At 59.1% G+C, this 56,318-nt stretch carries 54 protein-coding genes, 2 tRNA genes and 1 pseudogene (2 of these 57 running past the window's edge); 39 read left to right on the plus strand and 18 right to left on the minus strand.

Annotated features, from left to right (window positions below; all coding sequences use genetic code 11):
* From ACQ66M_RS14090 to ACQ66M_RS14150, 13 genes are all read left to right on the plus strand, one after another.
* Positions 1–82 carry the final stretch of an acyl-CoA dehydrogenase gene (locus ACQ66M_RS14090; RefSeq protein WP_430404588.1) on the plus strand. The gene continues 1,691 nt to the left of window position 1, outside the view, so 82 of the gene's 1,773 nt are visible here — the last part of the coding sequence; the start codon falls outside the window, past its left edge; the stop codon is at positions 80–82.
* Between the two features lie 69 nt (positions 83–151).
* The gene (locus tag ACQ66M_RS14095) at positions 152–1,117 is read left to right on the plus strand and encodes a pseudouridine synthase (RefSeq protein WP_430404590.1); all 966 of its coding nucleotides are present in this window, start codon (positions 152–154) and stop codon (positions 1,115–1,117) included.
* A 54-nt stretch (positions 1,118–1,171) separates the two neighbouring features.
* A complete protein-coding gene (locus ACQ66M_RS14100) occupies positions 1,172–2,236 on the plus strand; it encodes an MBL fold metallo-hydrolase (RefSeq protein WP_430404591.1) in 1,065 nt (354 codons plus the stop codon).
* 123 nt (positions 2,237–2,359) lie between these two features.
* Complete coding sequence (lepB, locus tag ACQ66M_RS14105; RefSeq protein WP_350171524.1) at positions 2,360–3,214, plus strand: signal peptidase I; 855 nt, start codon at positions 2,360–2,362, stop codon at positions 3,212–3,214.
* A 126-nt stretch (positions 3,215–3,340) separates the two neighbouring features.
* Positions 3,341–3,949, plus strand: a complete 609-nt coding sequence (locus ACQ66M_RS14110) for a histidine phosphatase family protein (protein WP_430404593.1) — start codon at positions 3,341–3,343, stop codon at positions 3,947–3,949.
* Between the two features lie 68 nt (positions 3,950–4,017).
* Positions 4,018–4,263: an exodeoxyribonuclease VII small subunit gene (locus ACQ66M_RS14115; RefSeq protein WP_350171526.1), complete on the plus strand. Its 246-nt coding sequence runs from the start codon at positions 4,018–4,020 to the stop codon at positions 4,261–4,263.
* 13 nt (positions 4,264–4,276) lie between these two features.
* The gene (locus ACQ66M_RS14120; RefSeq protein ID WP_350171527.1) at positions 4,277–5,173 is read left to right on the plus strand and encodes a polyprenyl synthetase family protein; all 897 of its coding nucleotides are present in this window, start codon (positions 4,277–4,279) and stop codon (positions 5,171–5,173) included.
* A 76-nt stretch (positions 5,174–5,249) separates the two neighbouring features.
* Positions 5,250–7,172, plus strand: coding sequence for a 1-deoxy-D-xylulose-5-phosphate synthase (dxs, locus tag ACQ66M_RS14125; RefSeq protein ID WP_430404595.1), 1,923 nt, complete (start codon positions 5,250–5,252; stop codon positions 7,170–7,172).
* Between the two features lie 49 nt (positions 7,173–7,221).
* The gene (locus ACQ66M_RS14130; protein ID WP_430404597.1) at positions 7,222–7,830 is read left to right on the plus strand and encodes a hypothetical protein; all 609 of its coding nucleotides are present in this window, start codon (positions 7,222–7,224) and stop codon (positions 7,828–7,830) included.
* Positions 7,831–7,949: 119 nt separating this feature from the next.
* On the plus strand, positions 7,950–8,609 hold the full coding sequence (locus tag ACQ66M_RS14135) for a hypothetical protein (protein ID WP_430404599.1): 660 nt from the start codon (positions 7,950–7,952) through the stop codon (positions 8,607–8,609).
* Between the two features lie 152 nt (positions 8,610–8,761).
* Positions 8,762–10,513: a class I adenylate-forming enzyme family protein gene (locus ACQ66M_RS14140; protein ID WP_430404601.1), complete on the plus strand. Its 1,752-nt coding sequence runs from the start codon at positions 8,762–8,764 to the stop codon at positions 10,511–10,513.
* Complete coding sequence (locus tag ACQ66M_RS14145; protein WP_430404603.1) at positions 10,510–11,172, plus strand: DUF938 domain-containing protein; 663 nt, start codon at positions 10,510–10,512, stop codon at positions 11,170–11,172. The genes ACQ66M_RS14140 and ACQ66M_RS14145 overlap by 4 nt, the downstream gene beginning before the upstream one ends.
* Positions 11,173–11,221: 49 nt before the next feature.
* Positions 11,222–12,139 carry a 5'-nucleotidase, lipoprotein e(P4) family gene (locus tag ACQ66M_RS14150; RefSeq protein WP_430404605.1) on the plus strand — a complete coding sequence of 306 codons (918 nt, stop codon included), beginning with the start codon at positions 11,222–11,224 and terminating at the stop codon, positions 12,137–12,139.
* Here ACQ66M_RS14150 and metG read toward each other — a convergent pair.
* Positions 12,136–13,875, minus strand: coding sequence for a methionine--tRNA ligase (gene metG, locus ACQ66M_RS14155; RefSeq protein WP_430404607.1), 1,740 nt, complete (start codon positions 13,873–13,875; stop codon positions 12,136–12,138). The two genes, ACQ66M_RS14150 and metG, sit on opposite strands and share 4 nt — an antisense overlap.
* Positions 13,876–13,992: 117 nt before the next feature.
* Here metG and ACQ66M_RS14160 point away from each other — a divergent pair, with 117 nt between their 5' ends.
* A complete protein-coding gene (locus ACQ66M_RS14160) occupies positions 13,993–14,403 on the plus strand; it encodes a DUF1761 domain-containing protein (RefSeq protein WP_350171535.1) in 411 nt (136 codons plus the stop codon).
* A 107-nt stretch (positions 14,404–14,510) separates the two neighbouring features.
* Here the strand turns inward: ACQ66M_RS14160 and ACQ66M_RS14165 are convergent, their stop codons facing one another.
* Positions 14,511–14,984 (minus strand): hypothetical protein, encoded by a 474-nt coding sequence (locus tag ACQ66M_RS14165; protein WP_350171536.1) that lies wholly within the window; start codon positions 14,982–14,984, stop codon positions 14,511–14,513.
* A gap of 195 nt (positions 14,985–15,179) precedes the next feature.
* Here ACQ66M_RS14165 and ACQ66M_RS14170 point away from each other — a divergent pair, with 195 nt between their 5' ends.
* The 3 genes from ACQ66M_RS14170 to ACQ66M_RS14180 all read left to right on the plus strand — a co-directional run bounded on the left by ACQ66M_RS14170 (position 15,180) and on the right by ACQ66M_RS14180 (position 17,200).
* Positions 15,180–15,794 (plus strand): GNAT family N-acetyltransferase, encoded by a 615-nt coding sequence (locus tag ACQ66M_RS14170; RefSeq protein WP_430404609.1) that lies wholly within the window; start codon positions 15,180–15,182, stop codon positions 15,792–15,794.
* A gap of 65 nt (positions 15,795–15,859) precedes the next feature.
* Positions 15,860–15,935: transfer RNA gene (locus ACQ66M_RS14175), tRNA-Thr, on the plus strand.
* 161 nt (positions 15,936–16,096) lie between these two features.
* Entirely contained in the window at positions 16,097–17,200 is a 1,104-nt protein-coding gene (locus tag ACQ66M_RS14180) for a glycerophosphotransferase (RefSeq protein WP_430404611.1), read from the plus strand.
* Here the strand turns inward: ACQ66M_RS14180 and ACQ66M_RS14185 are convergent.
* Genes ACQ66M_RS14185 through ACQ66M_RS14195 form a run of 3 tightly spaced genes read right to left on the minus strand, consistent with a single transcriptional unit; the run spans position 17,197 to position 19,759 of the window.
* On the minus strand, positions 17,197–17,931 hold the full coding sequence (locus tag ACQ66M_RS14185; RefSeq protein ID WP_430404613.1) for a sugar phosphate nucleotidyltransferase: 735 nt from the start codon (positions 17,929–17,931) through the stop codon (positions 17,197–17,199). The genes ACQ66M_RS14180 and ACQ66M_RS14185 overlap by 4 nt on opposite strands.
* An 8-nt stretch (positions 17,932–17,939) precedes the next feature.
* On the minus strand, positions 17,940–18,617 hold the full coding sequence (locus tag ACQ66M_RS14190) for an HAD family hydrolase (RefSeq protein ID WP_430404615.1): 678 nt from the start codon (positions 18,615–18,617) through the stop codon (positions 17,940–17,942).
* Positions 18,618–18,622: 5 nt separating this feature from the next.
* Positions 18,623–19,759: a CDP-alcohol phosphatidyltransferase family protein gene (locus ACQ66M_RS14195; RefSeq protein ID WP_430404617.1), complete on the minus strand. Its 1,137-nt coding sequence runs from the start codon at positions 19,757–19,759 to the stop codon at positions 18,623–18,625.
* A gap of 47 nt (positions 19,760–19,806) precedes the next feature.
* On the opposite strand from ACQ66M_RS14195, the gene ACQ66M_RS14200 reads away from it, so the two are divergent.
* The gene (locus tag ACQ66M_RS14200; RefSeq protein ID WP_430404619.1) at positions 19,807–20,280 is read left to right on the plus strand and encodes an HIT family protein; all 474 of its coding nucleotides are present in this window, start codon (positions 19,807–19,809) and stop codon (positions 20,278–20,280) included.
* A gap of 41 nt (positions 20,281–20,321) precedes the next feature.
* Here the strand turns inward: ACQ66M_RS14200 and ACQ66M_RS14205 are convergent, their stop codons facing one another.
* The 3 genes from ACQ66M_RS14205 to ACQ66M_RS14215 are packed head-to-tail and all read right to left on the minus strand — an operon-like array spanning position 20,322 to position 22,776.
* Positions 20,322–21,095: a nucleotidyltransferase family protein gene (locus ACQ66M_RS14205; protein WP_430404620.1), complete on the minus strand. Its 774-nt coding sequence runs from the start codon at positions 21,093–21,095 to the stop codon at positions 20,322–20,324.
* Positions 21,096–21,109: 14 nt separating this feature from the next.
* The gene (locus ACQ66M_RS14210) at positions 21,110–22,294 is read right to left on the minus strand and encodes a hypothetical protein (protein WP_430404622.1); all 1,185 of its coding nucleotides are present in this window, start codon (positions 22,292–22,294) and stop codon (positions 21,110–21,112) included.
* Positions 22,291–22,776, minus strand: a complete 486-nt coding sequence (locus tag ACQ66M_RS14215; protein WP_430404624.1) for a DUF2141 domain-containing protein — start codon at positions 22,774–22,776, stop codon at positions 22,291–22,293. The genes ACQ66M_RS14210 and ACQ66M_RS14215 overlap by 4 nt, the downstream gene beginning before the upstream one ends.
* 147 nt (positions 22,777–22,923) lie before the next feature.
* Here ACQ66M_RS14215 and ACQ66M_RS14220 point away from each other — a divergent pair, with 147 nt between their 5' ends.
* Genes ACQ66M_RS14220 through ACQ66M_RS14235 form a run of 4 tightly spaced genes read left to right on the plus strand, consistent with a single transcriptional unit; the run spans position 22,924 to position 27,036 of the window.
* Complete coding sequence (locus ACQ66M_RS14220; RefSeq protein WP_430404626.1) at positions 22,924–24,102, plus strand: LptF/LptG family permease; 1,179 nt, start codon at positions 22,924–22,926, stop codon at positions 24,100–24,102.
* Entirely contained in the window at positions 24,099–25,154 is a 1,056-nt protein-coding gene (locus ACQ66M_RS14225) for an LptF/LptG family permease (RefSeq protein ID WP_430404628.1), read from the plus strand. Before ACQ66M_RS14220 ends, ACQ66M_RS14225 begins: the two co-directional genes overlap by 4 nt.
* A complete protein-coding gene (locus ACQ66M_RS14230; RefSeq protein ID WP_430404630.1) occupies positions 25,151–26,116 on the plus strand; it encodes a diacylglycerol kinase family protein in 966 nt (321 codons plus the stop codon). The genes ACQ66M_RS14225 and ACQ66M_RS14230 overlap by 4 nt, the downstream gene beginning before the upstream one ends.
* 23 nt (positions 26,117–26,139) lie before the next feature.
* Positions 26,140–27,036, plus strand: coding sequence for a hypothetical protein (locus ACQ66M_RS14235; RefSeq protein WP_430404632.1), 897 nt, complete (start codon positions 26,140–26,142; stop codon positions 27,034–27,036).
* A 4-nt stretch (positions 27,037–27,040) separates the two neighbouring features.
* On the opposite strand, the gene spt is transcribed toward ACQ66M_RS14235, so the two are convergent.
* The 5 genes from spt to ACQ66M_RS14260 form a co-directional block, all read right to left on the minus strand.
* On the minus strand, positions 27,041–28,237 hold the full coding sequence (gene spt, locus ACQ66M_RS14240; RefSeq protein ID WP_430404634.1) for a serine palmitoyltransferase: 1,197 nt from the start codon (positions 28,235–28,237) through the stop codon (positions 27,041–27,043).
* 7 nt (positions 28,238–28,244) lie between these two features.
* Positions 28,245–28,487, minus strand: coding sequence for an acyl carrier protein (locus ACQ66M_RS14245; protein WP_430404636.1), 243 nt, complete (start codon positions 28,485–28,487; stop codon positions 28,245–28,247).
* 2 nt (positions 28,488–28,489) lie between these two features.
* On the minus strand, positions 28,490–29,458 hold the full coding sequence (locus tag ACQ66M_RS14250; protein WP_430404638.1) for an NAD-dependent epimerase/dehydratase family protein: 969 nt from the start codon (positions 29,456–29,458) through the stop codon (positions 28,490–28,492).
* A 20-nt stretch (positions 29,459–29,478) separates the two neighbouring features.
* Positions 29,479–31,230 (minus strand): fatty acyl-AMP ligase, encoded by a 1,752-nt coding sequence (locus tag ACQ66M_RS14255; RefSeq protein WP_430404640.1) that lies wholly within the window; start codon positions 31,228–31,230, stop codon positions 29,479–29,481.
* A 252-nt stretch (positions 31,231–31,482) separates the two neighbouring features.
* Positions 31,483–32,841, minus strand: a complete 1,359-nt coding sequence (locus ACQ66M_RS14260; protein ID WP_430404642.1) for a lipopolysaccharide biosynthesis protein — start codon at positions 32,839–32,841, stop codon at positions 31,483–31,485.
* 11 nt (positions 32,842–32,852) lie between these two features.
* Between ACQ66M_RS14260 and ACQ66M_RS14265 the strand changes: the two genes are divergently transcribed.
* Positions 32,853–33,179, plus strand: coding sequence for a hypothetical protein (locus ACQ66M_RS14265; RefSeq protein WP_430404644.1), 327 nt, complete (start codon positions 32,853–32,855; stop codon positions 33,177–33,179).
* On the opposite strand, the gene ACQ66M_RS14270 is transcribed toward ACQ66M_RS14265, so the two are convergent.
* Positions 33,154–33,729, minus strand: a complete 576-nt coding sequence (locus ACQ66M_RS14270; RefSeq protein WP_430404646.1) for a TetR family transcriptional regulator — start codon at positions 33,727–33,729, stop codon at positions 33,154–33,156. The two genes, ACQ66M_RS14265 and ACQ66M_RS14270, sit on opposite strands and share 26 nt — an antisense overlap.
* 80 nt (positions 33,730–33,809) lie before the next feature.
* Here ACQ66M_RS14270 and ACQ66M_RS14275 point away from each other — a divergent pair, with 80 nt between their 5' ends.
* From ACQ66M_RS14275 to ACQ66M_RS14285, 3 genes are read left to right on the plus strand one after another with little or no spacing between them, the layout of a single operon-like run.
* Complete coding sequence (locus ACQ66M_RS14275) at positions 33,810–34,457, plus strand: GNAT family N-acetyltransferase (RefSeq protein ID WP_430404648.1); 648 nt, start codon at positions 33,810–33,812, stop codon at positions 34,455–34,457.
* The gene (locus ACQ66M_RS14280; protein ID WP_430404650.1) at positions 34,454–35,437 is read left to right on the plus strand and encodes a hypothetical protein; all 984 of its coding nucleotides are present in this window, start codon (positions 34,454–34,456) and stop codon (positions 35,435–35,437) included. Before ACQ66M_RS14275 ends, ACQ66M_RS14280 begins: the two co-directional genes overlap by 4 nt.
* Positions 35,434–36,372: an NAD(P)-dependent alcohol dehydrogenase gene (locus ACQ66M_RS14285; protein ID WP_430404652.1), complete on the plus strand. Its 939-nt coding sequence runs from the start codon at positions 35,434–35,436 to the stop codon at positions 36,370–36,372. The genes ACQ66M_RS14280 and ACQ66M_RS14285 overlap by 4 nt, the downstream gene beginning before the upstream one ends.
* Positions 36,373–36,517: 145 nt before the next feature.
* Here ACQ66M_RS14285 and ACQ66M_RS14290 read toward each other — a convergent pair.
* A pseudogene (locus ACQ66M_RS14290) lies at positions 36,518–37,192 on the minus strand (IS6 family transposase); the annotation flags it as partial.
* Positions 37,193–37,423: 231 nt separating this feature from the next.
* Here ACQ66M_RS14290 and ACQ66M_RS14295 point away from each other — a divergent pair.
* The 9 genes from ACQ66M_RS14295 to ACQ66M_RS14335 all read left to right on the plus strand — a co-directional run bounded on the left by ACQ66M_RS14295 (position 37,424) and on the right by ACQ66M_RS14335 (position 48,554).
* Positions 37,424–38,740, plus strand: coding sequence for a M10 family metallopeptidase C-terminal domain-containing protein (locus ACQ66M_RS14295; RefSeq protein WP_430404654.1), 1,317 nt, complete (start codon positions 37,424–37,426; stop codon positions 38,738–38,740).
* 122 nt (positions 38,741–38,862) lie between these two features.
* Complete coding sequence (locus tag ACQ66M_RS14300) at positions 38,863–40,347, plus strand: carboxylesterase/lipase family protein (protein WP_430404656.1); 1,485 nt, start codon at positions 38,863–38,865, stop codon at positions 40,345–40,347.
* Between the two features lie 18 nt (positions 40,348–40,365).
* Positions 40,366–41,130: an SDR family NAD(P)-dependent oxidoreductase gene (locus tag ACQ66M_RS14305; RefSeq protein WP_430404658.1), complete on the plus strand. Its 765-nt coding sequence runs from the start codon at positions 40,366–40,368 to the stop codon at positions 41,128–41,130.
* 1 nt (position 41,131) lies between these two features.
* Positions 41,132–42,031, plus strand: coding sequence for an ROK family protein (locus ACQ66M_RS14310; protein ID WP_430404660.1), 900 nt, complete (start codon positions 41,132–41,134; stop codon positions 42,029–42,031).
* Positions 42,032–42,142: 111 nt separating this feature from the next.
* Positions 42,143–44,251 carry a TonB-dependent receptor gene (locus ACQ66M_RS14315; protein ID WP_430404662.1) on the plus strand — a complete coding sequence of 703 codons (2,109 nt, stop codon included), beginning with the start codon at positions 42,143–42,145 and terminating at the stop codon, positions 44,249–44,251.
* Between the two features lie 2 nt (positions 44,252–44,253).
* Positions 44,254–45,657 (plus strand): FAD-binding oxidoreductase, encoded by a 1,404-nt coding sequence (locus ACQ66M_RS14320; protein ID WP_430404664.1) that lies wholly within the window; start codon positions 44,254–44,256, stop codon positions 45,655–45,657.
* Positions 45,658–45,682: 25 nt separating this feature from the next.
* Complete coding sequence (locus ACQ66M_RS14325) at positions 45,683–46,990, plus strand: MFS transporter (protein WP_430405179.1); 1,308 nt, start codon at positions 45,683–45,685, stop codon at positions 46,988–46,990.
* Positions 46,991–47,046: 56 nt separating this feature from the next.
* Positions 47,047–47,844, plus strand: coding sequence for a helix-turn-helix domain-containing protein (locus ACQ66M_RS14330; RefSeq protein WP_430404666.1), 798 nt, complete (start codon positions 47,047–47,049; stop codon positions 47,842–47,844).
* The gene (locus tag ACQ66M_RS14335; protein ID WP_430404668.1) at positions 47,841–48,554 is read left to right on the plus strand and encodes a FadR/GntR family transcriptional regulator; all 714 of its coding nucleotides are present in this window, start codon (positions 47,841–47,843) and stop codon (positions 48,552–48,554) included. The genes ACQ66M_RS14330 and ACQ66M_RS14335 overlap by 4 nt, the downstream gene beginning before the upstream one ends.
* 147 nt (positions 48,555–48,701) lie before the next feature.
* Here ACQ66M_RS14335 and ACQ66M_RS14340 read toward each other — a convergent pair whose 3' ends face one another.
* Positions 48,702–49,187, minus strand: coding sequence for an Lrp/AsnC family transcriptional regulator (locus ACQ66M_RS14340; RefSeq protein WP_430404670.1), 486 nt, complete (start codon positions 49,185–49,187; stop codon positions 48,702–48,704).
* A 180-nt stretch (positions 49,188–49,367) separates the two neighbouring features.
* On the opposite strand from ACQ66M_RS14340, the gene ACQ66M_RS14345 reads away from it, so the two are divergent.
* The 4 genes from ACQ66M_RS14345 (at position 49,368) to ACQ66M_RS14360 (ending at position 55,537) form a co-directional block, all read left to right on the plus strand.
* A complete protein-coding gene (locus ACQ66M_RS14345) occupies positions 49,368–52,847 on the plus strand; it encodes an indolepyruvate ferredoxin oxidoreductase family protein (protein WP_430404671.1) in 3,480 nt (1,159 codons plus the stop codon).
* Positions 52,847–54,004, plus strand: a complete 1,158-nt coding sequence (locus ACQ66M_RS14350) for an acyl-CoA dehydrogenase family protein (protein ID WP_430405181.1) — start codon at positions 52,847–52,849, stop codon at positions 54,002–54,004. The genes ACQ66M_RS14345 and ACQ66M_RS14350 overlap by 1 nt, the downstream gene beginning before the upstream one ends.
* A gap of 36 nt (positions 54,005–54,040) precedes the next feature.
* Positions 54,041–54,289, plus strand: a complete 249-nt coding sequence (locus tag ACQ66M_RS14355) for a hypothetical protein (protein ID WP_430404673.1) — start codon at positions 54,041–54,043, stop codon at positions 54,287–54,289.
* Positions 54,290–54,352: 63 nt separating this feature from the next.
* Positions 54,353–55,537, plus strand: a complete 1,185-nt coding sequence (locus ACQ66M_RS14360; protein ID WP_430404675.1) for an alpha-hydroxy acid oxidase — start codon at positions 54,353–54,355, stop codon at positions 55,535–55,537.
* Positions 55,538–55,690: 153 nt separating this feature from the next.
* Here the strand turns inward: ACQ66M_RS14360 and ACQ66M_RS14365 are convergent.
* Both ACQ66M_RS14365 and ychF read right to left on the minus strand, forming a co-directional pair.
* A tRNA-Ser gene (locus ACQ66M_RS14365) sits at positions 55,691–55,780 on the minus strand.
* A 70-nt stretch (positions 55,781–55,850) separates the two neighbouring features.
* Positions 55,851–56,318: the end of a redox-regulated ATPase YchF gene (gene ychF / locus ACQ66M_RS14370; protein ID WP_430404677.1), read on the minus strand. 630 nt of this gene lie beyond the right edge of the window; the window shows 468 of its 1,098 coding nt (coding positions 631–1,098); its start codon lies beyond the right edge, outside the window; it ends in the stop codon at positions 55,851–55,853.

The raw sequence follows: 56,318 nt of genomic DNA on the forward strand, positions 1-56,318 counted from the left end.
CGCGCCGGGCAAGGTGGCCAGCATCACCGAGGGCGGCAGCCGGTTCCTGGAGAATTCCGAAGCGCTGTTCGGTATCGCCTGACCGCTTGCTGGCGCGCAGCTGCGCCGATAAGAGGGGCATCTGACCCCTGCAAGACTGGAATGCCGCACAATGGCGTGGACCAAGACCTATAGCGGCGCGGAGCCGATGCGCGTCAACAAGTGGCTGGCGACCGAGGGCGTGTGCTCGCGGCGTGAAGCTGATGCGCTGATCGAAAAGGGCCTGGTCAAGATTGACGGCAATGTATTGACCGAAGCGGGCTACCGAATCGAGGACGGCCAGACGCTGACCCTGACCGAGAAGGCGGCCCGGCGGCTGGATAATCAGCTGTCGCTGATGTTCCACAAGCCGGTGGGCATTGTGTCCGGCACGCCGGAAGCGGGCGAGATTCCCGCTGTGCGCCTGATCAATGAGGAAAGCCTGTCGGGCCGGGCGCATGCCATTCCTGGGCGCAATAACCGGCTGGCCCCGCTCGGGCGACTCGACAAGGATTCGCGCGGCCTGCTCATCCTGTCGGAAGATGGTGTACTGGCCAAGGCGCTGATCGGGCCGGAAAGCAAGCTGGAGAAGGAGTATCACGTCAAGGTGCGCGGCGACGTGACGGAGGACAAGCTGAAGCAGTTGCGTCACGGCCTTGAGCTGGACGGGCGGCAGCTGCGACCGGCAAGCGTGACGGTGATCAAGGGCAATGAGCTGAAATTCATCCTGCGCGAAGGGCGTAACCGCCAGATCCGGCGGATGTGCGACCTGGTCGACCTGCGCGTGATTGACCTGGTGCGGACCCGGATCGGGCCGCTGTCGCTGGCGGGCCTGCCTGAGGGCAAGTGGCGCCCGATCAGTGCGCGCGAGCGGGATGAACTGTTGCGCTGGGAAGCGCAGGGCTTTTCAGCGGAACCGGCGGCGCCTGTCGTGGTTGAGCGCAAGCGCCCGCTGCCCGCGGGCAAACGCCCGACCGGACCGGGCAAGAAGCCGGCCGGCAAACCGCGCGGCGACAGCTCGCCAGCCAAGCTGAAGCCGGCTGAAACCAAGTTCAAGCGCACCAAACTGGCCCCGCGCAAGCGGACGCCGATCAAATAGGCACTGACCCGGCGTGATGGCTCGACGGGCCCGAGCGGTGGCATATGCTGACTTATGGACGGATTCCAGACACCCAAACCCAAGCGCCCCAAGCTCGACTATCCCCATGGCGACACCATACCGGGACTGGGCGAGACGATCGCGGTGGCGCCGGGGATCGAATGGGTCAGCATGCCGCTGCCCTTCGCGCTCAAATTCATCAATCTCTGGCTGATTGATGATGGCGACGGCTGGACGATTGTGGACACCGGAATGCCGCTGAAGGAAACGCGGGATGCGTGGAAGCGCCTGCTGGATGCGCGCGTCACGCCGAACAAGCCGCTGAAGCGGGTACTGGTGACGCATATGCACCCCGACCATGTCGGGTGCGCAGGCTGGCTGTGCTACAAGTATGGCGCTGAACTGTGGATGAGCCGGCTGGAATACATCACCTGCCGGATGCTGGTGTCGGATACCGGACGTGAAGCACCCAGGACTGGGATCGACTTTTACCGGCGCGCAGGCTGGGACGATGCCCAGATCGACAATTACAAGGAGCGGTTTGGCGGTTTCGGGCGCGGTGTTAGCCAAATGCCCGATGCGTTCGAGCGCCTCTCGGATGGCGATACGTTCCGAATGGGCGGGCAGAACTGGGAAGTGATCACCGGAAACGGCCATTCACCGGAGCATTCATGCCTGTATTGCCCGGACCTGAACGTGCTGATCTCGGGCGACCAGCTGTTGCCGCGCATTTCGTCCAATGTGTCGGTGCACCCGACCGAGCCGAACGCGAACCCGTTGCTGGACTGGATGGCGAGTTGCGAAAGGCTGCTGGAGCGGCTGCCGCCGGACGTGTTGGTGCTGCCAGCCCATAATGAGCCTTTCCGGGGTGCCCATGAACGCCTGCGCCATCTGATAGACGGTCATGAGACGGCCCTGTCGCGCCTGCATGGACGGCTGCAGAAGGGACCGTTGATGGTGACAGACACGTTCACCACCCTGTTCGGCCGGGCGATCAAGCCGGATGAAGTGGGCATGGCGACCGGCGAGGCCATTGCCCACCTGAACTGCATGATTCATCGCGGCGACGTCACGTCAGCCGTGGGCGAGGACGGAATCGCGCGCTACCGGCTGGTCTGAATACCTGCCAGTTTGCCGGACAGTATGGGCCTTTTGCAGCGGCAAGGCGGATTTCAGCTTCGCAACTGAAGCGGCTTTCGTCTAAGAAGTCGGCTGACAACAGGCAGATCAGGTGAGGCCGCGATGGCACGAGATGGCGACAAGGCCGACAAGCACGAGGATGAAGACCTGACCTTCGCCGAAAAGGTGAAGCGTGAGTTGAAGGAATGGGGCGTGACGCTGGCCGTCTTCGTCCCGATCTTCATGATCTTCTCGGGCCTGTTTTACGAGCAGCGTGTCATTCCATCCGAGAGCATGGTGCCGACGCTGGAAGTGGGCGACCGGGTGGCCGTGGCGAAATTTGCCTATGGTTATGACCGGTATTCCCTGCCTTTCAGCCTTGGACGTTACCTGCCCATACCGGAGGGGCGCATTTTTGCGCGTGACCCCAAATTCGGTGATGTGGTTGTCTTCGAGCACACGCATACAGGCCGGGTGATGATCAAGCGGATCATGGGCCTGCCGGGCGATTCCATCCAGATGGTCGGGGAACAGGTGATCCGCAACGGCGCACCCGTCGACAGCGAGTTCATTCGGACGCTTCGCTACAAGCCGCACACCGAAAGCCGCAGCGTCACGGCATATGAGTGGCGCGAGACCGCGCCGGACGGTGCGACCTGGCTGACCCATCGCCAGGAAAAGGGTGACCGGGGGGACAATACTGTCCTGTTTGAAGTGCCTGAGGGTCACCTGTTCCTGATGGGCGATAACCGGGACAACTCGCTCGATAGCCGCTTCCTGTCCGGCCATTGTCCGCCGATTGACGGCGTCGTGGCGCGGGTCGGCTGCCCGCTCAGCGTCGAGTCTGACCGGGCTTCCGTAGGCTTTGTGCCGCTCGATCACCTGATCGGGCGGGCCGAAACAGTGATCATGACAATGCACCGTTGCAAGCTGGAGGAAGACCAGCCCTGCAAGAAGCGCGTATGGCGCGGTCTGTAAGCCATATACCACAACAGGTTGCGGTATGAGCGGGCGATTGACGCCTTGCCGCATGCGGCCAACACCGCTAGTGGCATTTCCTGAACCGGGCTCGCCGAGCCCTGTGTGCGTTTGAAGACAGGCTTTATGGCGATGCCCGACACGACATCGACAGGATCCCGGCGCGGCCCGATTGTGGTCTCGCGGCATGGGCGGCCCGTACTCGACCGGACAGCTGGCCCGCGTCTCGGCTGGCGCGACTACAAGGACTGGTGGGACCGCTACGAGGAAAGTCCGCTGCGCGATGACCAGGAAGCGCCCGAGGCGCTGAAGGCAATCGTGGCGGATGCAACGGTTGTGTTTGCGTCAGCGCGTATCCGGGCACAGGAAACAGCCCAGCGCGCCGCGCCGCACCTGGGTGCGATCCATGATCCTGTCTTCAACGAGGCGCCTTTGCCGCCGCCGCGCCTCATGGGTGTGCGATACTTGCCGAAGACCTGGAATATTCTGGCGCGGGCTGCATGGCTGAGCGGGCATTCGCTTGATGGCGAAAGCGTCTCGCAGGCACGCCTTCGCGCTGCGCTGGCGGCCGAAAAGCTGCACCGGGCATCCGAGGGCGAAAAGGTTTATCTGGCGGCGCATGGCTGGTTCAACCGGATGCTGCGGCCCGAGATCAAGAAGCTCGGCTGGCGATGCGTGCATGATGGCGGTGACAGCTACTGGAGCCACCGCATCTACGAATACACCGGCAAGTAACCGCTTAGAGGTTGTGGACGTCCGGCGTGCGCTCTAGTGTCGTTGCGAACGAACACGGGCGAACCATGATGGCTGATGCAAAAGAAAAACCGGTCGACAAGATGAGCTTTGAAGAAGCGCTCGGCGAGCTGGAAGGCATCGTCAAGCAGCTGGAAGCGGGCGAAGTCGAGCTGGAAAAGTCGATCACGATCTATGAGCGTGGCGCCGCGCTGAAGGCCCATTGCGAGTCGCGACTGAAGTCTGCGGAACTGAAAGTGGAGCAGATCGTCCAGGGCGTCGGGGGTGTTACGACCGAGCCGGCTGGCTTTGAATAGGGCCGATGATCCCATGGACGACGACGCCGACTTCGAGCTGCGCCTGAAGGAGGTTGCCGACAAGGTTACGGTGGCGCTTGACCAGTTGATCCCGCCTGCCAGCGGCCCCGAAGCGAACCTGATGCGCGCGATGCGCCACGCGGCACTCGCCAATGGCAAACGCATGCGTCCGTTCTTCCTGCTGGAAACCGGCGCCATGTTCGATGCGCCCGAGAAAAGCCTGCTGCGTGCGGCTGCCGCACTGGAATGCGTGCACACGTATTCGATGGTGCATGACGACCTGCCCTGCATGGATGATGACGATTTCCGGCGGGGCCAGCCGACGGTCCACAAGGCTTTCAACGAGGCGACTGCCGTACTGGCTGGCGATGCGCTGCTGACCCTGGCCTTCAAGATACTGGCGTCCAGCGAAACGCATGATGATGCAAGCGTGCGTACCATGCTGATCGAGCGGCTGGCCGATGCGGCAGGCGCACGGGGCATGGTCGGCGGCCAGATGATCGACATGCTGGAAGAGGACAGCCCACGCGACCTCAACACGATTACGCGTATGCAGCGCCTGAAGACGGGTGCACTGATTTCATATGCGACAGAGGCGGCCGGGCTGATCGGCGGGGCGCGCGAGACGGAACGCAATGCACTGGCCGGCTTTTCAAATGATCTGGGACTGGCCTACCAGATCGCCGACGACCTGCTGGATGCCACCGGCGAAGAAGCCGAGGTCGGCAAGCCGCTGCGGACCGACGAAGGAGCCGGAAAAGCCAATTTCGTCACGCTTCTGGGGGTCGACGGTGCCAGGCAACGTGTGCGGCTTCTCGCCGCTCAATCGAAGGAACACCTCGCAATCTTCCGCAATCGTGCCGATATTCTGCTGCAATCGGTCGATTTTGTATTGGATAGAACCCGTTAAACAGGGCGAGTCATAGATATAACAGAACGCGACCCGATGTCTGACGGTACGCAACTATTCAAGGGTCCATGAGAAGATGACCGAACACAGCCCGAACCGGCTACTGGATGCGATCAATTCGCCCGACGACCTGAAAGGTCGTTCGCGTGCCGAATTGAAACAGATCGCGCAGGAAGTCCGTGAGGAAGTCATCGATGTCGTGTCCGTGACGGGCGGCCATCTCGGATCCGGGCTGGGCGTGGTTGAACTGACCGTGGCCATTCACGCCGTCTTTGATGCGCCTGACGACAAGCTGATCCTGGACGTGGGCCATCAGTGCTATCCGCACAAGATCCTCACCGGACGCCGCGACCAGATGCGCACCCTGCGCCAGGGCGGTGGCCTGTCCGGCTTCACCAAGCGTGACGAGAGCGAATTCGATCCGTTCGGCGCAGCGCACGCATCGACGTCGATTTCGGCCGGTTTCGGCTTTGCCAAGGCGCGTGACCTGCAAGGCAAGGACAATAATGTCATCTGCCTGATCGGCGATGGCGCGATGACGGCCGGCATGGCCTATGAAGCGATGAACAATGCGGGCGCCGACAAGTCGCGCCTGATCGTCATCCTGAACGACAATGACATGTCGATCGCCCCGCCGGTCGGGGCGATGAGCAATTACCTGTCCAAGCTGGTATCGTCACGGCCCTATCGCGGCCTGCGGCGGATCGCCAAGAAAGTGATCAGCCCGATTGGCCTGGAATCGCCTGCGCGCCGCGCCGAGGAATATCTGCGCGGATTCGCCATGGGCGGAACGATGTTCGAGGAACTGGGCTTCTACTATGTGGGCCCGATTGACGGACACGATCTCGATACGCTGATCCCGATCCTGGAAAACGTGAAGGCCATGCGCGAGGGCCCGATCCTGATCCATGCCGTGACGCAGAAGGGCAAAGGCTACTCGCATGCCGAGAATTCTGCCGACAAGTATCACGGCGTATCGAAGTTCTCGGTCATCACGGGCGAGCAAGCCAAGGCCAAGCCCAAGGCGCCTGCCTACCAGAAAGTGTTCGGCCAGACGCTCACCCGGCTTGCCGAGACGGATGACAAGATCTGTGTGATTACCGCAGCGATGCCTTCAGGCACGAGCACCGATATATTTGAAGCCGCGTTTCCAGGCCGGAGCTTTGATGTCGGCATTGCCGAACAGCATGCAGTCACGTTCGCGGCGGGGCTTGCAGCCGACGGCATGCGGCCTTTCGCGGCGATCTATTCGACCTTCCTGCAGCGTGGCTATGACCAGGTCGTGCACGATGTGGCGATCCAGCGGCTGCCGGTCCGCTTTGCGATTGACCGAGCGGGGCTGGTCGGCGCCGACGGGCCCACGCATGCAGGCAGTTTCGACATTGGCTATCTTGGCGCACTGCCGGGCATGGTGTGCATGGCAGCCTCCGACGAACTGGAACTGGCGCGCATGGTGGTGACCGCCGCGCAGATTGATGACCGGCCAAGCGCCTTTCGTTATCCACGCGGCGAAGGCATTGGCGTCGAGATTCCCGAGTCGATTGCGCCCCTGGAAATCGGTAAGGGCCGTATCCTGCGCGAGGGCACCACGATTGCGTTGCTGTCCTATGGCACGCGCCTGCAAGAGGCGCTGAAGGCGGCCGAGATGCTCTCGGCGCAGGGCCTGTCCGTTACGGTGGCCGATGCGCGTTTTGCCAAGCCGCTGGATGCCGATCTTGTCGAGCGCCTGGCGAAGGAACACGAAGTGCTGATCACGCTTGAAGAGGGAGCGACCGGTGGATTTGGCAGCTTCGTTCTGGAGCATCTCGCAAAGGTCGGCGCGCTGGACCGGGGATTGAAGATTCGCCCCATGACGCTGCCGGACGTGTTCCAGAACCAGGATACGCCCCAGGCCATGTATGAAGAGGCTGGATTGACGGCCCGGCACATTGCGGCCCGCGCCATCGAAGCGCTGGGACGCGGAGATATCGCTGAAATAGACCGTCTCGCCAGCGCATGACGGAAATGCAATTTGTTCGGCACGGCAGACCCGGAGTAGTGTCTGCCGCATGACAAAACAATTAAACCTTTGGCTGGCCTTCATCATGGCGGCGTTCCTTGCGGCCTGCGCCACGGCCCCTGCAAGTATGGGCCCCGCCTTCGAGACAGCGATGGTTGAGGCCAGGAGCAACAGCAATCCCTACGCCGCCGATGACACGCTGTCTGGACTGTTGGAGAATACGAACCTGAGCGAGGACCAGCGCGCCCGCGCGCTGTATGCGCGTGGCAGCTTGCGCCGACAGGCGGGCGATGACCGCCGGGGTGCTGTCGAGGATTTTGACGCGATGCTGAAATTGGCGCCTGAGCACGCGCTCGCACCCAATGCCAGGGAAGAACTGGCTTTCGCTCAGACCGATGTCGAGACGATTGAAGTGGGCCTGTCGCGGCCCCTGAACCTGTCGCAGTGGTTCAACAGCATGTGGGTGCTTGGCGAGCATGCTGAAGCGGCGGGACGATACCGCACGTCGGGCCTGAGTCCGAACGAAGCCGAACTTGCCAAGCTGGTCGCGGCTGGCTTTGTTTGTGAAGACAGGAACGGCGCGGCGCCTGTCTACACGATGGGCGACATGCGACCTGACCTTGAGAACAAGCACTGGTGTGGTGCGCCGGGGGTTTGACGTTGGGCACATTGCAAGAAACACACTTTCTTCACAAATCCGCCCTGTCTCCGCACATGTTCAGCGGCTAGGGGTGGATCGCCGACATATTTCCCCACACCCTGATGGAGTCCAAACAGATGATCCGCACCCCTCTTTTCCTTGCTGCCTCAGCCGTCCTGCTGGCCGCATGTGCCTCTGCCCCGGAAACACCAGGGATTCCGGGCGGCAGCGATACGACGTCCGCCGCAGCCATTCCGGATTCTGCTTTTGAACTGGCCATGCAGACGGTCGAAGGACTGGTTGAAGCGGGCAATACCCAGGCGGCGCTTGACCGCCTGACCCAATTGCTGGGCAGCCCGGCGCTGACACGGGATGAATACGCCGAAGCCCTGTTCCGCCGCGGCGAGATCCGGTTTGGTCCGCACGGCTATGATGCAATCGGTGCCGTTGAGGACTTCGAGGAAATCACGGATTCATATGGCGATACGGCCTGGTACACGGCAGCCCTGCCAATGCTGGATTCTGCGCGCGGCAAGGTGACGACCCTTGAAGGCCAGCTGTCGCAACCCGAGACGAGCCGGCTTCAGAAGTTCAACTTCATGATGGAGCTGGGCATGCATCAGGACGCCATCGACCTGATGATCGCCAATGACCTTTCGCCTGATAATGATGCGTTGATTGCGATGTACGATATCGGCTATCTCTGCGAGGGCGAGGAACTTACCGGGCGGGCCTATGACGCCGTGGAGCAGGACGGTACGCCGCGTACGCTGCGATTCTGCGATTTCGGAAAATAGGTCGTTTGCGACAACCTGCCTCCAAATGCCCCGTTGCTTTGGCAATGGGGTATTTTTTTGCCTGAATACGCCCGTTTCCAACACAAGGGCACTTTAAACCCCTCATGGGGCGTGGTTTCTGTAGGTCAGCAAAAAACACCGGAGGAAACCGAATGCCCGCAGAGACAGTCACACCTGCCTGGCCCGTCATATCGATTGCTGATGCCAATGCTGCCCTTGCGGCCCCCGGCTCTCCGCTGGAACTGGTCGATGGTGAAGTGAATGGCGTCAAATTGAAAATTTACGCCAACGCGCCGCCGACAATCCGGTCGATCCTGGAAATGGCGGCGGCCACATGGCCGGAACGCGACTACATCGTCTACGAGAGCGAGCGGGTGACGTTCAAGGCGATGATGCTGGCGGTGCAGAACTTCGCGGCCGTCCTGCGCGACACTTACGGAATCGGGAAGGGTGACCGCGTTGCGATAATCATGCGCAACTATCCGCAATGGCCGGTGGCGTTCTTTGCCGCGTCCAGCCTGGGGGCAATTGCAACGCCGATGAATTCCTGGTGGACGGGTGAGGAACTTGAATACGGCCTTTCATTTGCCGGTGTGAAGCTGGCCGTTGTCGACGGGCAGATTTTTGAACGCCTGCGGGACCACCTCAAGGACTTGCCGGAGCTGGAGCACGTCGTCGTCGCCCGGGACAAGGGCGAGGAACACAATGATCCGCGCGTCGCCAGTCTTGAACAATATATCGGTGAGGCCAACAGCTGGGCCAGCCTGAAGGAAATTGGCCTGCCGGACGTGGAACTGCTGCCGGATGATGACGCCACGATCATGTACACGTCAGGAACGACCGGGAAGCCGAAAGGCGCGTTGGCGTCGCACCGGGCTGTCATCTCCAACATGTTCAACTCGTCGACCTGCCAGGCGCGCATGCTGCTGCGCCGGGGCGAAGCCATTCCTGAGCCCGACCCCAATGAGCAGGGCGCGACGCTGCTGGCGATTCCGTTCTTCCACGCGACGGGGGCGTTCGCGATCCTGATACCGTCCATGATGCGCGGCGACAAGATTGTCTCCATGTACAAATGGGATGCTGGTGAAGCCCTGCCAATCATCGAGCGGGAAAAGGTCACGTCCGTAGGCGGAGTGCCGGCAATTGCCTGGCAACTGCTGGAGCATCCCGAACGAGACCAGTATGACCTGTCCTCGATCAAGGCGATTTCCTATGGGGGCGCGCCGTCTGCGCCGGAACTCGTTTCCACGATCAAAAAGCGATTCCCGGATGCGGCCCCCGGCAATGGCTGGGGCATGACGGAAACCTGCGCGACAGCGACGCTGAACATTGGCGAGGATTACGTGAACCGGCCGGACAGTGCCGGAGCGCCGCCCAACGCGGTCGAGCTGAAAGTGTGTGACCCGGACGGCAACGCGCTGCCGCAGGGCGAAGTGGGCGAACTGTGGTGCAAGAGCCCGTCGAACTGCAAACGCTACTGGAATCGGCCGGAAGCAACTGCAGAGACGTTTCGCGATGGCTGGGTCGTGACGGGCGACCTTGCTCGCATCGATGAGGAAGGCTTCCTGTTCCTGGTCGACCGGGCCAAGGACATGCTGATCCGCGGCGGCGAGAACATCTATTGTATCGAGGTGGAGAGTGCGCTGTACGACCATCCGGCCGTGATGGATGCCGCGGTTGTCGGCATCCCGCACAAGGTGCTGGGTGAGGAAGTTGGCGCCGTTGTCCAGCTGAAGCCTGGCAAGACGGTATCACAGGACGAGCTGCGCGCGCATGTCGCGAACCTGCTTGCGGCGTTCAAGGTGCCCGTTGAAATCCAGTTCCAGGACGAGCCGCTGCCGCGCAACGCGAACGGCAAGATTCTGAAGCCGGAACTGCGCGCGAGGTTTACGGCCCGAACATGAGCGAGACGCCCGCCAAACCGGTCGCCCTGGAGACCCGGGAGACCGGCGACCATGGGCGGCGCTTTTCGCCCTCGGTGGCGCGCAATCGCGAGCCCATTCGTGACGTGTTCGCGGCGCATGTGGCGACAACGGGACGTGTGCTGGAGGTAGCATCGGGAACGGGCGAACACGGCGCCTTCCTGACCGATGCATTTGATGGTCTCAACTGGACTTATTCCGATATCGACCCTGCCAGCCTCGACAGCCAGCGGGCCTGGGTGAATGCGGCCGGACATGACCGGCTGAAAGGCCCGCTCGTTCTGGATGCGAGCATGGCTGACTGGGGCGTAGCAGAATCGGTGCGGCCATGGGATGTGCTGGTTTCGATCAACATGATCCATATTGCGCCGATGGCAGCCGTTGAAGGCCTGTTTGCAGGGGCAGGTCGACTGTTGCGTCCGGGTGGCCGGTTGTTCCTGTACGGACCCTATGGCAGGGAAGGCGTCATGGCGCCGTCCAACGCACGCTTCAGCGAAGACCTGAAACAACGCAATCCCGCATGGGGCGTGCGCGATCTGGACCAGGAAGTTCTGCCGCTGGCCTCGCTCGCCAGCCTCGTCTTGCTGGACGTGGTCGTGATGCCGGCAAACAACCTGTCTGTCATTTTCGAGCGGGCATGAGAGAAAAAGTTCAGGTGGACTTTCATGCGCCGCCGTTCGAGAAAGGCGCATGAAACAGATTTTGAGCGTTGCCTTCGTGGCGCTGCTGGCGGCCTGCCAGACGGCGCCGGTTGATACACCCATCGCGGACAGCCCGATTCCGGTGCCGCAAGCTGAAACAGCCCCTGATGCACCTGCGCCGATACCTGGGCACCAATGGCTGTATGGCTCCGCCGAATCCAGTGTGTCGATGCGCCAGACCTGGGCGAGCATCGCAGGATTCGTCGAGGCGAAAGCCGCGAGTGGTCCCAGCCATGGTGTTGTGCTGGCACCGGGTAGCACGCCGGAGCAGCCTTCATTCCTGGCCTGCGAAGGCAAGCCACTGGCCGCCGTGTTCGACGCGGATGAGACCCTGATCTGGAATCTTGGCTCAATGGGCTATTTCACCCGGGCCGGGATCGGGTTCGATCCGGGCGTATGGGATGACTGGGAAAGGACGGGCGCTGGCAAGACCGCGCCTGTTCCGGGCGCATTGGCCGGACTTGACCGTATTCGCGCGGCTGGCGTGACGGTGATTGTCAACACAAACCGGGCGTCTGTGAATGCGGCAGGGACTGTGGATACGCTGAGTGCGGCAGGGATTGGCGATTTCACGCATGGTGAAACGCTGTTTCTGCGTGGTGATGCGCCGGATGGATCCGACAAGGATGGCCGCCGGGCGATGATCGCAGACAAGTATTGCGCAATTGCGCTGGTCGGTGACCAGTTGGGCGATATTGCCGACCCGTTCAATGACAAGACACTGAGCGTGGCCGAACGCCGGGCATTGACGGAGGCTCCATCTGTTGCGGGTCTGTGGGGCAATGGCTGGTTTGTCCTGCCGAACCCGGTCTATGGGCCATCCATTCGCGGCGGATTCGACGAAGTGTTCCCGCCGGAAACGCACTGGGAGCCGACCCCAGAGGGCGAAGCAGACGTGATCAACTAGGGCTGGTCGTTGCCGCTGAACTGTTCGGTCCACGCGGCGACCTGCTCGTCCTCTATCTTCTGGAACAGGACGTCTGGCGGCGTGATGGCATGGCCGCGCGGCAGGGCGTCAAGCAGGGCTGCGTAGTCGGTGCTTTCGCCGAACTTCAGAGTGCGGTTTTCTTCGGGTATTCCCAGCGCATCAAGAATTTTTTCGCCCGTTTCCGGGATGACCGGCAAGGCAAGAATGCCGAACAGGGCAGCGAGGTTCAGGCCTGCGCGCACGCCGACTGCGGCGGCATCGACATCATTCTTGTACTTCACCCAGGGTTCGGCCTTGGTCAGGTATTCGTTGCCAGCGGCCCAGATCGCGCGCGTTTCCGCGGCCGCCTTGCGGAATTCCATGTCTTCGTAATAGCCGAGAAGGCGAGGCAGGCGTTCGGTGAGGTCCGCCACCATCCAGGCTTCCGCTTCGCCCGGCTCGCCGGTTTCCGGCACTTTTCCGTCGAACTTGCTGGCGGCGTACTTGGTGATCCGGTTGACGAAATTGCCAAGCACGTTGGCAAGGTCTGAGTTGACCGCCGCCTGGAAGCCTTCCCATGTGAAGGCCGCGTCGGAGCCTTCCGGCGAGTTGGCGATCAGATACCAGCGCCAATAGTCGGCCGGGAGCAGTTCCAGCGCCTGGTCCATGAAGACGCCGCGCTTGTTGCTGGTGGAGAACTTGCCGCCATACCAGGTGACCCAGTTGAAGGCCTTTAGCTTGTCGACCGTTTTCCACGGCTCACCGCTGCCGAGCAGGGAAACAGGGAAGCTGACCGTGTGGAAGGCGACATTGTCCTTACCCATGAACTGGACGTATTCGGTGTCGTCAGCGCCCTTGTCGGTGCGCCAGAGGGCTTCCCAGTCTCCACCGGTCGCCTCAGCCCATTCCTGGGTTGCCGCGATGTATCCGATGGGCGCGTCGAACCAGACGTAGAAGACCTTGTCTTCGTAGCCGGGTCGCACCGCACCGTCCACGTCCAGCACTTTGACGCCCCATGAGAGGTCGCGCGTGATGGCGCGGGCGATCAGGCCTTCGTCGAGCCATTTATTGGCGATCGAGACGGCGAGGCTGGGCCAGTTGGCGCCCTTGGTGTTGACCCATTGGCGAATGGCGTCCTGGGATTTCTCCTGCAGCAGATAGAGGTGGTTGGTGTCACGGATCTCGATATCCTTGCCGCCTGAGACCGAGGAATAGGGCGCGATCAGGTCGACGGGATCAAGCAGGCGACCGCAATTGTCGCACTGGTCGCCGCGCGCCTTTTCAAAGCCGCAATGGGGGCAGGTGCCTTCGACATAGCGGTCGGGCAGGAATCGGCCGTCATCGACTGAATAGACCTGTTTCGAGGTGCGTTCCTCGATCAGGCCGCGCGCCTCAAGTGCCTGCGCGAAATGCTGTGTCAGGGCGTGATTGGCCGGGCGCGAGGAGCGTCCGAACCAGTCGAAGGACAGGTTGAAGCCTTCGCCCGCCCTGCGCTGGATGGCGTATTGCTCGTCGCAATATTGCTGAACCGGGATCTGCATGGCCTGAGCGGCCAGCTCGGCCGGCGTGCCGTGCTCGTCCGTGGCGCATATATAGGTCACGTCATGGCCCTGCAGGCGCATGACGCGTGCATAGACATCGGCAGGCAGCATGGATCCGGCCAGGTTACCGAGGTGCTTGATGCCGTTGATATAGGGCAGGGCGGAGGTGATCAGGATGCGCCGGGGTCGCGTCATGGGGGTGTTTTCTTTCCGGTTAAGGCATTTTGAGGCATGATTCGGGCCGGTCGCCCGCTGGAACGGGACTTTTAGGCGGGGTGGACCGGAAAAGAAAGAAACTTGGGAGGAATAAACATGCCAAGACTCAGTGGAGTGAACCTGCTGGGCGTGCTGCTGGCCGCCATAGTGATGTTCTTCGTCGGATTCGTTTTCTACGGAATGCTGTTTTCCGAGCAGTGGATGGCTGCACGCGGCTATACGGCAGACATGGCGGCAGATGCCAATCCGGCCTGGATGGCCGGAGGTTTCCTGATCGAACTCGTGCTGGCCTTCGGGCTTGGCTGGGTACTGAAGCTGAAGGGTGCAAAGGGGCTCAGTGCCTGTGTCTCAACCGCCCTGATGCTGGCCGTGGTCGTGGTTTTGCCGGTCTCATCCTATGAATATGTCTATGGTTTTTACCATTCCCTGCCCGGCCTTTTGGTCGATTGGGGGCATATGCTGGTCGGCATGGGCCTTGCCGGGGCTGTTCTGTCGTTTTTCGACTAGAATGGCACCCAAAGAAAAGCCCCGGCCGGTCTTGAACCGGTCCGGGGCAGTGAGTTGGATGGAGGGGAGCGGTGAAGCAACCTCCATCCAGCCATCAGGGAGGTCTGTTACAGGCCGTAGCCGGGCTCTGCCGTCAGCACGACGTCAACGCGTCGGGCGAGGGTGGCTTTGCGGCCGGCCGCAGCCGTTGTCACGGTCACTGGCGTGATGTCCGTTTCGACATCGCTGGCACGAATGCCGCGTGCGTTGAAGGCATTGAGGACTGCGGCTGCGCGGGCCTCTGAAATATGGGTTAGGCCTTCATCGGTATGGGCTTCCTCGGAAACGACTTCAGCCTTGATTTCGGTCACGGCGCATCCGGCCAGCTGGTCGCTGGCGGCATTCACCGCGCGCATCGAATAGGATGACAGCATAGTCTCATAGGCCGGGAAATAGATCGAAAGCGAGACGTCTTCGCAGCTCTTGGTGACAGGAATCGTGGCCGGTGTGGTCGGCGGGGGAGGCGGGACCTGGGCGAAAGCCGGTATCTGCATCAGGGCGGCGACACTCAAGCCAGAAAGGGCGATCATCGAGCGTTTCATGGGATATTCCTTCATGCACTTATCGTTATTGGTATCGGATCTACGCATGAATTGGGGCTGAAACGTGCAGGCAGCGTGGCGATTGGGGCCGTTGCAAGGTGATTGCAAGAAATCGTGAATCTGGCGGAGCGTGAAACTTTCGAAAGGCTGTATCGGGGCCATTGTATTTTTATGTTGCGCTGCAACATATGATGCATGGACAATCGCGCCATCTATACGAGCCTGAAGACAGGCAAGCGCATATACCTGAGGCCGGTGCGGCCACAGGACGGTCTGCGCATACGCGAAAGCATTGCCAATCTTTCGGATGAATCGCGCTATTTCCGCTTCTTTTCCGGCATGAAGAAAGTGCCTGATTCGGTCCTTGAGCGGCTGGTCGCGGTTGACGGCGTGGATCACCTCGCCTGGGCAGCGCTGGATCTCGCCGAGCACGACCTGCCTGCTGTCGGCGTTGTAAGGGCTGTCCGCATGCCCGGAGCGCAAAAGGCAGAACTCGCCATTGCCACACTCGATGCCTATCACAATACGGGCCTGGCGCGCATCCTGATGGCCACGATCGGATGTGATTGTGCCGACGCGGGCATCGACACGCTCGAGGCCAATGTTCTGGCCGAGAACAGGAAGGCTCGCAGCCTGTTCAAAGTGCTCGGCGGGACCTGCATCCAGTCGGACGGCGCCTATATGACCTATTCATTCAATGTCGCGCTCATGAACACGCTTATTACGGCAATGGACGGGCTGGACGGACGCCGCGATGTGTTCGCCGCGTTCGACCGCTTTGCCGCCTATCAGCCGCGACTGGCTGGCTAGAAGCCGGTCACTGGAAACCCCTCTTGCGTCCCGGCGCTGATCGAAGTAGTCACACGCCTCCAGCCGCCGGTTTAGCTCAGCTGGTAGAGCATCTGATTTGTAATCAGAGGGTCGGGAGTTCGAGTCTCTCAACCGGCACCACTGGAAGCAAGGACCTGGCACTTCCCGATCCTTGTGACAGCACAGAATCTCATAACAACCAGTAGCAGCCTTCATTTGTTGCACGGCTGTGTATACTGATCTCGGCTGCGAATTTCGGGGTTATAGGTATGCAGTTAGTGGACAGGGGGCTGGATACCGGTATGACCGCGAGGCTTCTTGTGCTGGCTATCGGGGAGGCGCACCAGTTATTCCATGTCCTCGGCCCCGCCCTGCACCTCCATCGCATGGGCATTCAGGTCAATTGCCTGGTGTCGACGCACTGGCACGAACAGATCGTCAGGATGCATGCGCCCGAACTTGGCACGGGGATCATTCGTTCAGCTCTGATGTTCACAAACCAGCCTTTGCATAAATGTCCTCCACGGCTTCTGAATCTCCTCTTAGGCCTGCGGGCCGTACTTGATTGCGACGCCATTCTTACGCCCGAGCGCACGTCAACGCTCTTGCGACGTGTCCTCGGGAAACGCTGCCCGAAACTGATACATATTCCGCATGGCGCTGGAGATCGCGCCAAAAGCTACGATGAGCGAATTGGCATGAACGACCTTGTTCTCGTTGCGGGCACCAAGGATCGCGACATGCTTGTTCATCGCGGCATTCTTTCTGGTGATAAGTGCCACGTCGTGGGCTACTGCAAGTTTGACCTGCTGCCTGCGGACGTTCCGGACTATTTTGATAATGGACTTCCAACAGTTTTATACAATCCGCACTTTGATGACCGCCTGTCGTCCTGGCCGGCGTTTGGAGAGGCAATCATAAGTGCTTTCAGCCAAAATGCCGGGATGAACCTGATATGCGCGCCGCATGTGCGGATGCGTGGTCGCTCACGGCAGCTATTTGAACGCCTTGCGAGCCAATACTCAGGCGCCAACATGCGCTTCGACGGAGGCAGCCTTGATTCAATCAACATGAACTATACGCGGTATGCTGACATATACCTTGGTGATGTCAGCAGTCAGGTTTATGAATTCCTGCGGTTGCCGAAGCCTTGCGTCTTTGCCAATGCGCACGCAGTGGACTGGCAGGCCGACGAGCACTACCGGCACTGGCGCTACGGCAAGGTTGCAAACTCGGCAGAAGATGTTGTGGCGCGAGTTGCGTCGGCGATTGACGATCATCCGGACTATGCCCCGGCCCAAAAGCAGGGTTTTGATTCCGCAATAGAGAAAGCTGCGTCCTCGCCGTCCGAAGGCGCTGCCTCAGTCATTCACGAATTCCTGGGCCGTGAATTGCGTGCGGGTTAATCAGGGCGCACCAGAAAGGGCAGGGAGGCAAGCGCCTCGAAGTCCTCGACGGTATCGACCTCAGCCCATGCCCGCCCCTGAATCGATAATGTGTCCACCTCTCCCGTCGTGCGGGCGATGGCATCAATCGCCTTGAGGAACCAGGCTGAAATCCCGTCCTGGGTACGCAACATCTGCTCGATCTTGGCGCGAAACATACCGGGGCCCTCGCCCATGAATCTGAGAAGGCCAATCGACTCGGCATGGCTGTCTGATTGAGCCAGAGATTTTCCGATCGCCTTGAGGCGTGTGCCGTCCAGACTGACTTTCATGTCATCGAAATCATAGGACGCCTTGCGGTCGATCGTTACCTGAATGGGCCGGGCCGGGCTCGACAGGACATCGTGCAAAAGGCTGGCCTCAAAGAGCGTGTCGCCATTGATCAGCAGGAATTCCTCGTCCATTTGCTCGCGGACCATCCAGCAACTGGCAAGGTTGTCGGCCACCTGGAAGAAGGGATTGAAGAAGGGCGTGGCCTTCAGTGGGCCTTTGCGGCTTGCAAGCTCGGCCTCGACCAGCCCTGGCATGAAGCCCGTTACAACGGTGGCCTGACGTAACCCGGCCGCTTCCAGCGTATCCAGCTGGCACCCAAGCAGCGTCGTGTCCCTCACAGGCAGAAGGCATTTCGGTATGTTTTCGGTCAACGGTAGAAGTCGCGAGCCACGGCCGGCGCTCAGGATGATGGCTTTCATGCGAACTCCTATTTCTCTTCGGTGTGCGGATAACCGGCCGCTATGCGATAGTCGACCACCTTGACCTTGCGCTCCGGTGCTGCGCGTCGAAGGCCTCGGGACGGGTTGACCGCAATGCCGTGATCGGCCTGTTCCAGCATGACAAGGTCAGAAACATGATCGCTATAGGCGAAGATGGGGCGTGGAAAAGTGTGCTCCCTGATCCTGCGCAATTTTTCGGTGCCATAGCAATTGGCCCCTGACAATCGTGGCGCGGGAACCGTCCCGTGCGGAGCCCAGTCAAGGCCTGTTGCGATCACCTGGTCGAAGCCGAGGGCGGCCGCAAGCCGGTCTGCCAGAAGGTCCACGGCAGCGGTGGCGATCACAAGGCGGTCACCACGCTGGGCGTGCCAATTGATAGCGGCAACGGCGCCGGGGTGCAGCCCTTGCGCCACTTCCCGCGCAATGAAGGCGTCAGCGGCTTTCTCCAATGCGTCACGGTCCAGCCATGCGAGTGTCCGCAGGCTGTGGGCCTTCACCGAATCCCGGCTGGCCAGGCCCAGCTTGTGCGCAATGCCGTGCCCAAGCAGCAATGGCAGGCGCAGCAGGAACGGGATCCGGGCGCGGTTCACAAAGAAGACGAAGCGCGTCCAAGTCGGCGCGCGTGTGATCGTCTTGTCGAGGTCAAAGATGGCCGTTCCGGGCATGAAGGCTACCCCTCCATCCAGGATACCGGCTTGTCCGGTAGAGCAAGTGCCTGGACAAGCCGGACGCCGTGAAACACAAGGCAGATGATCGTCCATGCAGCGATCGCCACAAAACCCCAGGCGGGGTGTCCAAGCAAGACAGCCAGCATGAAGATCAGCATGTTCGGGTTACGCCGCGCCGTGATTTCGCGGACGCGTGAATCAATCGGGCGCCACACATGTATGTGAAAGCCGAACTGCCTGATGAAAATTCCTTCTTCCACACGGTTCAGAACATAGAAGGCAAGAATCACGATCAGCGAGGTGAGCAGAAGCCCTTCAGGCAGGCCAGCCGGTTCCAGCGTGAGCCCGTGAAACATCGCCCAGTACCAGAAGGGCGGATGGATCAGGTCGATTCCGTGATCGTAGATATTGCCCCAGGCTGAATAGGTCATTGTGGTCCGGGCGAGCTTGCCGTCGACCGTGTCGAGGAATGTCATGGCCCAGGCCGCCACGATGCCCGGAAGCCATGCGCCTATCCAGAAGAACCAGAAAGCGAGACAGACAAAGCCCAGGCTGGCCGTCGTGACCATGTTGGGTGACAGGTGCAGCCAGGCGGCGAAGCGCGTGACGTGAAAGGCAGGTATTGGCCAGGCGTACTTGGTGACGAGGTCCGTCACCCCCTTGTACGATCCTTTGAAGAGGATGCGCTCGACATCGGATACCGGCGTTTGCGTCAGGGACAACGCATAGGGGCCTTCCCGCTTGCGCAGTGCCTCGTCGTATGGATCGGCAAAATCGTTGATGTCGCCCGGATTCAGGCCTGCCTCTCGCAATGCCTCCGTATCTGCAACGGTTTGGCCGATCAGGCCCGCGAAGCGGTCGGTCGGGATGCCTTCGGGCAGGTGTAGGGCGGTTAGACGCTGGTTGGGACCGCTAGAATCGTTTGCGAGCAGGGCGGCGCCCGGTGTCGCCAGCAATGTCCGTTGCAGGGCAGGCGACAGCACCCACTCCATGCCCGCCAGCAACCGTCCATCTCCCGTGCCGACCTTTCCAGCGCCAGCCTTGGTCCATGAACGGCGCTGCCATTCGGCCAGATCAAGCCCCCAAAGTCTTGCAGAAGTTTCGCCAACCAGGCGGACCGCGACCGGTGATTTTGTCATTGTGGAAATACGCCTTAGGTTTCATCTGAGAGGGGAGCGGTCAGCTGATGAGCCGGTCCCTGTATACGAATGAGGGCTTCATGAACAGAAATGCGACGTTTGAAACTTTCGGCGGCACGCGAACGCTTGTCGCAGACTATGCGCACTGGAGCGTTCAGGCGCGGCCGAAGCAAGTCACCCTCGGCGCCATGATTCTCCTGTCGCACAGCCCTGCGCACAGCTTTTCCGCATTGCCGCCGGAGGCCTTTGCCGAACTTTCGCAAGTCGTTCGCGATATAGAGACCATTGCCGCTGAAACCTTCGGGTATGCCAAAATCAACTACCTGATGCTGATGATGGTCGACCCTCACATCCACTTCCATGTGCTCCCCCGCTATGGTGCGCCCGTGGAATTCGAGGGGACCACATATCCGGATCCAGGCTGGCCTGGTCAGCCCGACCTTGGCGCGTCGGAGGGGCTCGCCGATGCCGCCCGGGTCACGGCAGTGCTGAAGGCCGCATGGCCGAAACCACATGCATGATGCAGCCAGCATGGGCTGAGGTTCGCCGCGCGAAACGGGCATCATCCGGCCCCGGCGAGGATGCCACGGACCAGTTCCAGGTCGCCGGTGGAATCGACATCGATCGCAGCCTCTGCAAAGGGCAGGATCACCGCCCCAATCCGGGCGCCGAGGCGCGCCGACACGATCTCGAACACTTTCTCCACACCCGGACGGCCGAGCAAGATGCGCAACGCTGTCAAAGGGCCAAAACGCCGGGCAATGCGCCAGGGACGTTTACGGTCCTGTTCTGCCGCGCGCCAGAAGTGAACAGCACGCAATGCATCAGGCGTTGCGATGTAAAACAGGTTACAGCCTGAAAGTTCTGATCCGCCGAACGCCAGATAGGTGCGCTTCGTTTGCGGATAGCTGTCTTCAATCGTCTCGCGCGTCGTCAGACCGACCGCCAGGTCTGCACCGCCAGCAATGGCCTGCTCAAGAAAGTAATCGACCATTTCAGGCGTCAGAAGGGCATGATCGCAGGTCGTTACCAGGAGAGGAATGGGCACATCTTCTGCAAGCGCTCCCATCAGGCTGGCGGCAGGCCCGCCCTCTGCGGAAACGGCAGCTCTGACAGCCATCCCGCCGCTCGCACTCAGAAGCAGGTCGTCATCCAGGCCCGCAACCCGGATCGGCTCCTGCACGCCATGGCTGAGGGTCAATGCGCGCAGCACCCGCGCGAGCATGGGTTCGCCGTGAATATCGAGTAGCGCCTTGCTTGGTACGTTTTCGGACAGGCAAAGAGGATCACCACTCGCGCGCGCGCCAGCGAGTACGAGCGCCGGGACCGATCGCAAACGCGATTTCCCCGTCACAGGGCTTTGCCGTAAATGCGGTAGGTCTTGTAGCGCGGCGCATCATAGATGGACACGAGATTGTGGAGATCCCGATTGGTTTCGAGGATCCAGGATGCCTCTACCTCCCGGACGCCCCGCGCATGCTGGGCGGCAAATGCCGCCTCACAGCTCGCAACCATGGTCAGCATGCCGCGCCGTGTCTTGTGGAATTTCTTTCGCATACCTGCTAGCGGAAGACGGGCCGTCCGTGTGCCGCGCAGCTTCAGGCGGTGCAGCAACTGGAGCCAGCCGAAAGGCAGGAGCCGTCCATCCAGCCCCTCCGTCGCCTCGTTCAGGTTTGGCAGCACCAATGTGAAGCAGGCCGGTTCGCCATCGATCAGGCCGATCCACAAGCCGTCGCGTCGTATCAGCGGTTTCAACTCGTTGGCCATGTGCGTGATCTCGTCCCTGCCGAATGGCACAAAGCCCCAATTCCTGGACCAGGCATCGTCGAAGATGCCGAGAATGAGATCGATCTCGCCCTTGTAGTCATGCGGGTTCATCATGCGCACTTCGAGGCCGGGGTCCTGGTCGAATGCCTCCTTCAGCTTGCGGATCTTTTCGGGCACTCGATACGCCTCGCCGAGCTGGCACATGTAGGCATACATATCCATCGCCTTGGTATACTGACGTGCTTCAAGGGCTGGTGCATAATCTGGCCGTCCATGCGGCATCATCATCACTGGCGGGCTGTCAAAGCCGTCCACCAGCAAACCGCATTCCTCATTGACAGAGAAATTGAACGGCCCGGCAATTCGCTTCATGCCGCGTGAGCGCAACCAGTCCTCAGCGGCGTGCATGAGAGCACCGATGACATCATCGTCTGGCGCAATTGTGTCGAGAAAGCCGAAATGCCCGGTTGCGTCCTTGTGCGTTTCAAGGTGGGCCGGGTTAATGAAAGCCGCGACGCGCCCGACCACCTCGCTGCCGCGGCGCGCGACCATCAGGACATGTTCCATGCGCGCAAGTGCCGGGTTCCTGGCGGGATCGATCTGCGCTGCCCGCTCGAACCGAAGTGGTGCACGCCAGTCTGCAAGATGACCATAGGCCGTGTAGGGAATTTCGAGGAATGCCTTTTTGTCGGCAGCCGTTTCCAGCGCGCGGACAGATATGGACCCCGCCAGCGTAGGCCCCGTGCCGACCTGCGTGTCACTGCTCATTTCTGTAACTCGAGCCGGACGAAAGTGGTGTCATTGCCGGCCTGGAAGGCGGAGTCCTCAAAGCGCGGCATGCCGAACTTCAGCGGCTTTCTGTTCGACAGGGCAAAGGGTTCAGCCGGCATCTGGTTCCACTTGCGGGCAAGTCGGCGGTCGCCGTTCCTGTCGTGATAGGCCGCCAGCGCGTAGCTGCCAGCGCCGCTGATATCGAAACACACGGTCTGTGTTCCTTCCTGAGCGGGCACACGAATTCGGTGCAGCCTTGATTTCTTTCGGAGGAAGTCGCGGTCGCTGGGGGCATACAGTTCCACTGTCAAAATGCCTCCGGTCCCCACACCCGCAACATCAACCTGGATTTGCGGAGCCTGCGAGCCGCAGACGGCCGCTGCCTCATGCGGCCGGATATCCAGGTCCGTTCCATCGTCTCCCATGGCGGCTGCCGGCAGAACGAGCAAGGAAAAGAACATTGCCTTTAAAAGTTTCATCCCGATGCTCCAAATGTGACGTATCGGTTACAGTTGTGCTTCAGTAATGCTAAGGCGACACTCATATCAATGGAAGCCTGCAGCAGATGAAACGTTTGGGCGCTTCCGCAATACTACAAAATCGCGTGATGGGAGATTGCGCCGGGAATGCTCGTGAAACTTGATCGCTATCTGTTGCGAAGCTGTCTGGGGCTATTTGCGGGGCTGACGGTTCTCGCACTCGCCCTGTTGCTGCTCGAGCGACTCATACGCATCATCGAGATCGTCTCCGGCTCGACCAATACAGCGGTGGCGGCCGGAATGATGGTGGCAAATCTCATCCCTCATTACCTCGACCTGGCCCTGCCGGGGGCATTCCTGATCGCCATGATCATCACCATCGACCGCCTAAGCCGCTCTGGTGAAATCGTGGCCCTGATGGCGACGGGCGTGTCTTTGTACCGCATCGTCATGCCCTATCTCGGGCTGGCTGTCATGCTGGCCGTCCTGTCCTTGTTCATATCGGGGTTCCTGCAACCGCTGTCGCGCTATAATTACCGGCAGATCGTGCATGACCTGCAGCACAAGTCCGTAGTTACGGCCTTTCAGGAGCGCAAGTTCGTCCAGCTCAAGGACCGTATTGTCTGGACCGACCATGTGGAGTCCTCGAAACGCAATCTGGGACAAACCTTCATCCTTGAAACCGAACCCGATGGCGCGCGCCACTTCCTGACGGGGCAGACCGGCGAGTTGAAAGAGGCCGGGGATGGCACCATCATCATTTCGCTCAATAATGGTGCAGGTGGCACCTTCAGGAATCCAGACGAATCCACCACGAATAACCTGATTTCTTATGGTCAGCTGAGTTGGCCGATGCCGACGTCCGATGGCGAATTCCGGGATCGAGGCGAGGATGAGCGCGAACTCGTGTTACCGGAACTCATCGCGGCCTCAAATGGCGCGGGCAGTACCGCGATCAACCCTGTCCTTGCGGTTGCCAGTTTTCATGACCGCCTGAGCCGTGCGGCGCTATTGCTCATTCTGCCCCTGATTGGCATGGTCCTCGGGCTTAACCTTGGGCGCACGCCGCGGTCCGGCGGCATCGTGATCGGCATCCTGCTCCTACTTTCGGTCCAGAAATTGCTGGAGTATGGCCTCGCGCTGGCTGAAAGCGGTGCCATTCCGGCATGGGCGGGATTCTGGCCCGTCGTCCTGGCCCTTGCCTTGGCGGCACTCATCATGTTCCGCCGCCTCGCGCACGGCCGCATACTGCTTGGGCCAAGGCCGATCCGGCGGAGATGGAGTCCGCCACTGGCGACCCGCTTGAGCGAAACGACGCAGACATGACAAGCCGCCTTCCGCGTTACCTGTCGGCGCTATTCCTGCAGCGCCTGTTCATCACCATATTTGGCATGGTCACGCTTCTGGGTGTGCTCGATGCCCTCGGTAATGCTGACCGGCTTCCGGATGGTGCCGGCTTTATCGGGCAAATGAAATACATGGTCCTCAGAATGCCGATCCTGTTTGACCGGACATTCGTGTTTGCAATCCTGCTGGCCGTGCTGCTGACCTATGCGTCGCTTTACCGGCGAAATGAACTGGTCATCATTTCAGCGTCGGGCCTGTCTGTCTTTGGCCAGATCCGCGCCCTCGCACCGGCCGTTATTGTTGTTGGCATCGTGTCGGCAGTCCTGATTGACCAGGTCAACCCCATTGCCAACAAGACGCTGGAAAACTGGCTGGGCACCTCGGCCCTGGCCGAGAACTCGCAGACGCCTGAGCGCATGTGGCTGTCGGATGGCCGGTTGCTCGTCGAGGTGGCCGGAATGCAGAATGAACGCCTGTCGGGCATCACCATCTTTGAACGCGATGCTGAGGGCGCTGTGGTCGCTGTCACGACGGCCGAGGCAGCGAACCCGGCAGCGGGCGGATGGCAGCTTGAAAACGCGGAGCAACAGAGATTCGACGGACAGCCCGCAGTGGTAAATACGTTCTGGCCCAGCCCACAGACCCCCGACAGCCTTCGGCTTCTGCTGACCGAGCCACGTGACCTTGGCATCGCGGACCTGCTGGCCCTTAACCGGATGCGCGGCTCTGGCAGTCGCCCATCAAGCGCCTACCTGCTCTGGGCTCTGCACCGTATATCCCTGCCTCTTGCCGCATTTGCTTTCCTCATTCTCGCGGTGCCAATCATGCAGCTCTATGGCAGGCGTGACAGCAGCGACATGGCTTTGGCGGGCGGCGTGGCGGGGGGCTTCATATTCATGGTTACCGACGGTGTGCTCAAGACGCTGGCGGAGAGTGGCAGCTTCAGCGCCATCCTTGCAGTCGCCTTGCCAATACTCGGGCTGACCATGACCGGGTTGTGGCTGGCCCTCGGCCGGGAAGTCCAAAAATGAGTGCCCCGGTCGGGCTGGTCGTTAACCCGCGGAGCCATACTGTCCTTCGCAAGGGCTCCGTACTGGGGGCTGCAGCCCGGCACATGCAGGATGCGTTGCTGGTGCAGTTTAATGGCATGGGCCAGCTTGAGACGCAGATGGCAGGCCTCGCGCGGCAGGGGGTTCGGCAAATATATGTCGAGGGCGGAGATGGCACCTTGCAGGCCGTATTGACGGCCTGCCTCGCGCCAGGGGCGGGTTTCGATGTCTTGCCTGATTTTGCCATCCTGCCGGGTGGCAGCACAAATCTTGCCTACAAGGTCTTTGGTCTCAAACTGAAAACATCTGAAGCGGCGCTTGGCTATATTCAGCAGCGCGCGCGCCCTGACCACAGGCTTGCCACTGCGCGGCCTCAGGCACTGGCCATCGACAGCGCCTCGCTGGCAAATCCGGCGATCGGGTTCCTGTTGTCGACCGGGTCCCTTGCACGCGCCATGGTGTACACGCAGCAGGAGCTGCACGGCGAGGGGCATCGCGGCTCACTCGCCATCGCAGGGGCTCTTGCCCGGTTCATGGTGTCGCCGAGCCGGCATCTTGGCCAGGATGGTGAGCCGCTGCTCCGCCCCAGCCCGTTGACGGCCACAACGTCACAATTCCGCGTGAACGGCGACCATGCGCTCAGCCTCATGACAACGCTGCCGACGCTGAGCCTGCGCCTGAGGCCCTACTGGGGAGAGGGGGCCGCGCCGATTGCGTTCACGCATGCCAGCTGGCCCATCCGGGGCCTGCACATGGCGCTGCTGAAAGTGATGACCGGGCAGACGGGGCGCCATATGGTGCGTCACGGACTGGTCAGCCATCGAGTTGACGGGATCAGCCTGGAATACAAGGGTCCTGTCATGCTCGATGGTGAAATCCTGCCTGCGCCGGAGGATGAGCTTTTTAGTGTGGGTGTCACGCCGCCGATCAGGTTCATGAGATGAAAGAGGATATATTGCTCCAAGGCTTGCGCGAGATCATACGCGCCGACCAGCTGCCGCTGAACCAGGCAGCTGTCATCATGGCAGATGCAATCCGCGCGAAACACCCCGGTGCCGTTCGGGCTCTGGTCTTTTACGGCTCCGCCCTGCGTATGGGCGAGCGAGCCGACAAGATGCTGGACTTCTATGTCATCGTCGACAATTACCGGGCGATACACGGGTTCGGTCTGAAACAGCTCGCCTCATTCCTCATCCCGCCAAGTGTCCACTTCCTCGAGATCCGGGACGCCGACGGCGTACGCCTGCGCAGCAAGTACGCGATCGTCTCGGAAAAGGCTTTCCATAGGCGGACACGTGGCGGCGCGTTCGAGTCGATGCTCTGGGCACGCTTCGCGCAGCCTGCAACCATCATTACCGACGACCCGGACGTTTACAATTCCCTTGTCGACACGCTGGCGCTTGCCTGCGTGAAGCTCGCCAGGGAAGTTGCGCCGATGCTGGATCACCCCGTCCAGCCGCTCGACCCGTGGGTGAGGGGACTGGCCGAAAGTTACCGCACGGAGCTGCGCCCGGAAACGCCCGGGGCGCGCGCGCGCGAAATCGCTGGCCGGTTCGAGGCCCGTTACCGCAACCTCACGGCCCTGATCTTCGCGGAGCAATCGCTGCCGCCGACGGGCAACGGTGTGGCGGCCGCGCTGTGCCGGATGCGCTGGTTCCTGCGGCGAGTGATCGGCAAACCCGCGGGAGCCGTGCGCGTCCTGAAGGCCGCTGCGACCTTCGATGCGGGACTCGATTACATCCTTGAAAAGGTCGAAAGCCACTCCGGCGTGAAGCTGGACGTTAGCGAAAATGAGCGAAAGCACCCCGTACTGCATGCGCCAGTGCTGGCCTGGCGACTCTTCCGGGCCGGTGCCTTCCGCTGAACTGTCAGGCCTGGCTAATGAGCGCCGATAGGGTCTTGAAAGCCGCAATTATCTGGTTGATCTCGCCCTCGCTGTGAGCGGCAGACACACTCAGTCTGAGCAGGGATCTGGCCTGCGGCGTTGCCGGCGGTACTGCGAGATTGACGTAAATGCCGGCTTCGAGAAGCGCATTCCATTCGCGTACGGCTGTCACCTCGTCCGCCCTAGGCAGGGCGATGATGGGTCCGGGTGCCGAGGCGGGCTCAAAGCCTGCTGCCCGTAAGCCGGAGTGGAGCTGGTTGGCGCGATCCCAAAGGCGTTTGCCAAGGTCTGCACTTCCGGCAATTACGGTCAGCGCTGCGCGCGCCGCAGCAATGTTGGCCGGCGAGCCTGATGCTGTGAACAGGTAAGGGCGACTGACCAGCCGCGTGTATTCGAAGGATTCATGGCGTGAGACGCAAAAGCCGCCAATCGAGGCAAAGCTCTTGGAAAACGTGCCTGACAGGAAATCAATCCTGTCGAGAACGCCCTGCGCCTGTGCAACTCCGCGGCCGCGTTCACCGTAGCATCCCACAGAATGAGCCTCATCCACATAGAGGTACGCGCCGTGCTCGCTGACGACATCGACAAACTCAGCCAGCGGGGCAACATCGCCCAGCATGGAGTAAAGGCCCTCGACCACGACCAGCCGCGCGCCTTCATCCGGCAGCCGTGACAGCCGCTTGGCCAGGTCTTCCGGGCTGTTGTGGCGAAACCGGATTGTTTCGGCATCACTGAGGCGGCATCCGTCATAGATGCAGGCGTGGCTGTCGGCGTCGATCAGCAAATGATCGCCGCGCCCCACAAGGGCGCTGATGGCGGCGAGGTTTGCCTGGTACCCGGTCGTGAACACGATGGCCGAAGCTGCATCGAAATAGTCTTTGAGGGCTGTTTCCAGTTCGATGTGCTCACGGAATGTGCCATTGGCCAGTCGGCTGCCGGTTGTGGCGGTGCCATGATGGTCAATGGCTGCCTTGGCGGCTGTCGTGCAGGCATCCGAGAAGGTCAGACCAAGATAATTATTGGTCCCGGCCAGAATGACCTCGCGCGAACCCACCCGCGCCCTGGTAGGCGACAGGATTTCATCAAACGCCATGCCAAAGGGCTGCGTTCCCAAGTCTGCGACGCCACGATAGCGCTCGGAGAGCTTTTCGAACTTTTCAAAAATATCGTTGTTTTTCATGCCGCTGTCAAACATTGGTCAATTGCCCGATAGTCTCCACAAGGTCTCGAACCGTATCGATACCGGAAGCGGCCTCAACCGGAAAGCTGATGTCATAGATGTCTTCGATCTCCATGACGATATCGAAAATCTCAACTGAATCGATCTCGAGATCGGCGCTGATGCGAACGTCCAGGGTAATTGGAACGTCGGCATGCGCATGCGCTTTGAGTATCCTGGACACGTCTGCAAAGACGTCGGAATTTTGCATCTTCACTTATCTCTCCCGTCGTTTCCAGTGCGGTGCAGAAGGTGGGGCGTATCAGAATCCAGAAAAGGGGCAAGACAGCGTGTCATCGTTGTGTCCAGCGGTGTCGGCAGATCGACTACGCTATCGGCGAGCCAGTCGCCTGCCTGCAATTCTCGTACCTTGCCGGAAGAGAAAACGTGGGGTCTGCCGGTGAGGCGCGCCGCGCTATCTGCAACAATGCCTACAGTGCTGAATAGAAGGCGAGGTACGGCCACCATGCGGATATTGCGCCCTGTTACTCGCGCAGCGCTGCCTGCTATATCCTGCCACTGGACGTTCAGGTGACTGGCAGGGGCAATCAGGGCAGCCTGCGGCGTACGATCAAGCGCTCGCAGGGTCAGTAGCGCCGCCAGGTCTTCAACGTCGATCATCGAAAACCTGTAATTCCTGGCCTGTCCCCCCGGTACTGGCAGAAAGCCCTTGGCGACAAGCCTGAACATCTGATGCGTCGCCATGTCTCCCGGGCCGATCACCGCTGGCGCCCGGATGATACTCACCGGCATCGTGCCGGCTGCCTCGCAGGCAAGGCGCTCTCCGGCGGCCTTTGACGCGGCATAGGCCGAGACGCCGGGGCGCGTGGCGGCAAGGGATGAGACAAGGATGAAGTGTTTGACCCCGGCCTGACGCGCGATCCCGGCCAGTCGTCCCGTTGCGGTCGCGTTGACTTCATGGAATGCCGCCTGGTTGCGCGCCTTGGTGGCGCCTGCAAGATGGATCACAATGTCTGTACCTTGCGTCAGGCGTTCCAGCGCTTCGGTGCAGGCGAGATCACCAGTCACCCATTCAAGGCCTGGCTGAGCATCCATGTTACGCCCGGGTGCGGGGCGCGCGAGGGCCTGCACCGACGCGCCTTGCTGAAGCAGCCGTGGCAATAATTGCCGACCGACGAAGCCGGTCGCGCCTGTCAGGCCTATGCGGTTGCGGTCGGGCATGATGCGCTGGCGATAGCTGGTCAGGCCCCGCTTATGCCCGCAACGGCCGGCAGGGCGCTCTGACCATCCCTTTGCTCGACAAAATCACCGGCCAGGAAGCCGATGCGCGAGGCTGCCCGGCTCAGTTTTCCGGAACTGGTCATCGGCAAGGAGCGGATAGGGACGAGCTCGACAGACACCGGAGCACCTGTTGCCGCGCGGGCTGCAGCCGATATGTCGCGGCTGAGTTCAGTCCGAACGGCCTCGTCACGAGAGCGGCATTCGGCGAGCAGGAGGATATGAGTCGCGCCGGTTTCATCCTGAACCTCGAACGCGGCCGAGCGGGCGACATTCCGTCCGCCCGTTTCCTGCGCAACCCATTCAATATCCTGTGGCCAGATATTACGTCCATTCCAGAGGATCAGGTCCTTAGAGCGCCCGGTAATGACGATTTCACCTTCATTCCAGTAGCCGAGGTCGCCGGTTTCGAGCCAGCCATCCGCATTGGTAAGGGGCTGCAAGGGCTCATCAACGCGGAAATATCCTGCAGCGATGGACGGACCGCGAACAATGATACGGCCCACTTGCCGGTCACCCAGCGTCGCGCCGGCGTCACTCACGATCTGCAGGTCAAGCGAAGGCAGCGGACGCCCGCTGGAAACGAATGTCCGGGCGCTACCTTCGCGGGTGAGGTCGCACGCGGGCAGGGCGCGGCCGGAAGTCTGCATCCTTGCCAGGTCGATATCGTCCGTGCGTAAGCCCGCTTTGAGCGGGGCAAACGACACGGCCAGCGTGGCCTCTGCCAGTCCATAGCTTGAGACAAAGGCAGACGGGCTGAAGCCTGATGGCGCAAACGTCTGCATGAAGGCCGACAGCGCCTCGCTGCGCACCATGTCGCCGCCGATCCCTGCAGCCCGCCATGATGCCAGATCCAGCGTCTCGCCGCGATAACGGCGTGCGCAGAGCTCGTAGCCAAAGCTCGGACTGTAGGAGAGCGTGCCCCGGTTTTCGCTGATCAGTTTGAGCCACGTGCCGGGACGCCGGGCAAAATCCGTCGGGGACAGGAAATCGATCGACAACTGGGAATACATCGGGGCGATAAAGAAGCCGACCAGTCCCATGTCATGATAGAGCGGCAGCCAGGACACCGCCCGGTCGCCTGCAACCACCTGGAGGCCTTCCTGGATGATTGCGCGGCAGTTCGCCGAAACACTGGCCTGTGTTGCGACAATGCCCTTTGGCTCGCTCGTGCTGCCAGATGAAAACTGGATGTAGGACAGGTCGTCCGGGCCATGCGGCCTGGCGGCTGCGGTGCGGGCTGGAAGGTCGGAGCCGGACAGGTCAATGACGGGCACTGATGTTCCGGCAAGCGCCGAGGTGAGGATGTCACGAACGGAGACGGGCGCCATCACGGACGAAAGCCCGGCTTGCCGGACCATCTGTCCGACCTGCCATTCATATGTTTTACGTCCACCGAAGGCCGCCGGCAGGCCGAGCGGGGCAGGCACCATGCCAGCATACTGGCAGGCCATGAAGGCGGTCACGAAGTCAGCAGACGTTTCTGCGACAAGGCCGATACGGGATTCGCGCGGGAAGGCGGCCGCCAGCTGGCCAGCCATGACCGTTGCGTTCTGTCGCAGCTCGCCATAGGTGAGGCGAGCGGTCAGGCTTCCATCTGAAGAATAGAAATTGACGCCGGAATTGCCCTCGGCTGCATAATCGAGCGCTTCACATATTGTCTGGAATGTTCCCGTGCATAGCCCGATACCTGCCGTCGTTACGGTTGGCTCCAAAACGCACTACCCCCGAGTCTTTGACCAAAATTCTACTGAAGCGATATGAGCACGCTGTGTTGTCTATTGAAGTCACAATATTGACATGTATCGTCAAGCCAAACGACGCATATTAATGGGAAGTAGCGTCTTTTTTTGCCATATTTGTTACAGAATCGGCAAGATGCGGATGATTTCGCCTGTCTATGCGAACCGTCAAAATGAACCGGTCTCACTCAAAGCGTTGCGGTTTCAACCTATAGGTATTTCTGATCAGGAGGCGCGATCAGTCGTGTCCGGTACGACCGTGCGACTGGGCGGCGTGTCCACCGCACGCCTGAATGCCGCATAGAGGCAGGCCACCAGCATCACGGAGCTGCAGACGGTGGCCCAGGCCGCGCCAATCAGGCCGAAAGCCTGAACCATCCAGATCAGAAGCGCCACATATATCGCCGCGACGATCACTCTGACCATCAGGACCTGTCCTGGCCTGCCGAGCGCCACCAATGCCGGCTCGATGGCGACACCGCCAAGCTCGAATGCCGCTGCGAGCGTCAGGACAATCAGGACAGAATAAACAAAGAGATAGGCGTTTCCGCCCACCAGCTGCAGGGCAAACTGACCAAGCGCTGCGACGATGACCAGTGCGAGCATGCCCGCCAGGCCGGCTGCAACTGACGCACGTGAGACCACCCGCCTGATCTCTTCGGGCCCGGTCACGGCCAGTTTGGCGAGTTCGGGATAGACAGACCGGGCAAGTGCGAGGGTTGGCTTGTGCAGTGCGCCAGCCAGCTGTGTGGCAATCTTCAGGCCGCCTGCCGCAACGCTGTCCAGCGCCCAGCCGACCGCCAGTACAGGAAACTGCTTCCAGACGAGGCTAAGGGATGTCGTGATATTCGTCGCCCACGCGAATTTCCAGATGGCGGGATTTTCGTGCACAACCCCTCGGAGCCTTGGGCCTTTGTTTGCCGTGCGGCCGGTGCGGCGGCGACTGACTTCCCGCAGGCTGGCCCACCAGATCGCGGCAGTCGTCACCAGTTCGGCAAGGCTCCAGGCGACCAGGTACCCGAGGATCGACGCTCCGGTCATCCAGGCGACCAGCGCGCCTGCCAGGCGCATCGCGGGCAGTACCGTTTCAGCATAGGCTGCAAGGTCAAAGCGGTCGAACAGGCGCAGGATACCGGTTGGTGTACCACGCAGTCCGAACAGGAGAGAGAGGCTGAACAGCATTGCCAGCGTCTGCTCGCTATCAGACCAGCCAAACTGCGCGCCTACAAGGTAAACGCCCGCCACGCCGAGCACTGCCCCTGCAAGGGCTGCCCCCAGGTCGAGAAGGGCCGTGAAGCGCATGACCCGTGCCAGCTTGTCGTGGTCTCCTGCGGCCTCATGCACAGCACCATAGCGGACAAGCGTCTGCCAGGACTGGAACTGGGCCAGGTTTGATATGGCCTGGCCGTAGGACAGGATGAGCGCAAATACGCCAAACTGTTCTGCGCCCAGACTGCGGGCAGCCAGCGCCAGGTAGACCAGGCTGAATATGCCACCGACGCCTTTGCCAGCCAGAAGCCAGCCAGCATTGCGAATGGCGCGCTTGACGGGCCCCTCACCTTGCCTGCTGGCTCTGATCGTCAATGTGTTTCCCCTTGATCATGGCCGCTAACCGCCACGGACGCTTGTTGTATCGTACGGATAGTGAACCGCACGCCAGCAACGGCAGACCTGATTTATTTATGCCGATTTGGCAAGCGCTGGGCATCCTTGAACGTTTTTACAAACTGGATGAGTTCCTCGGCAGTCAGACAGGAGACGATGCAGTGACAGCCCAGGATGCGAATGATTTCCTGCGCGGCCTCTGCCGGAGTGACTTTGACCACAGTCGATTGAACGAGTGGTGGGATTTGCGGCACGATTATTCAAATGCCGGCGGGCTTCACCGCGCGGCGCTTAGCTTTCCAGCACACCCAGCATGATCCGGGTAAGCGCCGCGACAGCGGCCTTGCGACCGATATGCCCGGCAACCGCTTCTTGCGCCAGTGCGTCAGCCGCGCCAATCAGGCCCAGCATCATACCCCTTCCATCCTTTGACGAAAAAGCCTTGTACGGAGTCAGGGCGTTGTAAAAAAGATCCGTGTACGATTCTCGCAATTCGAAGCCGAACTCATCCTTCGTTCCTGTCGCGGCGAGCGCTGCCGCTATGGACGCAAACTCGGAGCCGCTCTCGAGTGCGCAATCAACATATGCCGCTGCGAGGATAGGGACGGCGGAATCCAGACTGTCAGCACGATGTTCCAAGTCTGCCAGAGTGGCATCAATCCGGTGCGCATCAAAATGGCGATAGAGAGCCTTCAGCAATCCGGTGCGGGTCTCGAAGTGTTCATAGGCGATAGGTTTGGTCACGCCAGCGCACTCAGCAACACGGGCAAGCGTCAGCGCATCGGCGCCCTCGGCCCGCACAATCCCGGCGGCGGCTTCGAGTAACTGTGTCCGGCGTTGATCGCGCGGCAAACGTCTCCCAGACATGATTTCCCGTTGACTCCATACTTACTATAAGTAACTTACGAATCGTAACTTACTTTAGGTAACAATGTTTGGAGATGTACATGCCAATTGCCACAGTGCAAACGGAAACCTTGAGTGAAGGTGAGGCGAAGCGGTTTGCGCCGCTCATTGCGCAGCTTGTACGCGCCACCGGACCGGTCAGTTACGATTACCAATTTGGCACCAATGGCCTTCTGGAACGGCTTGTTGCGGCGTCATGGGCCCGTCCCGAAACGCTGTTTTGCGCCGCCTGCACCACCGCCGTCATCGAAGACGGAGACTTGCTGGGAATTGAACTCGGCTTCGCAGGCCCGAACTTCTACACATTCAAGGCAAATCTTGCGGCGATGGCACCGGAACTGATGGCTCGGGGAGAGGCGAGCTATGATGAACTGGCGGGGTTGATGGTGCGGGCCGGAAAGGCCAGTTACCTCAACGCCCATGTCCCCGATGATGTGTATTACCTGCATGCCCTGGCCGCCCTCCCGCAACACAGAGGAAAGGGCCTCGGCAAAGCCTTGCTGCAAGCCGCAATGGTGCGGGCGCGGGCGCAGGGGTTCCGGGAACTGCAACTGGACGTTCTCTCCGACAATCCAGCCGTGAGCTTCTATCAGGCGATGGGCCTTTCCATCCTTGCAGAACTCCGGTCGCCCGAATTGTCGAGGGACCACGGCTTCCCGTCTGAATACCGCATGTCGGTGTCGCTTTGAGGGCCCGCATTCTGATCGCCGGCGGCTGGGGCCTTATCGGCTCAAGCATCGCAACAGTCCTGCGCGAAGCAGGGCACGATCTGGACATCGTGCTGGCCGGCCGCAGTCCCGATTCCGGCAAAGCCCTGGCCACCAGGCTCGGCGCCAGCCTGGTACGACTAGATGTTGCCGATCCCGCCGAAGGGCTCGCGGCGGCAGGCCCTGTGGATCTGGTCATCGCGGCTCTGCAGGATCCGGACGATACCCTTCTGGCTGCCGCGCTCCGTTCTGGTGCAGGTCATATCGGCATCACCCGCACTGTGGACAACATGGCGTCCAGCGCCATCACGGCCGCCGCCTGCGCCCGGCGGCCCGCAATGATGCTGGGCCATTGGCAGGCAGGCGCGCTGACACTTGCAGCTTTGTCTGCCGCGCGCAGCTTCGACACCGTCGACCGTGTCGAGATGGCCGCGCTCTATGACTATGCCGACCCGATAGGTCCCATGACGGAAGCGGATGCCACAGGCTTCGTGGGCGAGGCCCTGATCCGACAAAATGGCCGCTGGCGGGATGTCCACGCGCCGGATGCCGCAAGGTCGGTTTCGCGGGCGAACCAGGCGCCGTTCGATGCCATGCCTATGGGCGTGCTGGATACGCCGGCACTGGTCGCCATGACCGGCGCGACGGATGTCCGCTTCGATCTCGGGTCCGGCGACTCCCTCGGAACGACAGCCGGACGTGCGGCCTCGCACGATCTCTACATCGACATTACAGGTAGCAAGGCGGGCGGTGCCTCCACCCATCGCCGCACCCTCGTCACCGATCCACTTGGACAGGCTCACCTGACCGCGCTCGGCGTACTGATCGGCGCAGAGCGTATGCTCGGACTGGACGGTGATCCGCCGCCTGAAGGGTTGGTTTTCCCGGAATCCGCCATCGACCCGGACAGGGCTGTCGCCCGCCTTCGGGCCTTAGGCGTCAGAATCGAGTCCCTGTCATGATGCGCGCCCTTGCTGTCGATCCTGACACGCAATCCTCGCGCATCGTCGGTCTGCCGGTCCCCGAAGTGAAGCCGGGACAAATCCTGGTTGAGGTGAAAGTCGCCGGGATCAATGAGATGGATGTTGAAGTCAGGGCAGGAGGCTGGGGCGGGCAGGTAAAGCGCTTCCGGCGCGACGGACCTGTGCTCACGGGTTTCGAATTCGCCGGTGTCGCCCGAACATCCGGGAAGCGCATTCGCGCCGGCCAGCGGGTCATGGGATACGCTCCCGTGCTGAACGGCCCGCGGGTGCATGCGCAGTTTGCCGCCGTGCCGGAAAGCGGCATCCTCGCAATCCCGGATTCCCTGAACGATGAATCCGCCGCGGCCCTGTGCGTCATGGGCCTGACGGCAGTGGAGGTCTTGGAACGCCTCTGCCCTGTCGCCCCCGCGCAGTCCTGCCTCGTAATCGGTGCCGCCGGCGGGTTCGGCGCCTACGCCGTTCAGCTCGCCGCCAGCCGGGACGTCAACGTGACCGCAGTCGCCTCGGCAGCCAATGAAAGCTGGGTGCGCGCACAGGGCGCTCACCAATTCAGGCCTTATGAAACAAGCCCCGCACTGTCACCGGGCGACGCCTACGACCTCATCATCGACACACCGGCGCGCCTGTCGTTCAGCTCAGCGGCACCATTTCTCAGTCGCTCGGGCATGTATGTGTCCAGTAATCCTACTTCCGATCCAGCCGGTCTGGTCCGATCCTGGTTTTCATCCCGCCGCGCCGCCTTCCTGATGATGCTGAAGACCTCTCCCTCGCGTCTCGCGCGTCTCGTCGAACTGACGGAAGAAGGCGCCCTTCGCGCCGCAATCGACAGCATCTTCAACATTGCTGAAGCAGACGCAGCATTCGACCGCTTTGCAACGCGCGGGAAACAGGGCCGCGTGCTGCTGAGGATATAATCCGCAAGATAAGCGCGCCCGTCCGCGAAGCGTTTCAAAGTCTCATTGGCGCAGCCTTGTTCCGGCTCTTTGCAAGGCGGTGCCAGGCTAATTCGAACCAGTCGCCGTTACTCGCGCGCAGGCAGGTGTCAGGCGACGAAAAGCGAAGCGCGGCGTCTCGTTTCTGTTTGAACCATATTCTGAAGTTGATGTGACTTTCGAAGTTGAAGTGATTGTGCACTGATGAATGGATTGAAACGAACTTCTGCAGACTTCGCATGCGCCGGAAGCGGGACATGGCTCGCGCCCGTCTTCGGAATGGTAAGTGAGAATTCTTGGCTCGATTGTTGAGATGCTGGCCAGTCTCCTGGCGGCCTTCGTTTCCGATCACCATCATCGCCGCCCGGTAAGAAGGGCATCTGTCCGTGACGACTACTCGTGGATTACCGTATCGCTTCATTGCTTTCTTGAGGAATTTCAACGCAGCAGCCTTATCCCGCTTCTTCGTGACATAGGATTCCAGAACTTCGCCTTCATGGTCGACGGCGCGCCAGAGATAATGGCGCTCGCCCCGGATTTTGACGAACACCTCATCCAGACGCCACTGCCATTGCGGGCTGCGCCGCATGGATTTCGAGCGCCGTTTCATGATCTTATGTGCGAAGTACGTGCCGAACCGCTCGACCCAGAGACGGACACTTTCGTGGCAGACATCGATGCCACGTTCGTGGAGCAAGTCCTCTACGTTGCGAAGTGACAAGGGGAATCTGACATACATCAGCACGCCAAGCTGGATGATCTCGGGCGAGGTTTTGAAGTAGCGGAACGGGGTCGTGGCCATTTTCCGAGGCTAAACGCTAGGATTGGTCACCTCAAGTCCGGTTTCGCTGACAACACCGTTTCACTGCCTGCGCGCTAATATTTCTCTGGAGCGGCGCTGAATAGAAGCGAAGCACACTCTTATTGCCGATTGGCATACTAGATCAGCTAACACCGTCATTTGGTTTCGCAGGGTTCGATATAGACTTGCTCGCAATAAGCACAATCAATGTGCGATCGAGGGAGAAATCAAGTGAACCGTCCAATCGCTTTTGGTGTTGCACTGTCAATTGCTGCGCTCGGACTCGGCTGTACAGCCGGGGCACAGGGCAACATCACTGCAACAGAAGAGCCAATCGTTCTTTTTGATTCCGTGTCGCTTACCGAGACAGTCTACTTCGGCGCGTGTTGGCAAATACTCGACCAGGATCCAACCACGTCAGCAATCAAGTTGGCTGGCGGCTATGCGAATGCAATCGTTGAGAGAACGGCGGAAGGCGACTTTTTCGCCGGTATTGTCGAAAAGCGAACACCGTTGGGGCAGGTTACCGATGTCGTGCTCGCTTTCGCAGGCGCTCAGGGTGCTGATGCTGTTCAAGGCGAAGCAATATTACTTGGACTGCCGCTGGACGAGGCCAACCGTGCTTCCGAACTCTATCAGGAGATGCTGGATGAGCCAGCGTATAGTAGCGCAAGGTTTCACGTCACGGGTCACTCGCTCGGCGCCGGGTATGCACAGTATATCCTGGCTTATGGGCTGGCCACTCAGGGCGCAGCCTATACCGATGCGCACACCGACTTCGTGGCGTTCGGCGCACCAAACTGGGGTGTTTCGGCGGCCGCGCATTTCGGCCTCGATCCTGCGGTCATGGAAGGACGTTTCACAGACTTCACCGCGGCCAATGATCCGGTGCTTATCAATGGCCTCCTGCGAGTGGGCACGACATACTATCTTCCATCATTTGATGAATTCGGAGGGCTTAGCGGCCTGCCGCGAAACGCATTTGCGTCGCATTGGCCGACAACTTACGCGGGCGGCATCGGACTGCCAGATTGGCTATCACAGGCCGAAAAAATTAGCGTCCTGTCTGCTATGGATGCGCAGTCAGGGACTGGTCCCGCGTATAGCGCAAACTATGGTCCACCAGGATTGTTGGATCTGTTTGCTGACGGTAGCGATGGCGCGGATGCGATTATGGGCATGGCAGGCAATGACACATTGCGAGGCGGAAACGGTGCCGACCTTCTCATAGGCGGCGCCGGCGCGGATTTGTTCCGGTTTGACAAAAGTGACACGCCAATCGGCGGCGAGGACTCGATCACTGATTTCTCAAGCTTGCAAGGCGACCGGATTGACCTGTCCAGGATTGATGCCAAGCCGGCAACACCCTGGGATGACGCGTTCACGTTCATTGACCAGAGTGCTTTCAGCGCTGCGGGACAATTGCGTTACGAGTGCGATATTGGGCAAACGACTATTGAAGGAAATACCGATTCAGATCCTCAAGCAGAATTTTCACTGCGCCTCACCTCGTGCGAATGGATGACGGCCGATGATTTTATCCTGTGAGCCAGCAGAAATGCAGTCATTCCTCCTTGCAAGCGGCAACGCAAAGAAGCCGATCAGCATAGCGGTCTTTCTCGCGATTTGTTTGGTAACCCTTAGAGTCGGACGTCAAGGAAAACAGATGAATGCGTACAGTTGAACTGCAAACCGCTCTCGGCCGCCTGCGGGGAATTGCTGATAATCAGGTTCAGTCCTTTCTTGGTGTCCCGTACGCCAAGCCCCCCGTTCAGGAACGGCGTTTCGCTGCACCGCAGCCGATCGAGCCATGGAGCGATGTTCGAGATGCGACAGTCCCGGGGCCCAATGCGCCCCACCGTCTCAATGATTTCTCCGGTCTCGACACTGTGCCGCTTGTGGGAGAAGGCTGGATCAAGGGCGATGACTATCTGACCTTGAACATCTGGCGACCGGCGGCTGAATCTTCGGGTTTTCCCGTCATGGTTTTTATTCATGGAGGAGGCTTCGTCGTCGGCAGCAAGGACGCGCCGGTGCAGAATGGGCGGGGATTTGCCCGTGATGGCGTTATCTGTGTCTCGATCAACTACCGTCTCGGCGTTGAGGGGTTCCTTCCAATCCCAGGCGTGCCAACCAATCTCGGTCTTAGGGATCAGATATGCGCACTGGAATGGGTCCGGGAATATATCGCGGACTATGGTGGCGATCCCTCGAACATCACGGTGTTTGGCGAGTCAGCAGGTGCTATGTCCGTGGCAAATCTGATTACCTCACCCATGGCGAAAGACCTGTTCCAACGAGCGATTGTCCAGAGTGGTCATGGTGCCATGACCCGAGATATCGACGTCGCGCAAAGGCTCGTCAGGAAGGTCGCCAAATTCCTGAATGTCCCTGCGACAAAAGCTGGCTTCGAGACGGCGTCGATCGAGGCGTGTCTCGATGCCGTCCAAAAAGTTTCGCAGCCGACAACCTTGCTTGATCTGCGTAATAGGGATGGCCGCGATCCGGTCTTCGGTATCAGCCGCTTCGTACCCGTCCACGGGGATGACGTGCTCCCGCAACAGCCACTAGAGGCGCTCAAACAGGGGGTCGGCGCTGACATCGACGTGCTTATCGGGACCAATGCCGAAGAGATGAATTTGTACCTTGTGCCGACAGGCATGCGCGACAAGGTCGGCGGTTTGCTCGCTACCTATGTTCTGAGCAAGTCCCTACCCAAGGCGCGAGAAGTGCTCAAGGCATATGGTCTGAAATCGAAAGACAAGAAGGCCGGCCAGGCTTTGGTTGATGCCATGACGGACCTCGTGTTTCGCTGGCCTGCGCGGCGCTTTGCTGAAGAACATCGCGGTCGTACACATCTTTACGAATTCGGTTGGCGATCACCGGCTTTCCGGAATCAGCTTGGAGCCAGCCACGGTATGGAACTGCCATTTGTGTTCGACACATTGGCAATCACGACCGGCCCCAAAGGTATGACCGGTGAGAAGCCGCCCCAGGATCTCGCTCAGCGTGTACACGGCATATGGGTGGATTTTGCGAAGAACGGCACATTGCCATGGGATGAATTCAGTCGCGTTGGTCGCCAAGTCTATCAGCTTGAAATCGGTGAAGCGGTTGAAGAACCTGCTATGCCTGCGGCTGATTTCTTGCCCTAAAGCCAGGGAAGGCACGAGATGAGTTATTTGCAACGGTTGCGTTTGGATGGCCGAGTTGCCCTCATCACGGGAGGCGCTTCGGGAATTGGTTATTCGTGCGCTGAGGCGCTCGCTGAAATGGGGGCCAGAATTGTGATCGCCGATCTTTCGCGCGATTCCTTGGATGTGGCCGTTGCAAAGCTGGGTGGTGAAGCACGCGGTGTGGTGATGGACGTTACCGATTCAGCGCGTGTCACCGAAGTGGCGGATCAACTGGCAAAAGAAGGCGGGGCTGACATTCTCGTCAACAATGCCGGAATTGCGAGAAGCGAAACACCAGCCGAAACAGTTGCCGATGAGCACTGGCTCAATGTCATCGACGTCAATCTGAACGGAACGTTCTGGTGTGCGCGCGCTTTTGGGCGGCATATGCTGTCCGCCGGCAAGGGGAGTATCGTCAATGTCGGCTCGATGAGCGGTTTCATCGTCAATCGTCCTCAAGGACAAAGCTATTACAATGCTTCCAAGGCGGCCGTGCACCAGCTGACGAAGTCACTGGCTGCCGAATGGGCCCCGCGCGGCGTACGGGTCAATGCCGTGGCGCCGACCTATATCCGTACACCGCTCAATGAATTCGCTGACAAGGAAGGCGCCATGTACAAGCGCTGGATTGATTCAACGCCCATGGCACGCCTGGGTGAACCCGAAGAGGTTGCCTCGGTCGTCGCCTTTCTTGCGTCTGATGCTGCAAGCCTGATGACAGGAAGTATCGTTTTGGCGGACGGCGGATATACGTGCTGGTAAGATGAACGCATTGCTTGCAGGTGTTGAGATTGGCGGCACTAAGTGTGTTTGTACACTTGCGACATGTCCTGACGATATTCAGGCGCAGATCCACGTGCCAACGACATCACCTGAACGAACGCTGGGCAATATCGCAACAGTGCTGGATCAATGGCGGTTGAAGTACGGGTTTTTGGCGTTGGGGATTGCGAGTTTTGGTCCGCTCGAGCTGGATACGAAGTCGCCGGCGCTTGGCACTCTCGTGAGAACGCCTAAAGTCTCTTGGTCGGGAGCTAATCTTACCTCACTTGCCGGACATGAGCCTTTTGCAATTCAAACGGATGTCAATGCAGCGGCGATTGCCGAGGGTCGCTGGGGTGCCGCTAGAGGACTGGCGAGCTGGGCCTATATCACTGTTGGGACCGGAGTAGGGGTGGGCTCGGTTGTGGCCGGCCAGCCGCTGACAGGGCTTGGTCATTCCGAAGCCGGTCATTTGCGCATACCTGGCGTCGATACCATTTTTGGTGCCTGTCCCTATCATGGCGATTGCGTAGAAGGGCAGGCGAGCGGTCCGGCGCTGGAGGCCGGGTCTGGAATTCCGGGGCCCGATATACCACCAGATCATCCAGTATTAGAACGCGCAGCCAAGGCACTCGCTTATCTCTGTCACAACCTCGTCTATACAAGCCTTCCCCAACGCATCCTTATTGGCGGCGGCGTGATCTTGGACAGACCAATTCTGTTGACTCGAATTCAGGAGCACCTTGTTCGGTCCCTGTCTGATTATGGCGCAGGCCATGAAATCGCTGAAAACATGCTGGACTATCTCGTCATGCCGCAACTCGGGAAGCAGGCTGGGCCAATGGGATCAATATGCCTTGCAGCGGAGGCGCTGGACCGTTCGGTCAATCCTGCGTGCTGATCTGCAAAGTGCCAACGGCATTTCGACCTTTCGGATAGGTCGGATTCTCCTCTATACCAGTCTCAACAGCGGTCAGCCAAAGTGCGGCCAAGTCCTTTGAGGGAGGAAATCATGTTTAAAGTAATGCTTGCGTCTGGCGTGGCGCTTTCCGGATTGATGCAGATGACGGCGATCGCTCAGGAAACGGGCGGCGAAGACGCTGTGGCTACTATGCAGACCGTAACGGTTACAGCTCGCCAGCGTGAGGAATCGCTAAAAGACGTTCCAATCGCGGTCACCGCGCTTTCCGGTGATCAGTTGAAGGATCAGCAGGTCGTTCAGGTCAAGGACATCGCGGCTTACTCGCCAGGCCTGAACATCAACTCGGACAGCGCAGGCCGGGCCCTGGTTTCAATGCGCGGGATCGGGACAACGCTAATTGATTCGGTCCAACCTGGTGTCGGCATCTTTATCGATGGCATCTATCAGCCCAACACGACCTATCTTAACACACCACTGGTGGATGTGGAGCGTATTGAAGTCCTGCGCGGACCGCAGGGGACGCTGTTTGGTAACAACACGTTGGGTGGGGCCATCAATGTGATATCGAAACAACCTTCGAACGAGTTCGAGGGGCGCATTGATGGGGCCTATGCCGGACCGGACGACTATCAGTCGGTGTCGGGCCGCGTCAGCGGACCGATCATCGAGGATATGCTCCAGTTCCGTCTCGGCGGGGCCTATCACAGCCACAATGGATTCCAGGAAAACAGTCTGATCGGCGGCGACCGCAACCCACTCGACCAGAAATCGGTGAGCGGAGGTCTGCGCTTTCTTCCCAACAGCTGGGCGACGTTCAATCTAAATGCTAACTATGATGAAGTGGCGGGCGGCAATACCCCATATGCCTGGGTCAGCGGTACCAATGACTTCACGCTCGATGCACCAACCAATCTGCCAAGCTATGTTACGATCGAGTACACGGGCATAAACCTGAAGGGCGAGTTTGACGCCGATAGCATCAATTCGAAAATCACGACGATCGCCGCGTTCAACAAGGCTGAATCGACGACCCCGCCGAACGATGGCGACTACGGTCCGGTTGATTTCCTGCGCAGTCAGGGCACGCGAGACATCGAGACATACAATGGTGAGATTAGATTCGATACGCAGTGGTCTGATAATATATCAACACTGATTGGCGTGTTCGCGAACAGTTCCCAGACTGATGCAACTTCTCTGACGACGATTGTCCCGCTGGGTATCAGCGCACCAGCCGCCGTATCGACAGAAACCGAATCCCGAGCGATTTTTGGTACGCTCTTCTGGGCGCTTGACCCGACACTCGATCTTGCCATCGGCCTCCGTTACGACCAGCAGGAACTCGATGTGTCGACGGCAACAACAGCCCAGACCTACGAGGCCGAGGAAGTTCAGCCCCGAGTCACTCTGACCAAGCGCTGGTCGGAAGACCTGATGACCTATGGCTCGATCGCGCGCGGCTTCCGCGGTGGTGGCCAGAACGGTCCGGGCGCACCAAATCTTATCTATGAAGGCGACAGCGTCTGGACTTATGAGCTCGGCGCGAAATTTGTAGCTCTGAACAACAGGCTGTCTCTCGATACGGCTATCTTCTTCAACGACTATAGCGATTTCATCGGTCCGAACGCACTTGCGCCGAGCACTACCGGTGTTGGGTTTGTCGCAATCAATCTGAACGCTGGGGATGTGGAAACCTATGGGTTTGAGGCGGAAGGCACCTATCAGATCACCGATAACTGGAATATTCGGGGCAACGTGACCCTTCTCAATGCCCGCGTCACTGACAGTAGCCAGTTCGAAGCGACAACGAGCTTCCCCTATCCGGGCGACCGGATACTGCTGGTGCCTGACTGGACCTTCAATCTCGGCACGAATTACCGCTGGGATCTCGGCGCAGTTGACTCGCTCGTCTTCGACGCTGCAGTTGTGGGCAAGAGTGACCGGACTGGCGCAACTTTCGACGCGACCGACGTGGCGATCATGCCGGAATACTATCTTGCCAACGCCTCACTTGCCTGGCGGCATGACAACGTTGAGATCGCTCTGTTTGCGACCAACCTCTTCGATGAGGAGTACCAGGAAGTCTTCATTGACAGTTCTGTGCTCAGCGCCGCCGGTTTCCCTCCTGGGCTTGCCAGCGATGTGTCGATCCAAGGCAATCGCCAACGGGTCGGTATTCGCGCCAGTGTGGACTTCTAATTGTGTCCCACCCTGTCACGACGGCTGAACGGAAACCGCTGCCGGAAAGTGTTGTGGCGGGATTGCAGAGGCTGGTTGGCGCGCGCTGTGAGCTTGGTGAATCCGTGCGCCGCCAGCACGGCGAAAGTGAAACCCACTTTGCGTCTGTGTTGCCGGATGCCGTCGTATTTCCTGAGACCACCGAAGAAGTGGCCGAACTGGTCAAATACTGCGTAGCTCAAGACGTACCGATTATTCCGTTTGGGGCTGGCACGTCTGTTGAGGGAAACACCATACCGATACATGGCGGTGTTACATTCGACCTTTCAAAGATGGACAGGGTCATCGAAGTCAACTCGAGCGACTTCGACTGTACCGTAGAAGCCGGTGTGCGAAGAGAGCAGCTCAACGAGCATTTGCGCGATCAGGGACTGTTCTTCCCGATCGATCCAGGCGCAAATGCGACAATCGGTGGTATGGCGTCCACCCGAGCATCAGGCACCAATGCTGTTCGATACGGTACAATGCGAGAAGCAATCCTTTCACTGAAAGTCGTCACGCCCGAAGGCAAAATAGTCCGAACCAGCCGGCGAGCCAGAAAGTCTGCAGCGGGCTATGATCTAACGAGGCTGATGATTGGTGCCGAGGGGACGCTCGGAATCATCACTGAAATTACGCTCCGTCTGCATGGCATACCCGAAACAGTATCCTCAGCGGTATGCAGTTTTGAAACGCTGATTGGTGCCGTGGATACAGTCGTAGAGTCTATCCAGATGGGCGTCCCGTTGGCCCGTGTCGAAATCCTCGATGATGCACAGATGCGTGCTGTAAACCAGCGCTCCAGCCTGAACTATCCTGAAAAGACAACCTTGTTTTTCGAGTTTCATGGAACGGAGGCTGGCGTCGCCGAGCAGGTATCAATTGTGAGTGATCTCGCCGGAGCCAATGGCGGAGGAGAGTTCCAGTGGTCCAATCGTCCAGAGGACCGAGCAAAGCTTTGGAAAGCCCGCCACGAAGCCTACTACGCCGCGGTGAATGTGCGTCCGGGTGCAATTGGTTGGGCGACGGATGTTTGCGTGCCGATAGGTCGTCTCGCTGAATGTATCGGTGAAACAAAGAAGGATCTTGAAACCTGCAGCGTGCCGGCATGCATCCTTGGGCATGTCGGTGATGGCAATTTCCATGTGATCTTTTCCATTGATCCGGATGCCTCTGATGAGATGGCGGAGGTTGAAATTGTCAACGGACGCCTCATCGAACGCGCATTGGCCATGGACGGGACTTGTACGGGAGAACATGGCATCGGTATCGGAAAGCAGGAGTGGCTGGTGCGTGAACTCGGAGACGCGGTCGAAATGATGCGGACGATCAAGCGTGCGCTTGACCCAAAGAACCTGTTCAATCCTGGTAAGATCTTCGAGCTTTGAACATCATCACGGAGCGCGTGCAACTATGACAGACTCAACGCACGAAGGGAAGGTTGAGGACGCCCAGACGTATTCAGGCGGCCTCCTTGCAACGGTCCTGCTGGCGATATCGATTGCAAGCGCCGCCGCCATGCAGGGAGCATTCAGCACAGTGCAGGAGGCTGCAAAGGTCGATCTCGGCCTATCGGATTTTGACCTCAGTCTGGTGCAAGGATTGGCGATTGCTATTCCAATTGCGCTCTTATCGGTTCCGCTTGGACTTATGGTCGACCGTGCACACCGGATGCGGCTCATGATCGTGATGTCGTTGCTCTGGACGATCGGCACCCTGGCGACAGCTTTCGCGCCCAGTATGCCACTCCTGTTTCTTGCGCGAATGGTGACCGGTCTCGGGTCGACCTGCGCTGTGATTGCCGCAATCTCAATCGCGGCTGATCTGTGCAGGCCTTCCCAGCGCGGACGAGCCATGATGATCCTGACACTGGGTAAGAATGCCGGCGGCGCGGCTGCGTTCGCGCTGGGCGGCTGGCTGTTTGGCGTTTTCCTAGCAAGCGACATGTTTGGCATGCTGCCTTGGCGGAGCGTCCATGTGGCGCTTGCAATTCTGAGCGCTGTACTGACGCTCATGCTCCTTCTGGTACGAGAACCCCGGCGCCACGAAACGGTGGCTGGTACAGACGTCGCTTTTGTTTCTGTGATGAAGGTGCTGTGGAGCCGAAAGGCATTTCTTTTACCGCTGTTCGCAGGCCAGATCAGCGTGACCATGGCTGATGCGGCCGCCGCAATCTGGGCGGCTCCGGTTCTGTCGCGCAACTTTGGGCTGGGGCCGGAGCAGTTCGCTGGCTGGATGGGGGGAGTCATGTTGCTTGCAGGAGTCGGCGGGGCTGTCATCGGCGGTCTCAGCGCGGACGCCGGGCATAAGAGCCGGATCCGGGGAGGAATCCTGCTCGGCGCTGTCATCGCATCCGGGATCGCCTTGCCCGCAGCGATATTTCCGATCCTGCCGTCCACGCTTGGGTTCGGCATAGCGCTGACGATCCTCCTGCTCGGAGGAACAGTAACCGGGCTGGTTACGGCGACAGCTATCTCTGTTTTGCTTCCCAATGAAGTGCGCGGTTTGTGTCTCGGGCTGTTCATTGCCGTGGCTGGGGTGATCGCTTTCGGCATCGCGCCATCTCTTGTGACAGGGGTAAGCGCATTGATGGGCGGAGATCACAAATTGGCACCCGCTCTGGCCATTGTCGGCACCGTGGTCAGCGCCCTGTCTTTTCTGACTTTTCTTCTTGCGATGCGCAACGCGCCAAAGCCCATAGCAGAGCCACCTATCAGATAGGTATTGCGCCGACCTATCCGATAGGTGTAGTTTCTGCCAAACTGCGGAGGAATCACATGTGGGAGAACCCGACAGCCGATTGCATGGATGCCATCGATGTATCACCGGAACTGGTGACATTTGTTGGAGCGGGCCGTTTGCCAACCGATCCCTGGCCGAATGAGCCTGTTGCGCTTCTGTTCCGATTTGGAAATGACCGCATCGCTTCGACAGTCGAGTACCATTCCCAGCCCGACACGAAATCGCTCAATGTAGGCGCAGGCGAGCACCGACTCATCCTGGTCGCGACCCGCGAAGCTTGCGAGCGAATACTGGGTCGCGCCATACCACTCGATGAAGGCGGCAGCTATTTTCTTCCCAGTGCCTTGCGAACAATTGCTCTGACAATCAGGGACTCCCACCTGCCAGCCGCAGCCCGCTTGCCGTACTGTCTGGCAAAAAGCATTGAGCTGTTATGTGACTTGCTTGGCGTTATTCGCGACGATCATCTGGTCCCGGCAACTGGCTTCGACCTGTCAGAAATAGACAGTCAGCGCCTCTATGCTGCACGACGTTTGATTGATGAGAGCTGGTCGGAAAAACTGACCCTTGATTCAATCGCTCGCGCATGCGGTCTCAACCGAAACAAGCTGACCAGCGGTTTTAAGAAGATGTTCGATTGTACCGTCACCGATGCCATCACCGAGCAGCGACTGCGTGCGGCGAGGCAGATGCTTTTGTCGACAGAACTGCCGGTGTCTTCCATAGGTTACAAATGCGGGTATTTAAACAATGCCAGCTTTGCCCGGGCCTTTTCCCGCCATGTTGGTGTGGCACCGACGCAATATCGCGCGATGGAAGGAGTCGTTGCTTGAATCTCGCCAATGCACCTGCTGCTGACCGCGGCTCACTCGTTCAACACGCCATAAGCGCGATCCGACGTTACATTCAGGACAACGCGATGCGGGTCGGCGATTCACTGCCCGGCGAAGGATACTTTGCTGACAAGCTATCCGTGAGCCGTGCTGTGATCCGAGAAGCCTTCGGGGCGCTTGCCGCTCTCAGCGTACTTGACGTCGCCAATGGCCGACGGGCGAGAGTCGGCGCGATGGATGGCTCGGTGTTTGGCTCTTCGCTCAATCATGGCGTCGCAACATCGCAGATTACGGTGGCCGATGTATGGGATGTTCGCCAGACCGTAGAGTTGCGAACAGCAGAGCTTGCGGCGTTGAAGCGTACCGACGCGCAGGCGGCGAGCATCATGGAGCATGCACGCGCGATGCGGGACTCCGCCCATGATTTTGATGTCATGACCCAATACGACATCGCCTTTCACGAAGCGATTGCGGAAGCGACAGGCAATGCGTTTTTCAGCCAGATGGTGAATTCCTTTGCCCCACTTATGGAGGTCGCCGTGCCGAGAGCGTGGAAAACGCGGACAACGCCCGCGCAAAAGGATATCATGATATTCCGGCACCTGGCGCTCGCTGAAGCGATCATGAATGGTGATGCGGAGGCAGCCGTTGCCGCCATGAAAGCGCATTTCGACACCTCCGTTGGCGATATCCTTCGCAGCGAGACCTGACCGTCCCAACGCTCGTCACCCGATTTCAAAGCGTCTGGTGCTGTGACTTCTTTTTTCTGGATAACCGGGTGCAGAGCAAAGCATCGACTTGATGCTGATGGCAACACTGTGTGCTGAGGAGAGAGTCCGTTTCGTGCCCCGTCGCGTCTATTCAATTGCCAGGTGGTCGAGTGGAAGTTCGGTTTTGTATCGAATTTGATTCAGGGCAAAGCTGCTTTTGATATGACTAATATGTTCGACATCAGTGAGTTTAACCAGAAACTGGTTAAATGCTTGCAAGCTTGGCGTAACGACACGTAGCAAATAGTCGAAATCACCCGTCATGAGATACATTTCCATAATTTCTGGCCAGGCCCCCACAATGGCTTCGAATTGGTGCAGTTTTTCGCGTTTCTGTCGACTTAGCGTGATTTGAATGAAAATTGTCATCGGCAGACCTACCGCCTCCTGAGAGACGAGCGTCACTCTGCCGCGGAAAAATCCGGCCTCTTCCAGCAATTTTACGCGCCGTGAACAGGGTGTCGCAGAAAGCGCAACCTTATCTGCGAGTTCGAGATTTGAAATGCTTCCATCTTGCTGAAGTACTCTGAGGATTTTCAGATCTGTCGCGTCCAGCTTCAGTGATTTCAACATGATGCTCCCTATCTTTCCTGATTGGTGAAGACTGCATATTAGAGAAAAAGTATTTAAAATGGACCATATGTAGAGAACAACTCTAATCCAAAGCAACATATTGGAGAGATTTGGTATGACTGACTATGGGGGGGTGGTCTACAAATATTTCAGTTGAAACACTGCATTAGGCAACTGAAGATGACCCAAATCGACACTGATTATGAACTGAAAGACCGTTATGAACGCACTGAGGGGCGGGTCTTTCTGACGGGAATCCAGGCTCTCGTTAAGCTGCCGATAATGCAACGCCAACTTGATCGCAGGAACGGCTTGAATACGTCCGGGCTGATCTCCGGCTATCGCGGTTCGCCGCTCGGCGGTTACGATCAGGAAATTTGGCGTAGCAAGAGACATCTGACAGCTCACGATGTCGATTTTGAACCCGCGATCAATGAGGATCTCGGCGCAACCATTTTATGGGGTGCCCAGCTCGTCGACTATTATCGCGAGGAGGCCACAAGAGATGGAGTCTTCACGTACTGGTATGGCAAGGCTCACGGTGTTGACCGCTCAGCGGACGTACTGAGGCAAGCCAACATTCAGGGAACGGCCAAACACGGTGGTGTTCTGGCTTTTGTCGGGGATGATCATAATGCTGAATCATCCATGTTCTCACACCAGACTGATCAAATTCTGGAGTCGGCGATCATGCCGGTTCTCTTTCCGTCGACCGTCGAAGAATTTCTTACCATGGGTCTGGCAGGCATGGCGATGTCCCGATTTTCTGGATTATGGTGTGGTCTAAAGACCATCACCGAAACTGTCGAAAGCGCCGCTTCCTTTGACATGCCCAGGCTGCCCGAATTTGTAAGACCAGACATTGTCGTGCCGCCACATGGCTTCAACTATGATCCCAATCTGAACTGGCCGGCTGAACGCCTGGAATATGAGCGAAGGATGATAGAAGAGCGTGTGCCGGCCGCTCATGCTTTTGCTTATGCGAACAAGATAGACCGGGTGGTCTTTGGCGCGCCGAGAAAGCGGTTCGGAATTGTCACGACAGGCAAGGCGCACGGTGACTTGATGCAGGCTCTTAGCATGGTCGGTCTGAGCGAAGATATGTTGGCTGAGATCGGGATCAGCATCTTCAAGGTGGGCATGAGCTGGCCATTAGAGCCCAAGGGTATTCGTGAGTTTGCAGAGGGTATGGAAAGCCTCTTTGTCGTTGAAGAAAAGCGTCCCCAGCTTGAGAAGCAGATCAAGGAACAGTTGTTCAACTGGCCAACCGAGAAGCGGCCGGAAATTGTCGGTAAGCGCGATAGGGAAGGCCGGGTCCTTCTTCCTGAGATCTGGGTGTTCACACCGGAAATTGTATCCAAAGCCTTGGGACGTTGGCTGAGCGGCACCAGTGTCGAGCAGCAAATTGCTGAAGCCGTTTCTTCACTTGCTGTGCCGAGCCGCAATAGAAGCGATAAACTGGTCACACGTGCCCCATATTTTTGTTCAGGCTGTCCGCACAACACGTCTACAAAAGTGCCAGATGGTAGCTCCGCAGGTGCTGGAATTGGCTGTCATATCATGGTCTTGGGGCAGGGTAGGAGATCTGAAACCTTCACGCATATGGGTGGCGAAGGCATGCACTGGGTTGGATTGAGGAGGTATTCCAAGAACAAGCACATGTTTCAGAACTTGGGCGATGGCACCTATCAGCATTCCGGTTCGCTTGCCATTCGTCAGGCCGTGGTGAGCGGCACAAACATCACGTACAAGATCCTGTTCAATGACGCGGTGGCTATGGTTGGCGGGCAGCCTGTTGAGGGAACTCCGTCACCAGGCGTCATTGCGCAGCAAATGTTTGCCGAGGGCGTCAAACGCGTAGCTCTGGTCAGTGACGATATCGACAAATATCGGGGGGACAAAACCGTCCCGGGCAAAACGGAACGCCATGACCGCGATGACCTTGATCTCGTACAGCGCAGCATGAGGGAAACCGAAGGCGTCACAGTTATCATTTACGAGCAGACCTGCGCCGCGGAAAAGCGCCGGCGTCGCAAAAAGCGGATTCTCGAAGACCCGCCGCGCCGCATGTTTATCAATGACCGCGTGTGCGAGGGTTGCGGCGATTGTTCTGTTCAATCCAACTGTATCTCTATTGAGCCAAAAGAAACCGAGTATGGACGCAAACGTCAGATCAATCAGTCGAGCTGCAACAAAGACTATTCCTGTGTGAAAGGGTTCTGCCCGAGCTTTGTCTCAGTGTTGGGTGGAGAAAACAGAAAACCTGATGTTTCTCATATTGCCTCACTTGAAGCCGAGCATTTTGAAGCGCTTCCCACGCCTCAACTTGACGTATTGGACAACGAATATTCGGTCCTGGTCGCGGGGATTGGTGGCATGGGCGTTCTTACGATCGGTGGCATCCTCTCAATGGCCGCCCATCTTGAGGGCAAGGGCGCCACGACCCTGGACTTTACGGGCCTTTCTCAAAAAAATGGCGCGGTCACGGCGCATGTGAAAATCGCGCCATCGCCAGCGGACATCAACGTACCTCGAATTTCTGATGGTATGGCCGACTTGCTGCTCGGCTGTGATATGATCGCTGCGGCGCCATCGATCGCCAAGATCGGACGTGGCCGTACCAAATCGGTGATCAATACCGAAAAAGTTCCCGTCGCAGCCTTCACTCGAAACAATGATATGTATTTTCCGGCAAAGGAAACGCTTTCTGAGTTCGTGATTGCGGGTCGAGAGGAAGATGCCAGCTTCCTGGATGCGACCGAATACGCGATGAAGCTGTTCGGTGATGCCATCGCCACCAACCTCTTCATGGTGGGGTATGCTTACCAGTGCGGTTTCATCCCACTGCATAAAGAAGCGATCCAGAGAGCGATTGAGCTGAATGGCGTTGCTGTGGAATTCAATAAGCGCGCCTTTCAATGGGGACGCGTCGGCGCGTATGATCTTTCGATCATCGATGAACTGACGAAGCGCCAGCCGATATCCAATGAGGACCAAAGGACTGAACGGTCTGTGTCTGAGCTGATTGATCATCTTGTCTGCGAGCTTATGGGTTTTCAAAACCAGGCCTATGCAGAGCGATTCCGATATGTCGTCGAGAATTTTCAAGGGCATGAAAGGTTCGGCGGAAGTGTGTATGGCAGGTTGACCCGCATTGTCGCGAAGAACCTTTTTAAACTTATGGCGTACAAGGATGAGTACGAAGTCGCCCGGCTTTATTCTGATCCAGTCTTCGAAACCAGCCTCGCAGCGCAATTCGAAGGTGACTACAAACTCAAATACCACCTCGCGCCGCCCTTGATTTCTCGCATGAACAAGGCGACGGGACGTCCGGACAAGATCGCCTTTGGCGGGTGGATGAAACACGGCTTTCGATTGCTTGCGAAGTTCAAGGGGTTGCGAGGAACGGCCTTTGATGTGTTCGGCTACACGCACGAGCGGCGCGAGGAGCGTCAGCTCATAGAGGAGTATATCGAACTGGTGGAAACTCTGGGGCCAATCCTGTCGTCAGATAAGACGTCGTCCATTCGAGCGCTTCTAAGCTTGCCAGACGAGGTTCGCGGCTATGGGTCAGTCAAAGAGGCCAATATTGCCAAAATGCGTGAGCGCAAGGCCGCGCTTCTGGCAGAACTTCATACGCCAGTCGCGGAGGTGGCATGATGCTCATTGGCCTGAATGAGGATCATATAATGGTTCAGGATACGGCGCGTAAATTCGCCGTTGATCAACTGGCGCCGATCGCGGCTGATTTGGACCAGGGCGCTTGCAAGAACGCGTTCCTGAGCAATCTCAAATCCATGGCCGACCTTGGCTTCATGGGGTTGAATGTGAGTAGTGATTATGGCGGCGCTGAATGCGGCGTTATCGCATTCAGTCTTGCCATTACTGAGGTCGCACGGGGCTGCGCGGCCAGCGCAGTCACTATGTCTGTTACCAATATGGTCGCGGAACTCATTCAAGCGATTGGGACCGAAGAGCAAAAGCGCGAGCATGTAACAAATATTTGCTCCGGTGAGTACTTGGCCGCTTCTTTCTGTTTGTCTGAGAGCGGTGCGGGTTCTGACCCAGCAGGTATGAAAACCAAAGCCATACAGCATGGGGATCACTGGATTTTGAATGGCAGCAAGATGTGGATTAGCAGCGCCGAATATGCAGGCGTTTTTGTTGTCTGGGCCGTGACAGATCCTGACCGTCCGAAGGGAAAAGGGATTACTTGCTTTCTTGTGCGCGCAGATGCCCCCGGCATCACCATCGGTAAGCCTGAACGCAAAATGGGGCAACGCGGATCAAGTACGGCGAGCGTGAGTTTTGATGATTGCCGTGTTCCAGAGTCCGCCATGCTCGGTCGTGTCAATGAAGGTTATCGAATTGCAACAACGGAGCTCGCGGGAGGGCGAATCGGAATCGCCTCACTAGCGCTCGGGCTCGGCGGAGCAGCTATGGATGTTGCGAGAAGCTACAGTCTCGAACGCAAGCAGTTTGGGCAGGCCATCTCCCGTTTTCAGGGTATCCAATGGATGCTCGCAGATCATTATACCGAGTTGGAAGCGGCTCGCTTGCTCGTTTTGAACGCCGCCTACCAGAAAGAAGAAGGGCGGCCTTTCGCAAAGGAGGCGTCGATGGCCAAACTTTACGCTTCCGAAGCGGCAAACCGGGCCTGTTACAGCGCGCTGCAGATCATGGGCGGAGTTGGTTACACTGAAGAGCTGCCTTTGGAGCGCTATGCCAGGGATGTGCGCGTTACATCCATCTACGAAGGCACCAGCGAAATACAAAGAATGATTATCGCGAGGGAGCTGTTGAGGGAGGTCGCCTAGCTCTAATCAGACGCAAATTTTGAAGGACAATTTTCGATGATACTTGATTCCGGAATTTCGGCAGTCGTGACGGGCGGGGCATCCAGCCCCGGAGCAGCGACATCGCGCTTACTTGTCCGCAGCAGTGTTATAATCGCCATTTTTGACAAAAATATAGAAAATGGCGAGGCGGTCGCGCTTCGAGAGAGCAACCCGCTCGACGATGTCACGGTGTTCGAGCGGTTCCGGACGCAGATGCCACTCATTCTAAAAACGGGTGGGATCAAGAAAAATGAACAGAATTGACGTGATGCTCGCGCAGGCCTTCATTACTCTTGCGATCGCATTGTCACCGATGGAAATCGACCCATGAGCCTCGCCAGGAACTTCAATTTGATGGACTTTCGGGCTGGTGCGAAACGTCGCCTTCCAGCGCCGCTCTTTCACTATATTGACGGCGCTGCGGATGACGAGTGGAGCCTGATCAACAATACAAAAGCATTCGAGCATTATCAGCTGCTGCCCAACCACTTGCGCGATATCAGCAAGGTTGATCTTTCGACCAAGGTCCTCGGCGTTGAAATGTCTATGCCGGTCTTCTGTTCTCCGACCGGAATGACCCGGTTATTCCATCACGGCAAGGAGCTTGCCGTCGCTCGCGCGGCTGCGCGCGCCGGCGTCATGTATACCCTCTCCACACTATCGACCACCAGCCTTGAAGATGTGGCAGCAGCGACTGCCGGGCCGAAAATGTTTCAGATCTACATCTTCAAGGACCGGGAGCTGACCAGGGAATTCGTCAAACGCTGCAAGGACGCTGGTTATGACGCCCTATGCCTGACGGTGGACACAGCGCTGGCGGGCAATCGCGAACGCGACAAGCGTACCGGCATGATCATGCCACCCAAACTTACCCTGTCGAGTCTGGCAAGTTTCGCGGCGCATCCACATTGGGCAATGCACTTCCTCATGAATCCCGACTTCCGGCTCGCAAATGTCGTTCACCGGGTCGACGCGATTGGCGGCGGGGCCATGGGCCTTATCGATTACGTGAACTCACAATTTGACCGTACCGTTACCTGGGAGGATGCGGCCTGGCTGGTTGAGCAGTGGGGTGGGCCGTTTGCAATCAAGGGACTTCAGACAGCGGAAGATGCGAAGCGAGCGGTCGACATCGGCGCGTCCGCTATCATGATTTCGAATCATGGGGGGCGCCAGCTCGATAGTGCGCCTGCGCCGATCGACTGTGTCGCGCCCATGCGGGATGCGGTGGGTGATGCCATTGAGCTGATTGTCGATGGCGGTGTGCGCCGCGGCACGCATGTACTCAAGGCGCTCGCTCTTGGCGCAAACGCCTGTTCGTTCGGTCGCCCTTATCTCTACGGACTGGCCGCGCACGGCGAAGGCGGCGTGGACCGGGTGCTCCAGCTTATCCGGGAGGAACTTGAAAGATCGATTGCGCTGTTGGGCTGCTCCACAATCAGCCAGCTGGGACTTAAACAGGTGGCATCGAGCAGCAGTCCTTTAGAATCAAGGCGAAAGCGCTTGACCTGAGCCCTTTGGCTCCCTCATTCATTTCGAGAGTCTAGCCCTTTCATAGTCGATGGTTTGAGGTGTGGCGAGCGCGTCGGGAGCGGAGCTCCCCACATGCACGAGCGACCGACTATTGCGTTGTTTTTATTAATTAAAAATGCCGCAAACAGTAAGTGGCGGAGAGGAAGGGATTCGAACCCTCGATACGCGTTAACGTATACGCCCTTAGCAGGGGCGCGCCTTCAGCCGCTCGGCCACCTCTCCAGCGCAAGCTAGTCGTCTAGTGAAACCGGAGCCGCACTGCAAGCCCCGGTCGCCATGAAACGCATGTTTCCTAGACGTTGAACCGGAAGTGCAGGACATCGCCGTCCTGGACAATGTATTCCTTGCCCTCGGCCCTCATCTTGCCGGCCTCCTTGGCGCCGGATTCGCCACCCGACGCGACAAAGTCGGCAAAGGCGATCGTTTCAGCGCGAATGAAGCCTTTTTCGAAGTCGCCATGGATGACGCCCGCGGCCTTTGGCGCGGTCCAGCCGCGCCGTATGGTCCAGGCACGGGCCTCTTTCGGCCCGACAGTGAAGTAAGTCTGCAGGTCGAGCAGGTCGTAGCCAGCGTGAATGAGGCGCGTCAGACCCGGTTCTTCGAGGCCAAGCGCCGTCAGGTATTCCGCGCGGTCCGTCTCATCGAGCAAGGCAAGTTCGCTTTCGATCTGGGCGGAAAAGACCACGCAGCCGGCGCCTTCTTCCCGGGCACGGGCGATAACGCGTTCAGAATGCGCATTGCCGGTGGCGGCGCTGTCTTC

Source organism: Hyphomonas sp. (genome assembly GCF_965284475.1).
GTDB lineage: Bacteria > Pseudomonadota > Alphaproteobacteria > Caulobacterales > Hyphomonadaceae > Hyphomonas.

Excerpts from the sequence above, each read along its gene's own strand:
- dxs (WP_430404595.1), top strand. The coding sequence starts at position 5,250 with ATGACCGAACACAGCCCGAACCGGCTACTGGATGCGATCAATTCGCCC.
- lepB (WP_350171524.1), top strand. The coding sequence starts at position 2,360 with ATGGCACGAGATGGCGACAAGGCCGACAAGCACGAGGATGAAGACCTG.
- ACQ66M_RS14095 (WP_430404590.1), top strand. The coding sequence starts at position 152 with ATGGCGTGGACCAAGACCTATAGCGGCGCGGAGCCGATGCGCGTCAAC.
- ACQ66M_RS14200 (WP_430404619.1), top strand. The coding sequence starts at position 19,807 with ATGAGCCGGTCCCTGTATACGAATGAGGGCTTCATGAACAGAAATGCG.
- ACQ66M_RS14300 (WP_430404656.1), top strand. The coding sequence starts at position 38,863 with ATGCGTACAGTTGAACTGCAAACCGCTCTCGGCCGCCTGCGGGGAATT.
- ACQ66M_RS14340 (WP_430404670.1), bottom strand. The coding sequence starts at position 49,187 with ATGTTGAAATCACTGAAGCTGGACGCGACAGATCTGAAAATCCTCAGA.
- ACQ66M_RS14225 (WP_430404628.1), top strand. The coding sequence starts at position 24,099 with ATGACAAGCCGCCTTCCGCGTTACCTGTCGGCGCTATTCCTGCAGCGC.
- ACQ66M_RS14345 (WP_430404671.1), top strand. The coding sequence starts at position 49,368 with ATGACCCAAATCGACACTGATTATGAACTGAAAGACCGTTATGAACGC.
- ACQ66M_RS14160 (WP_350171535.1), top strand. The coding sequence starts at position 13,993 with ATGCCAAGACTCAGTGGAGTGAACCTGCTGGGCGTGCTGCTGGCCGCC.
- ACQ66M_RS14115 (WP_350171526.1), top strand. The coding sequence starts at position 4,018 with ATGGCTGATGCAAAAGAAAAACCGGTCGACAAGATGAGCTTTGAAGAA.
- ACQ66M_RS14145 (WP_430404603.1), top strand. The coding sequence starts at position 10,510 with ATGAGCGAGACGCCCGCCAAACCGGTCGCCCTGGAGACCCGGGAGACC.
- ACQ66M_RS14190 (WP_430404615.1), bottom strand. The coding sequence starts at position 18,617 with ATGCCCGGAACGGCCATCTTTGACCTCGACAAGACGATCACACGCGCG.
- ACQ66M_RS14285 (WP_430404652.1), top strand. The coding sequence starts at position 35,434 with ATGATGCGCGCCCTTGCTGTCGATCCTGACACGCAATCCTCGCGCATC.
- ACQ66M_RS14140 (WP_430404601.1), top strand. The coding sequence starts at position 8,762 with ATGCCCGCAGAGACAGTCACACCTGCCTGGCCCGTCATATCGATTGCT.
- ACQ66M_RS14330 (WP_430404666.1), top strand. The coding sequence starts at position 47,047 with ATGTGGGAGAACCCGACAGCCGATTGCATGGATGCCATCGATGTATCA.
- ACQ66M_RS14130 (WP_430404597.1), top strand. The coding sequence starts at position 7,222 with ATGACAAAACAATTAAACCTTTGGCTGGCCTTCATCATGGCGGCGTTC.
- ACQ66M_RS14185 (WP_430404613.1), bottom strand. The coding sequence starts at position 17,931 with ATGAAAGCCATCATCCTGAGCGCCGGCCGTGGCTCGCGACTTCTACCG.
- ACQ66M_RS14165 (WP_350171536.1), bottom strand. The coding sequence starts at position 14,984 with ATGAAACGCTCGATGATCGCCCTTTCTGGCTTGAGTGTCGCCGCCCTG.
- ACQ66M_RS14215 (WP_430404624.1), bottom strand. The coding sequence starts at position 22,776 with ATGAAACTTTTAAAGGCAATGTTCTTTTCCTTGCTCGTTCTGCCGGCA.
- ACQ66M_RS14120 (WP_350171527.1), top strand. The coding sequence starts at position 4,277 with ATGGACGACGACGCCGACTTCGAGCTGCGCCTGAAGGAGGTTGCCGAC.
- ACQ66M_RS14355 (WP_430404673.1), top strand. The coding sequence starts at position 54,041 with ATGATACTTGATTCCGGAATTTCGGCAGTCGTGACGGGCGGGGCATCC.
- ACQ66M_RS14360 (WP_430404675.1), top strand. The coding sequence starts at position 54,353 with ATGAGCCTCGCCAGGAACTTCAATTTGATGGACTTTCGGGCTGGTGCG.
- ACQ66M_RS14350 (WP_430405181.1), top strand. The coding sequence starts at position 52,847 with ATGCTCATTGGCCTGAATGAGGATCATATAATGGTTCAGGATACGGCG.
- ACQ66M_RS14220 (WP_430404626.1), top strand. The coding sequence starts at position 22,924 with ATGCTCGTGAAACTTGATCGCTATCTGTTGCGAAGCTGTCTGGGGCTA.
- ACQ66M_RS14310 (WP_430404660.1), top strand. The coding sequence starts at position 41,132 with ATGAACGCATTGCTTGCAGGTGTTGAGATTGGCGGCACTAAGTGTGTT.
- ACQ66M_RS14270 (WP_430404646.1), bottom strand. The coding sequence starts at position 33,729 with ATGTCTGGGAGACGTTTGCCGCGCGATCAACGCCGGACACAGTTACTC.
- ACQ66M_RS14275 (WP_430404648.1), top strand. The coding sequence starts at position 33,810 with ATGCCAATTGCCACAGTGCAAACGGAAACCTTGAGTGAAGGTGAGGCG.
- ACQ66M_RS14135 (WP_430404599.1), top strand. The coding sequence starts at position 7,950 with ATGATCCGCACCCCTCTTTTCCTTGCTGCCTCAGCCGTCCTGCTGGCC.
- ACQ66M_RS14305 (WP_430404658.1), top strand. The coding sequence starts at position 40,366 with ATGAGTTATTTGCAACGGTTGCGTTTGGATGGCCGAGTTGCCCTCATC.
- ACQ66M_RS14180 (WP_430404611.1), top strand. The coding sequence starts at position 16,097 with ATGACCGCGAGGCTTCTTGTGCTGGCTATCGGGGAGGCGCACCAGTTA.
- ACQ66M_RS14250 (WP_430404638.1), bottom strand. The coding sequence starts at position 29,458 with ATGCCCGACCGCAACCGCATAGGCCTGACAGGCGCGACCGGCTTCGTC.
- ACQ66M_RS14100 (WP_430404591.1), top strand. The coding sequence starts at position 1,172 with ATGGACGGATTCCAGACACCCAAACCCAAGCGCCCCAAGCTCGACTAT.
- ACQ66M_RS14230 (WP_430404630.1), top strand. The coding sequence starts at position 25,151 with ATGAGTGCCCCGGTCGGGCTGGTCGTTAACCCGCGGAGCCATACTGTC.
- ACQ66M_RS14110 (WP_430404593.1), top strand. The coding sequence starts at position 3,341 with ATGGCGATGCCCGACACGACATCGACAGGATCCCGGCGCGGCCCGATT.
- ACQ66M_RS14170 (WP_430404609.1), top strand. The coding sequence starts at position 15,180 with ATGGACAATCGCGCCATCTATACGAGCCTGAAGACAGGCAAGCGCATA.
- ACQ66M_RS14245 (WP_430404636.1), bottom strand. The coding sequence starts at position 28,487 with ATGCAAAATTCCGACGTCTTTGCAGACGTGTCCAGGATACTCAAAGCG.
- ACQ66M_RS14315 (WP_430404662.1), top strand. The coding sequence starts at position 42,143 with ATGTTTAAAGTAATGCTTGCGTCTGGCGTGGCGCTTTCCGGATTGATG.
- metG (WP_430404607.1), bottom strand. The coding sequence starts at position 13,875 with ATGACGCGACCCCGGCGCATCCTGATCACCTCCGCCCTGCCCTATATC.
- ACQ66M_RS14150 (WP_430404605.1), top strand. The coding sequence starts at position 11,222 with ATGAAACAGATTTTGAGCGTTGCCTTCGTGGCGCTGCTGGCGGCCTGC.
- ACQ66M_RS14210 (WP_430404622.1), bottom strand. The coding sequence starts at position 22,294 with ATGAGCAGTGACACGCAGGTCGGCACGGGGCCTACGCTGGCGGGGTCC.
- ACQ66M_RS14325 (WP_430405179.1), top strand. The coding sequence starts at position 45,683 with ATGACAGACTCAACGCACGAAGGGAAGGTTGAGGACGCCCAGACGTAT.
- spt (WP_430404634.1), bottom strand. The coding sequence starts at position 28,237 with ATGAAAAACAACGATATTTTTGAAAAGTTCGAAAAGCTCTCCGAGCGC.
- ACQ66M_RS14195 (WP_430404617.1), bottom strand. The coding sequence starts at position 19,759 with ATGACAAAATCACCGGTCGCGGTCCGCCTGGTTGGCGAAACTTCTGCA.